This window comes from Niallia sp. HCP3S3_B10, from assembly GCF_052064465.1.
Classification (GTDB): domain Bacteria; phylum Bacillota; class Bacilli; order Bacillales; family Cytobacillaceae; genus Niallia; species Niallia hominis.
Genome location: NZ_JBQHVO010000037.1, coordinates 1 through 52,384, shown reverse-complemented (window position 1 = coordinate 52,384; position 52,384 = coordinate 1). Strand labels below are relative to the sequence as shown.

The following is a 52,384-nucleotide window of genomic DNA, read 5'->3' as shown; positions in this document are numbered from 1 at the left end:
CTTACTAAATTCGACATTTTGGGGAGGTACTCCTTTTTTTGTGTCTCTGAGACCTTGAGGCTCTAAGCGTTAAATTTATGAAATTGATTCATTTATATAAACTTATTTTAATTCGTTTTTGTTTCATCAATGTGTTTTAAACGAAAGAAAGCAGCAACAGCAGCGATTAAAGTAATCGCGCAAAGCAAATAAAATTGAAAGTGCTCCATATGCTTCATTAAAATCGCCATAATAGGTGGTCCAGCTGCCACTCCAATAAAGCGCATACTACTATAAATGCTTGTGATGGTTCCTCTTTCTTCCTTTTCAATCCCTTCTGTTATTAAGGCATCAAGAGGGGGTAAGCTTCCTCCAATTCCGATACCTGCAATCGTAAGGAAGATAATAATGAACCACATTTTTTCTGAAAAATTGAGAGCAATTGTTCCAGTAATTATTGCTAGTAAGCCAATAAATGTTATCCAGCGCATTAAATTTTTGTCTTTTTTTATTTTTTTTCCAGTAATGTAGGAAGTAAGGCATAATGCTCCGAGCGGAATGGAGAGATATAGGCCTTTTTTAATATTTTTAATATGATAATGCTTTTCCAATATATCTGATAAATAAAACAGCTCCGCAAATAAAACGAACATAACAATAGCTCCAATAAAGAAAATGGCGTACAGCCATTTTTTGTCTTGGTGCAATATTTCTTTCGTATGTTGAATAAATTCTTTGAACGGTAAAGGCTTTTCTTTACTTTTTGGTGATTTAACAAAGATCATTATTAAAACGATGGAAATGAAACAAAAGACAGGAATAGACATAAAAGGGATATACCATATAAATCCTGCTAAAAATGCTCCTAGGATTGGACTAAGTACTTTTCCAAATGTATTGGCTGTTTCAATAATCCCTAATGTACTACTCACCTCTTCTTCGTTTTTAAATAAATCGCCTACTAATGGTAATACAATTGGGAATGCTCCAGCTGCACCAACACCCTGAAGTGCTCTTCCGAGAAGAATGACCCAATAGCTATTATCCATTAACCATGCAGCAATTCCTGAAATGACCCCACCAATACCAGCGATAATTAAACTTGGAATAATCACCCGTTTTCGACCGATGTGATCCGATAAATAGCCTGCTACGGGTATCAATATTATCGCTAAAATAGAATATACAGTAATAATCATACTTACTTTAAAAGAGGATATATTCAGCTTTTGTTCAATTGATGGCAATACTGGAATCAGCATGCTATTTCCAAGGGTCATTACTAACGGGATGGAAGAAAGTGAGAATATCGACATTTTAGAAACCTTTACATTTTGTTTCTTAGCTGTCTTGTGCATTTTATTTGTAAGGTTACCTATTCTTTTTTCATCATTTACATGATCCATTTTCATTCTCCCTGCTTTCAAATAGTTAACTATAGTTAATATGTACAGGCGCGATAAAAATTAACGCGATTTTCTCCATCCAAAAAATGGTTATTTCACTTTTGCCAACTCCTTTCTTCTTTTCTTTAACTAATATGATATGATGAAATAAAAATGATGGTGGTGTGTAAAAGTGGGGGAAGTTATTGCTTTAAGCATTGGTAAAGAAAAAGCATTTACATGGAAAGATAAAATGGTTCATTCGGCAATTGGAAAAGAGAAAGTGGAAGAAGTGTTATTAACAGTTGATGGCTTTGTTGGCGATGGTGTTGCGAATAAGGCTTTTCATGGTGGGAAAGAAAGAGCGGTATGCTATTATCCTTTTGAACATTATAAAAAGTGGGAAGAGGAATTTAAAATAAAGCTTAATCCACCTGCTTTTGGAGAAAATATTTGTGGAACAGAATTTACGGAACATAATACATATATTGGCGATATCTTTTCTTTAGGGAAAGCGATTGTACAAGTAACCCAAGGAAGGGTTCCTTGTTCTACTATTTCAAAATATAATGAAGTGGACACATTTTTAAGCAGAATAGTGGAAACTTGTTATACGGGCTATTTTCTAAAAGTTATCGAAGAAGGAATGGTAAATGCGAATTCAAGCTTTCAATTAATAGAACGTCCCCAAGATAAAGTGTCCGTTTGGGATGCAACGAAAGTGATGCTTCTAGATCGTAAAAATAAAGATGCGATGTTAACGATATTACAAATCGAACAATTAGCAGAGGATTGGAAAAACCGCTATAAAAAAGCGCTTGAAAAAATCAATTAAAATTTTTAGTGGAAAATAGTTGACTTTTATTATATAGTTCCATATCATATAAGTAACATATCGAACGGCAATGAAGAAGAGTAGTACCTTTATTGAAAACCTCAGAGAGCTGGTGGTTGGTGCAAACCAGTGTGGACGATAAAGAGAATGGACTTCTGAGCTTCTAAACCGAACCAATTTTTTGTAGTAGGCTTTAGCGAACGTCTCATCGTTACAAGAGACAGAAATTTAGTTGTATTTCGACGGATTTCTTAAAGTGAGCTTAAATTATTAAGCTAATGAAGGTGGCACCACGGGTCTCTCGTCCTTTTTATAGGAGAGAGGCCCTTTTTGTTTTATAAAAAAATAACTAATACTGCAAAAGCAATGAAGAAGAGTAGTAAGTATAAACACGATGTTAAAGAGAGTCGGTGGCTGGTGTGAACCGATACATTCCTTATACTGAATGGACTTCTGAGTGTGAATCTGAAAATATAGTAGGGTTCAACGGTATCCTCCGTTATCGGGATAGAGTATAAATTGTACTCGAAAAGTGAGAGTGAATAATCACTCTAACCTGAGGTGGTACCGCGGTTAATTAATCGTCCTCTATCTGCAAAAGAATCATGCAGATAGGGGACTTTTTTTGTTGGCTAATATTCAATGTTTTAATAAAAAGCGTCAAACAAGGAGGATTTAATGATGAAAACCAATATTTTATTAATAGATGAAATTCAAGGAGATACATTAACGCCTATAGGGATTTATCAAAGACTATCTGGAAAAAAGAAATTCCTGCTCGAAAGCTCTCTAAAACATGAAGATTCAGGACGATATTCCATCATAGGATGTAATCCAACATTTGAGCTTATTGGAAGTGGTTTTGAAACAATGATTCTTGATGGAGATAAACGAGAAATAAGAAAAGAAAGGGCACTTGATTTGGTAAAAGAATTCTTGCCAGAAAATCAAGCAGAACTTCCTCATTTCTTGCCAGTAAATGCAGGAGCATTCGGTTATGTAGGCTATGACAATATAAGGCAATATGAATATATCGGTCCAGACGCTAAGGATGAAATAGGAATACCAGATGTGCATCTTATGTTTTTTGAAGATTTAGTAATTTTTGACCATTTAGAACAAAAAGTTTATTTGGTTGCAAGTCCATTAAAGGAAACGACAACAGAACAAGAGCTAAGATTTCGACTGCAGATTAGAAAGCTAGAGGTCACTGCTCCTTATAAAGAGGACTTACCGGAAGTGAAACTAACTCCATTTCAGGCAAGCATTTCGAAAGAGCAATTTATCGAGAAGGTTAACAAAGCAAAGGATTATATTTTGGAAGGGGATATCTTCCAAGTAGTTCCATCCCAAAGGATGACTGCTGAAATAGAGGGATCTGCTTTTTCTTATTATCGAAAACTTCGCATTAAAAATCAGTCACCATATATGTATTTTTTCGATTTTGAGGAGTATGCAGTGCTTGGAAGTTCACCCGAAAGCTTAATTAAAGCAGTTAACGGAAAAGTAATAACAAATCCAATTGCTGGAACGAGGCCAAGAGGGGCGACGTTGGAGGAAGATATAAAGCTAGAGCAAGAGCTGTTGGTAGATGAAAAGGAACTAGCAGAGCATAAAATGCTAGTTGATTTAGCAAGAAACGATGTTGGAAAAGTTAGTGGTTTTGGTAGTATCTCTGTTGATAAGTATATCAAAGTAGAAAAGTATAAGCATGTTATGCATCTTGTTTCAGAGGTAAGCGGAGAATTAAAGAAAGATTTCAAATGTGTAGATGCACTTGTTTCTTGTTTACCTGCCGGGACAGTATCAGGAGCTCCTAAAATACGTGCTATGCAGATTATCAATGAATTAGAAGGAACAAAAAGAGGAGTCTATTCAGGGGCTGTTGGCTATTTTTCGAAAAATGGAAACATGGACTTTGCCCTAGCAATTCGCACAATGGTTATTAAAGACAAAAAGGCATACATTCAGGCTGGTGCAGGGATCGTGCATGATTCTGTTCCAGTAAAGGAATATGAGGAAACGATTCATAAACTAAAATTATTCTTGGAGGAACAGCATGATTTTATTAATCGATAATTATGACTCTTTTACGTATAACTTATTTCAGTATTTAGGAGAATTAGGGGAAGAGATTACGGTTGTTCGAAATGATGAAATTTCGATTGAGGCAATTCGTCGCTTAAATCCAGAACGGATTGTTCTTTCACCTGGACCAGGTAGACCTGAAAATGCAGGCATTTTAATTGAGCTTATTCAAACTCTTTATCAGGAGTTTCCGATTCTTGGCATTTGTCTTGGACATCAGGCAATTGGATATGCATTTGGATCAGAAGTAGTAAAAGCCTCTAATGTAATGCACGGGAAAACATCGAAATTAAAGGTAACAAATAACTCCGTTTTTCGAAATATAGAAGACCCGGAAGTGATGCGATACCACTCTCTTGTTATTAAGAAGGATACATTAAATGAGGAATTCGAAGTCTTGGCTAACTCAACAGACGACAACGAGATTATGGCGATAAAGCATAAGAAGTATCCGTTATATGGCTATCAGTTTCATCCAGAGTCAATAGGGACTGACTGCGGAAAACAGTTGTTGAAAAATTTTATCATGGAAACTGGAAAGGAAGTTCAAAGATGAAAGAATACGTAGAAAAATTAATGGCGAATCAATCATTAACGGAAGCTGAAATGGAAAATGCGGCAAGCCTCCTTTTTTCAGATGAAATAACAGATACAGAGATTGCGGCTTTTATTACAAGCTTAAAAATGAAGGGAGAAACAGTAGAGGAAATAGTCGGTATCGTAAATGCTGTACGAAAACAGACTCTCCCTTTTTCCGAAACAATAATGGGCTGTATTGATAACTGCGGTACTGGTGGAGACAGATCTCAAAGCTTTAATATAAGCAGCACTTCAGCATTTGTTTTAGCAGGAGCAGGAATACCTGTAGCTAAGCATGGAAATCGCAGTATTTCTAGTAAAACAGGAAGTGCAGATGTCCTAGAAGAACTAGGAATAAAACTAAATGTCACTCCAGAACAAAATATTCGTCAATTAGAAGAAGTAGGAATTACATTTCTATTTGCTCAGCATGTTCAACCGAAAATGGGCAGAATTATGAAGGTTCGAAGAGAATTAAAGCTTCCAACGATTTTTAATTTAATTGGACCATTAACAAACCCAATATCCCTTGAAACGCAAGTATTAGGAATATATAGAAGTGATTTACTTGTAACTTTTGCTGAAAGTTTAAAAAAATTAGGCAGAAAGCGAGCTGTTGTTTTAAATGGTGCAGGCGGAATGGATGAAGCCTCTTTACAAGGTGAAAATCAACTGGTGATTTTGCAAAATGGAAAAATAGAGGAAACGATCCTTAATCCAGAAGATGTAAACCTCCCTTATTATACAAATGGAAAAATACGTGGAGGAGACGCAAAGGAAAATGCCACAATATTATGGAATGTCTTAAAGGGGAAAAAGGGTGCTTATCGTGATACGGTACTTTTAAATGCAGGCATCGGTATTTATACGGCAGGAAGAGCTGACAGTATTATCGAAGGAGTAAATGCAGCGAAGGAAAGTATTGATTCAGGAGCAGCACTTCATAAATTAAATCAATTAGTGGAGACAAGCAAAGAATTCGAAGGGGCAGGGATATAAAGTGGAAACCATCTTGGATAAAATTATTGCAAAAAAAAGCGAAACGATTGAAGAATTATATAAAAGAAAAGAAGAGTTGAAGACAGTCGTTCAAAGCAAGGAAAGAAGATCGTTATTAAATAAAATAATGCAGGCAGAAGCATTATCCGTAATTGCTGAGTTTAAGCGGGCTTCTCCATCAAAGGGAGATATCAATGTGGAGAAGGATCCAAAGGAACAAGCTAAAATGTATGAATTATATGGTGCAGATGCTATCTCTGTGTTAACAGATGCCCCCTTTTTTAAAGGATCATACGAGGATTTGGCAAAAGTGAGAGAAGCGGTTAATTTGCCCATTCTATGCAAGGATTTTATTGTTGATAAGATTCAAATCGATTTCGCTAAAGCATATGGTGCAGACCTCATATTACTAATAGCAGCTGCATTAGAGGACGAAAAGCTACATGAATTATATACGTATGCAACGAAATTAGGGCTGGAAGTATTGCTTGAAGTTCATAATGAAGAAGAATTGGAAAGAGCCTTAAAAACAGATGCTCCGTTAATTGGTGTGAATAACAGAGACTTAAAAACATTTGAAGTATCACTGGAAACAACCGAAAAATTAGCTGGGAAAATTAAGAATAGTGGCAGATACATGGTTAGCGAAAGTGGTATAGCCACATTTGATGATATTTTAAAGGTTACATCTAGTGGAGCGAATGCTGTTTTAGTTGGGGAGACCTTTATGAAAGCAACAGACCTTGAAAGCAAAATCAAAGAAATGAAAGTATCTTTGGGGGCTTGAGATAAAGTGAAAGTAAAAATTTGTGGCATTACAACAAAAGATGCAGCAGCATGTGCCGTTCAATATGGAGCGGATGCATTAGGCTTTGTATTTGCGAATAGTAAACGGAAAATAAATCCAGAAAAGGCGAAAGAAATTATTGATACTCTCTCTAATGATTTAATGAAGGTGGGCGTATTTGTCAATGAGACTAAAGATAATATAGAGAAAATTGTGAAATTATCAGGTATTAATACAATTCAGCTTCATGGAGATGAAACGCCAGAATTTGCTTCAAGCTTTTCTTTGCCAATAATTAAGGCATTTAGTATATCATCCAAAGAAGATCTTCAACAAGTAACTGCTTTTCCATGTGAATATGCCCTACTAGATAGCCCGAGAGGAAAGTATCATGGAGGAAATGGAATAGCATTTGACTGGAGCATAATTAAAAATTATGACTTCGGCCAAAAGAAAATTATCCTTGCTGGCGGATTAAATATATCAAACTTAGCTGAAGCCATTCAAATAACCAATCCTTTTATGGTGGATGTTAGCAGTGGAGTGGAAACGGATGGAAAGAAAGATTTAGTGAAAATCAAAAATTTTTTACAAATTGGAAAAACAGTTCATATTTAAGAAAAGAGGGAGCTATCATGCCAGAAACATATGCGTTTCCAGATAAAAGAGGACATTTCGGGTTGTATGGAGGTAGATACGTACCAGAGACATTGATGCAGGCAGTAACAGAACTTGAAACAGAATATAAGAAAGCACAGCAGGATCCAGCTTTTCATAAGGAATTAAATAATTTGCTTAAGGATTATGTCGGAAGAGAAACACCCCTTTATTTTGCAGAAAATCTAACAAAATACGCTGGTGGCGCAAAAATTTATTTAAAGAGAGAAGATTTGAATCATACAGGAGCTCATAAAATTAATAACTCCTTAGGCCAAGCATTACTGGCAAAAAGAATGGGCAAAAAGAAAGTTGTAGCGGAAACAGGAGCTGGACAGCATGGTGTTGCCACAGCAACAGCCTGTGCGCTATTAAACTTAGAATGTACGATTTTTATGGGGGAAGAGGATATTAGAAGGCAAAAGCTGAATGTATTCCGAATGGAATTACTAGGAGCAAAAGTAGTTGGCGTTACTTCTGGAAGTGCCACACTTAAGGATGCTTGTAATGAAGCCTTACGCTATTGGGTAACAAATGTTGTTGATACTCACTATATTTTAGGGTCTGTAATGGGACCACATCCATTTCCAATGATGGTCCGTGATTTTCAAAGTGTCATTGGTAAAGAAGCAAAAAAACAATACGTTGAAAAAGTCGGAAATCTTCCAGAAGCGATTGTTGCCTGTATTGGTGGCGGCAGTAATGCAATGGGTATTTTTTATCCGTTTATCGAGGATGAAAGTGTTGCTTTATATGGAGTAGAGGCTTCGGGGCATGGTCTTGATACGGAAAAGCATGCTGCTTCCTTATCAAAAGGGAAACCAGGTGTATTACATGGCTCTTATATGTATTTGCTACAAAATGATGATGGGCAAATTCAAGAAGCACATTCAATTTCTGCAGGCTTAGATTATCCAGGTATTGGTCCTGAGCATAGCTATCTTCATGATATTGGACGTGCAACCTATGAATCAATCACCGATGATGAAGCTTTTGAAGCACTGCAGCTTCTTTGTAAAGTGGAAGGGATTATTCCTGCATTAGAGAGTGCTCATGCAATTAGCTATGCAGTAAAACTTGCTGCTAAGATGGATAAGGAAAAAGGGATTATTGTTTGCTTGTCTGGTAGAGGAGATAAGGATGTAAATACAGTGATGGAAAGAATGGGGGAATAAAAATGAAGACAATTCGAGAAGTCTTTCATGAGGTGCTTGAAAAAGGAGATAAAGCGTTTGTTCCATATATAATGGCTGGAGACGGTGGTCTTGAAACGTTGAAGGATAAAGTGCTCTTTCTTGAAGAAGCAGGAGCAACTGCCATTGAATTAGGCATTCCTTTCTCTGACCCTGTAGCAGATGGACCGATTATTCAATCCGCAGGCATCCGTTCCCTTCAAGCAGGAACAACACTTAAAGGTGTATTTGAATCGATTCAATCTTTTAGAGAGTTAACTACTATTCCACTTGTGATGATGACCTATTTAAATCCTATATTAGCATACGGAGTAGAGGTATTTTTCCAAGACTGTGAAAAAGCATCAATAAATGGACTGATTGTCCCTGATTTACCGGTAGAAGAAGAAGTAATCATAGAAAAATTAGCTGCAAAGCATCATGTTGAAATAATCCGATTAGTGACATTAACAAGTCCGTTAGAACGAATTGAAAACATTGCTAAAAAAGGAAATGGCTTCTTATATGCCGTAACGGTAAACGGTATAACGGGATCGAGAACTAGCTTCCAAGAACATTTAGGTACACATTTACTAAAGGTTAAGGAAGTAAGTCCCATCCCAGTCCTAGCAGGATTCGGCATTTCTTCTCCAGAGCATGTTACCAGTATGACAGAATATTGTGATGGTGTAATCGTTGGAAGTAGAATCGTGGAACTTTTTTCAGAGAACAAGTTAGAGGAAATAAAGGAACTGATTGCTGCAAGTAAAAAAGGAAACACATTATCTGCTATTTAAAAGGTGGAATCCTCTCTTCTTCATTCTGGTTCAGAATAAGGAGGGAGGATTTTTGCCTAATCTGTTTGATAAGTAGTGAAATGATATCGAGAGATAGAAGGGAAGAAATTCATCCGTAAAAGGGCTGTTCGAAAAGTTCAGCCCTTTTAAAAGATTATTCACCATATGAAAGATTTTGATATAGCTTAATTTCCTTCGTTAGCTCCGTGATAAGAGGGGAAACAGCATGCTGTTTAAAGGAAAATTCAGGAACGATAAAAGAAAAGTATCTGATGATTGGGACATTTTTAATACGTAATATACTAAGGGTATCCATAAACATTTCTTTCTGGACTGCATATTTAGAAACAATCGATATCCCTAAATCAGCTTCCACAGACTCTTTAATAATTTGTGTGCTTCCAAATGAGCGAACACTCGGTGGATCAAAGTTTTGGTTTTGAAAAAACTGATTTACTACTTCTCTTGTTCCTGAACCTTCTTCTCTAAGTATCCAAGTCTCATCATACAAATATTTTAATTCTATGGATGAAAGACTGGCAAAACGATGATTTTTACTAACAATAATGACAAGTTCATCTTCTTTAAATGGTGTTATGCTTAAATGTGGATGATGTTTCAAATGACTATCAATGATTCCTAGATCAATTTCTCCATGTAGCAATTGATCGATAATGCGATTCGAGTTTCTTATACTTATCATAGGATTATCATGTTTCTTGTCTTTTTTTATATAGTCTGCAATTACTTTCGGAAGTAAATATTCTCCGAATGTGAAGCTAGAGCCAATGGATAGTGGACGGCTTTTCGTTTCAGAGAGGTGACCAATCAAATTATTCACTTCTTTGTACTCAGATAAAATTTTCTTTGCATGAAAATAAAATAATTCGCCTGCTTTTGTTAGTCTTACATATTTATTCGTTCGGTCTAAAAAGGTAACATTATACTTTTTTTCAAGTGCTTTAATGGAAAGCGTTACTGCAGATTGAGTAATATGTAAGCTTTCTGCTGCCCTAGTAAAATTTAGTTTTTCAGCAACTGTCACAAAGGTCAATAAATGATAATCCAAAAAAACACACTCCTTTAATAAACGATAGAATGGATGTTAAGACATATTTGTCGCAGTTTATATACCAAAATAGGCTAAAGGAAATTCATATAAGTAATAGAAAATTATCTCTTTCTATTATTATACTAAAAAGGAGTGTGGATAAAAATAGAAGTTGATAGAATAATGCAAAAATAATGAATATTTACTAAATAACTTTTTATCCATTTTATTGAATAATTAAACAATCAGACCATACTCCTATTTTGTAAGGTATTTCGCTTGATTTATGTCGAATATATAAACTGAAACTTCCATTCGTAAGTTATGTTTTCACTGATGATAGTAGAAGCAGTCGGAGCTATACGGACAGTTGAACTTTTACCAACTATCTTCAAAATCGCATAAAGCTTGCAGGCAGATTTTTACTGTCCGTTAAGAAGTGGACAAATATTTATCTTGTGGAAATTGCAAATAACTACTATAATCAATAATGATTCTCAATATAGGTGAATGTAAAAAAGAAGAAAAGAATTGTTCGATGCAGACAGAAACTACGTAAATGGTATGATAGTATATCGTTTATGTAGTAACTGGAACGAATGATAAAAGAGGATAACAAATTAGAAAGGTTAGGTGTGAAGGAGATAAATTATGATTAAACGTTTTTTTTCATATTATAAACCACATAAAAAATTATTTACGCTCGACTTCTCAAGTGCAATCGTTGTTGCACTATTAGAGCTTGCTTTTCCACTTGCGGTTTCTTGGTATATTGATGATTTGCTTCCAGAAGGAAATTGGGGCACGATTTTATCCGTAGGTGTGGGATTACTGCTATTATATGTAACAAGTACCTTTCTTCAATACATAGTCAATTATTGGGGCCATAAACTTGGGATAAATATTGAAACAGATATGCGAGGCCAATTATTTACCCATGTGCAAAGACAATCATTTTCTTTTTTTGATAATACAAAAACTGGCCATATCATGAGTCGTATTACCAATGATTTATTTGATATAGGAGAACTTGCCCATCATGGACCTGAGGATTTATTTATTGCTTTTATGACATTTGTTGGTGCATTTTGGATTATGCTTACAATTAATATAAAACTAGCATTAATTGTTATCTTTATCGTTCCAATTCTAGTTTGGCTCATTACATACTGTAACAAAAGCATGAATAAGGCATGGGGCCATATGTATGGGGATATTGCAGATGTAAATGCTAGAGTGGAAGATAGTGTCTCTGGTGTACGTGTAGTTCAATCTTTTACAAATGAAGACTATGAAATTTCTAGATTTACAGTAAATAATAGAAGATTCCGTAAGGCAAAAATAGGTGCATATAAAGTAATGTCGCTTACGTCTTCTTCTGTATATATGTTAATGAGATTCTTTACTTTAGTAGTTTTAGTCTTTGGTGCTTGGCTAACCTTTCATGATCAAATGAAAATCGGGGAACTAGTATCTTTCATTTTGTTTGTAAATATATTGCAAAAACCAATTGATAAAATTAGTGCCATATTAGAACTATATCCAAAGGGAATGGCTGGATTTAAGCGTTTCTTAGAATTGCTAGATTCAGAACCAAAGATTTTAGATAAGAAAGATGCAATAGAAGTAAATGGATTAAAGGGAGATATTACACTACAGGATGTAACGTTTAGTTATGACAGTAATCCTGTTTTGAAAAATATTAATTTGTCCATAACTGCTGGTGAAACGATTGCTTTTGTCGGACCTTCTGGTGCCGGTAAAACGACGATTTGTTCGTTAATTCCTCGTTTTTATGATGTGAATAGTGGGAGTATCAAGATTGACGGAATGGATATTCGTGATATGACGATGAAATCATTAAGATCGCAAATTGGAATTGTACAGCAGGATGTATTTTTATTTACAGGTACGTTAAAAGAAAATATTGCTTACGGTAATTTAAATGCGTCAGATGAAGAAATTCATGAAGCAGTTAGAAGAGCACATCTCGAAGATTTAGTGCTTAAATTGCCAGATGGTTATGAAACGCAGATTGGTGAAAGAGGATTGAAGCTGTCAGGTGGACAGAAGCAAAGAATCGCTATTGCTCGGATGTTCCTAAAAAACCCGCCCATTCTCATATTAGATGAAGCGACTTCTGCACTTGATACAGAAACGGAATTAATTATCCAAAATTCATTAAATGAGCTAGCTCAAAACCGTACAACACTAGTGATTGCACATCGCCTTGCGACCATTCGCAACGCTGATCGCATTGTTGTAGTTACAGAAAATGGGATAGAAGAAGAAGGAAAGCATGATGAATTATTAGCACAGAACGGGATTTTCGCTAACCTTCATCGTGTACAATATCAGCGTTAAGTTTAAGGTCTGTACTTATAATAGTACAGACCTTATTGGGTTCCTTTTATCCTTGATCACGGATTGTTATTATTTTTTACTCGACAACATAAAGAAAACTCAATTTACAAAAACACTAGGATAAATATTCAATATGCGATATATTGGATATAAGTTATTGGGTTATTCGATTAAAGAGAGGGGTAAATTATTGAGACCGATTATTTTAGGGATATTTGCAGCGCTATTTTTTGCGTTTACATTTGTGTTGAATCAGTCGATGGAAATAGGTGGAGGAAGCTGGTTATGGAGTGCCTCTTTACGTTATTTTTTTATGTTGCCACTCTTAATTTTAATTGTGGTGTGTAGAAATAACTTAATGGTTGTATGGCAAGAGTTAAAAGAAAATCCTGCTTCTTGGTTAATATGGAGTACTGTTGGTTTTGGTTTCTTTTACGCTGGGATTTGTTTTGCGGGTGCATATGGACCAGGTTGGCTTGTGGCGGGTACTTGGCAGCTTACAATCATTTCTGGCATATTTCTCACACCTTTATTTTATGAAAATAAGATTGGAAGAGATGGAAATCTTCAATCAGTTCGAAAAAAAATACCGTTAAAAAGTTTAACTTTTTCCATTTTAATCGTTGTTGGAGTCATCATTATGCAATTAGAATTTGCTGTATCTATTTCTCTAAAGGATGCTTTATTTTGTCTTATTCCTATACTTATTGCATCATTTGCGTATCCGTTAGGGAATCGAAAGATGATGGAGCTTTGTAATGATAGATTAGATGTTTTTCAACGTGTATTAGGAATGACAATTGCAAGTCTTCCATTTTGGATTCTATTATCTATTATTGGTGTATTAACAGTCGGGCTTCCTGGAAAGCAGCAGGTAGGTCAATCAGCAATCGTGGCAGTATTTTCTGGTATTATTGCGACGGTATTATTTTTTGCAGCAACAGACTTAGTTAAAGACAATATGGTTAAATTAGGGGCTGTAGAAGCAACACAATCATTGGAAGTTTTATTTGCTTTGTTTGGTGAAATAATCTTTTTATCTTCTCCTTTACCAACCTCTATTAGTCTTCTCGGTATTTGTTTTGTAATGCTTGGGATGATTTTGCATAGTGTATATTCGAGTAAGAAAATACACATAAATAGTAGCATTGAAGCATAATCATGGTTTTTGTGACTGAATATTTATTTAAATCATGAAAGATATGTTAAGAATGTAATAACTATATGAAGTTTATTTGGAGTTATCGGAATTTTTTACTTTTTCAAAAGAAATCGTTATACTATGTTAATATGTAGGAATTAATGCTTGTAGATAAAGTGTTGATAAAAATGAATGGCATGTAAGATGAAATTTATTTGTCCAAACAGTAAACAAGATTAAATAGTAATCATCTTACATAGTAAAAAAAGATGCTTTGGCTAAGCAAGATATGAAGCTAGGGCCTTAAGAAAGTGGTATTCTGTCAGTCGTATTTTTTGGCTATCACTTCTAAATATAAAAATTAGGAGGAAAAGCAAAGTGACGAAAAAGTTGGAAGATAAGGACATTAAGCTGATTGCTCTTGACATGGATGGGACATTATTGAATGAAAAAGGGGAAATACCAGAGGAAAACCGAAAAGCAATTAAAGAAGCCCACGATAATGGATTACATGTTGTGTTAAGTACAGGTCGCTCTCTTGCTACTTGTAAGGATCACGCAAAAAGTCTTTTATTAAAATCATATTTAGTTACAGTAAACGGTAGTGAAATTTGGGATACAAAGGGAAATTTAATTGAAAGAAATCTTGTGGATGCCAATCATATCCAATGGATGTGGGGCCTAGCACAGCAACACAAAGCAAAAATGTGGGCAACTAGCTGTGATAAATTATGGTTTGATGAGATGCCGGAAAATGTAAGAGAATTAGAGTGGCTAAAGTTTGGTTTTCATATTGAAGATAATCAAATTAGAGAAAAGGTTTTGAACAGTTTACAAGAGAAGAAATGTTTTGAAATCAGTAATTCATCCCCTGTAAATATTGAGGTAAATGCATTAGGAATTAATAAAGCAAGAGGCCTCAAAAAAGTATGTGAGCTATTACATATCTCAATGGATCAGGTATTGGCAGCTGGAGACAGCCTGAACGATATTAGCATGATTAAAGAAGCTGGCATAGGAGTGGCAATGGGAAATGCTCAGGACTTTGTAAAGGAGACAGCAGATGTTGTAACCTTAACAAATAATGAAAATGGAGTAGCCTATGCAATAAGAAAATGGGCTCTAAATAGAGAAGATGCAGAAATAAAAAACTAGTTTTTCTGTTCTTCACACTAAAAAATATTTTTTCTGGTCGATAAATAAAAAAAACAATTGAAACCACAGAAAAAACTGCTTATAATTAGTAAAAAGAAAAATGAACGAAGCGAAAGGACTAGTATGTGAGACGCTTTTATAAAAGAGAGTGAAGTTTATAAGCTGAAAGACTTCATTATAAAAGTTCACAGAACCTACCTTTCAAGTCCTATTACAATAGGCGCATTTCTTGCGTTATCAGACAGAGTGGAATCAATTGTTTGAATTGATTCAATAAAGGTGGTACCACGGAAAGCCCTTTTTCGTCCTTTTATAAGGAAATGAAAAGGGCTTTTTTCTATTTCTTTGTAAAAATAGGCGCAGGTTTACTAAAGTTCGGAGGAAATAACATGGAGAAAAAAAGGATTGTCGTAAAAATCGGAAGCAGCTCTCTCACAGATTCAAAGGGTGCAATCGACCAATCAAAATTAGGGGACCATATTGCAAGCATTGCCAATTTAAAAAATAATGGCCATGAAGTATTATTAGTTTCTTCTGGTGCTGTCGCGGCTGGTTTTGCAAAATTAGGCTATCCGACAAGACCAGTCACACTCAAAGGAAAGCAGGCTGCAGCTGCTGTAGGTCAAAGCTTATTAATTCAAAGCTATAATGAACAATTAAGTAAGTATGGCATAGTGCCAGCACAAATTTTAATAACGCGCAACGATTTTTCCAAGCGAGATCGATACCGAAATGCCTATTCCACGCTTACAGAATTATTAGAAAGAAATATTTTGCCTATTATTAATGAGAACGACACTGTATCTGTAGAAGAATTAACATTTGGAGACAATGATATGTTATCCGCTCTCGTTAGTGGTCTTATACATGCAGATCAATTGATTATTCTTACAGATATTAATGGTTTGTATAACAAGAATCCGAAAGAAGACCAATCGGCAAAACGAATTGATTATTTGCCGGAAATTACAGAAGTATGGAAAAACGCAGCAAAAGGTAGTGGATCAAAGGTTGGAACAGGAGGTATGAAATCAAAACTCATTGCAGCAGAAACAGCATTGTCATTAGGTGTAAAGGTATTCATTGGAAAAGGATCGGGTGAAAATAAGTTAATTGATATTATGGATGGTAATGGGGATGGAACTTATATTGGTTCCGATGCGTTAACATTGATTAATAGTAATCGTCAATGGATTTCACTGCATTCCACCGTACAAGGAAGCTTGTATGTCGATGAAGGGGCAGAAATTGCTTTGGTTCATAATGGGAGTAGTTTATTACCAGCAGGGATTTATAAAGTAGAAGGTATTTTTGAAAAAGGGAATGTAGTAGAGGTATTTGGTATAAATGGCATTATTGGAAAAGGTGAAGTGCTTTACTCTTCTGAAGAATTAAAAAAAATCATCACACAAAGAACGGCAGAAAAAAGACTGGATAAAAATCCGAAATTGGAAGTAATTCACCGTGATAAATGGGTGAAAATTTGACAAGGGAGAGATGAAAATGGGAGAGGTTTATCAAAAAGGTGAATTAGCAAAGAAAGCAAGCTATCAATTATTAAATAAATCAACAGATGAAAAGAATGATGCATTATTATTAATTAGTAATCAATTATTAGAAGATAAAGACTTGATTATGGCAGCGAATAAGGTCGATCTTGAAAAGGGAAAAGAAAACGGTCTTACTTCTTCTATATTAGATCGAATTATGCTGGATGAAAAAAGAATGAAGGATATGGCTTCCGCTTTAAAGGAGCTAGTGAAGCTGAAGGATCCAGTGGGTGTAGTAGTGGAAGAAATAGAAAAAGATAATGGTCTAAAAATACTGAAGAAAACAGTTCCAATTGGAGTAATGGGCATGATTTATGAAGCAAGGCCAAATGTTACCATAGATGCGGCAAGCCTTGCCTTGAAAACAGGAAACAGTATTGTCTTAAGAGGGAGTTCTTCAGCGAAGGAATCAAATATAGCACTTGTTCATTCCATTCATAAGGCACTTGAAAAATCAGCTTTGCCTAAAGAAGCTGTTCAATTAATCGAGGATACGAGCAGGGAAACGGCAAAAGAGCTATTCCATTTAAAAGAATTCTTAGATGTTTTAATACCTCGTGGTGGAAAAGGGTTAATTGAAACAGTAGTAAGAGAAGCAACTGTTCCTGTTATTGAAACTGGGGCTGGAAATTGTCATTTATATATCGATGAAACAGCTAATATCGACATGGCAAAAAAAATCAGCTTAAACGGAAAAACTCAGCGCCCATCTGTTTGTAATGCTCTAGAAACTATTTTAATAGAAGAAAAATGGTTTAAGCAAAATGGATTATCGCTATTACAAGCATTAGACAATAGAGGAGTCGAAATTTACGGTGATCAAACAGTTTGTGCTGCATATGAAACAGCAATAGAAGCGACAGAAGATGATTGGTATACAGAATATTCTGCTTTAAAGATTAGTATAAAGGTTGTAAAAGGAGTTATGGATGCAATCAATCATATTAATAAATATGGAACAAAACACTCAGAAGCAATCATTACCGAGAATAAAGAAAATGCAACTACTTTTTTAGCAGGAGTGGATGCAGCAGCAGTCTACCATAATGCTAGTACTAGATTTACAGATGGATTTGAATTCGGCTATGGAGCGGAGATTGGCATAAGTACACAAAAACTTCATGCAAGGGGACCAATGGGACTAAATGCATTAACATCTGTTAAATACTTCATTTATGGAGATGGGCAAGTCAGAAACTAACAGCAGGGTGGAAAAATTCTAGAAAGTGTAGACTCTACTTTTAGATGAAGCCATACATTAGGTAGATTGGATGATGATATTGGAGTATTTAAGTATTTTATTACCGATTTTCTTTATTTTCGCTGTTGGATTTATTGGGCAAAAGAAGCTTCATATTGACATTAAATCTGTATCAGCTGTATCTGTTTATTTAATGACACCATTATTGTCATTTAGTGTATTTTATGAAACAACTTTTACAATGGACTATTTGTATATGACGCTTTATGCATTAACTTTAGTGTTAGGTATTGTTGCTATTGTTTATGTTATTGGCTATTTTAGAGGGTATTCGGTTAGGAAGACATGTGGGATGATTTTATCTTCCGCATTTATGAACAACGGCAATTATGGCACACCACTTGTTTTATTCGTGTTCGGTGAGCCTGGCTTACATTATGCAGTTATTTTAATGGTTATTCAACAATTAATCATGGTGACGATAGGTGTCTACTATGCAGCGAAAGGTTCTGTTGACGACGGGAACGGAACAGATACCTTAAAGAAAGTGCTAAAGGTACCTGTTATGTATGGGGCGATATTAGGTACTATTTTTCATTCCTTGCAAATACCGATTGGAGAAACAATGCTAGAAGCTATTAAACTAGTTGGAAATGCAGCTATACCAACTGTGATGCTTGTATTGGGCATCCAGCTCGCTAATGTAAGTGTCAGAAAAATTGCCTATCGACCTTTATCCATCTCTTTGTTTTTAAAGCTAATTGTCTCGCCAGTTATTGCCTGGCTTCTGACATTCATTTTGCCAGTAGATGAGCTATTAAAGCAAATCATGATCCTACTTGCTGGAATGCCAGCTGCAGCAAACACGACACTTTACGCTGTTCAATATGGAACAGAACCAGATTTTGTTTCTAGTGCGACTTTATTTAGTACATTAGCTAGTTTAATAACGCTGCCTGTTATTTTATCTCTCATATAACTACACATCTATAAAATATCTTTTCGATATTTTATAGATGTGCTAATAAAACTCATTGAAGTTGAACAAGAATGATAAATCCTTAAACTTTAATCGAATGTAAAAATCTAATCAAGAGGGGGTTAATATGAAATCGACTAATGATAAAAAAAGAGAAATACAAGCTAAATATAGAAAACTAATTAATAAAGATAATAAAGAGGATAATAATGATAAGGTTACTGAAATTATAGCTGCGATTTTTGGGGTACTTTTTTTAATAATCTTGTTTTTAAATGTATTTATAAAATCCTTTTAATAACATGGTATTTTCGTTAGATAACTTGCAATGATTCCATGGTAAGATGAAGAAGAACGTTAAAGGGGAGAAAGTTATTGAATAGATTACTAGCTGTATTACTATTTGGCATATTATGTGCTTTAATTTTTATTGGTATAGAAATACATTTGCAAACTAATGATTTAAAAGCTTATTTAGATGGAATTGATCGTAGTATAAGAAGATTGCCGGAAAATTTTTAAAATTAAGGTAATAATATTTATTTAGAGATATTTTAACATTCCTATTTTCGTTAAGTTTACATATTCCTTGCTATAGCACACCAATAAGAAAAAAAGTGGAATTCGTTTCTTATTTGGGCAGTTTTGTGGAGGGAGTAAAAAAGGCTGGGACATTCGTATCCTATTTTAAGGATAAACATAAATAAGTATACAAATAAAATGTGGGATTGTTCTTTTTTATCCTTAATAAGAAAATTACCATTCAGTCTGCTGTATTACCAGCAGACTGAATACACGTTGCTTTCCATTGTAAAGCGCCAAGCCTCCTCCCCGGCGCATAGAGTGCTCGTTTTTAAAGATTATCTATTTAGTTTGTTCCCAGCTTTAATAAAGATTATCATATAGCTAATCAGAAAAAAATCAATGAATCGCAGACTTAGAAAATTTCCCGCCATGAGCCTCCTGTGTATCCATAATCGTAATAAAAGCATTTGGGTCGATTTCTTGGACGATACTTCGGAATTTAGCTACTTCTAATCGTGTAAATACTACATACAATACTTCCTTCTCTTGATCCAAATAGCCGCCTTTTCCTTTAAGTTTTGTTACTCCTCTGCCCAAACGATCAGAAAGGGCTTGTGCAATTTCTTCATATTCATCAGAGATAACCATTGCAGCTTTTGTATCATCAAAGCCTTGGATAACAGAGTCAATCGCTTTACTCGCAATATAATAGGTAAGGATGGAGAACATCGCTTGTTCCCAGCCTAATACGAACCCTGCCCAGGAGAAAATAAAGACATTGATAAACATCACAAATTCTCCGACGGAAAACGGGATTCTTTTAGTGAGGAGGATTCCAAGTATTTCTGTGCCATCTAAGGCACCAGAATTTCTAATGACAATCCCTACACCAGCCCCAAGCAATAATCCGCCAAAAACTGTTGCAAGTAGTGGCTGTGTAGTTATTGGCTCAAAATGTTCGAGCAAAAATTCAATAATAGCGAGCATTATAATCGAATAAAGGGAAGAAATACAAAAGTTTTTCCCAATGTATTTATAGCCCGCATATAAAAAAGGGAGATTGAGAATGAACACTAGGACTCCAAAGCTTAGACCATAACTATATTTAAGAATTAAGGAAATCCCGATGACACCGCCATCAATAATCGTATTTGGAGCTAAGAATAAATCAATAGCGATTGCTGCAAAAGCAGCCCCAATTGTGAGCATGAAGTATCGCATTATTAAATGTGAAGTAGTTTCTTTTTTATGCGTTTTTACCATGAAATAAAACACCTTTCACCTTATGTATAGTAAAGAACTTGTGGATTATATAGTACCACAAGAAGGTTGCAGGAAAAAATTAGTGGAAGGAATTGTAGCAAAATATTGCATTATATAGGTTTGGACGCTAAAATACTACCTATAGTACATTTTAATTCTAGGTAGGTGAAACAATGTTTAACAGAGAATTGGTAAAAGGGAGTACCTCCTTAATCCTGCTCCAGCTTTTAGCAGAAAAAGAAATGTATGGATATGAACTTGTTAAAGAGATGGAGAGGAGAAGCGACTACTCTTTACAGGTAAAAGAAGGGACCTTATATCCTGCCCTACATAAATTGGAGAAACAAGAATATGTAGAATCATTTTGGAAAGAATCAGAAAAAGGGCCAGCGAGAAAATATTATCGAATAACAGAGACAGGTCTTCAAATCTTGGAGCAAAAGACCACTGAATGGAAAAATTTTGTGCAAACCATAGATAAAGTGATCGGGAGAAAAGGGCTATGATTTATTCAAAAGATTCCTTTATGAAACAACTTCGAGAGTTATTAAAGAACCATAATCAATCAGAGGAGATATGCATGGAATATGAGCATCATCTCACTGATTTGCTAGAAGATATTCTATTAAGCGAGCAGTGCACGGTAAAAGAAGCAATCCTTATCGCGGTAGAAAAGTTAGGCACACCTCAAGAAATTGCTGCATTATATCAAGAAGAACTAACCATGACAGCAAAGAATACGCAATGGAATTTCTTTTTGGCAAATTTAATATTCTTTACAGGTGGGATTGGTTTAACGATTATTTACCATCACATTTCGAATCCAATCATTAGTAGATTATGGTTATTTCTTACTAGTATTCCATTCTTTCTTATTGTGCTCTATTTATTTTTTTGGCTCTTACTAGGGTATGAAGTCGGGAAGGAATTTGGACTTGGTGGTAAAAAATTATTAATGAAAACGTTTTGTATCTCGTTAATTCCGAATATTGCGCTAATGTGCTCAGTTGTTTTCAACATTATTCCCATAACCTTTTTTGATCCATTACTTACACCTGAATTTATCTTGATTTGTATCGCATTTACGATTATTTTGTACCCAATATGTTTTCTCGCATTTCGCTTTGGAACAACGAAGTCTATTTAAGTTGTTCTTCTTTAGTCTACCTAGAATTACTTTGTATAATGATGCTATTTTTTAAAATAACTATATAGAATTTCTATGTAAAGGAGAAGATAGAAATGAATAAGAAAAATAGTTTTTATTTTATCGGATGTTTATTGCTTGCCATTTTTGCAGAAGTGACATTATTTACAGAGAAAATTGGTATTTCTCTTAGCTTTTTTGTTGTCGCTTATTATGTTTTTTATTTTTACATGACGAAAAAGGAGACTCATACACATCGAATCGTTGGAATTTATATTTTTATATGTATTTGGACTTTAACTTTGTCTTTCGTTTTCGTTGCAAATCCACCTTTTTATGCTGTTAATCTGTTGGTCATCTTTCTGTTAATAGGTGTACATACAATTCTAATCACAAGTCCATCTTTTCTTAGTTGGAGCAATGTTGAATTCCTTTGGTACATGCAAAAGAAATTTTCCTCCTTATTTAAATTTAGTAGGTATCTATCAATACTTGTGCGAAAAAGGATAAAGGAATATGAGAATGAAAGGAATTATGCTATAGCAAAAAGAATATTATTAGGAATTGTTATCGTATTACCAATATTATTTGTCTTAATTTTTCTCTTAAGTTCATCAGACCAGTATTTTAGCATTTTGATTGAAAAAATGATTACACATCTTGTATCGTTTAATATAGATAAAATAAGTATTTTCCTCCGTATCCTCTTAGTATTTGTTTTTTTAGTACTATGGATAAAAACAATTAGCAAGAAGTCAGTTATAATTTTGAAAGATAAAAAGGAAATAAATAGGAGTTGGGAACAAGCGACCTTATTAACAATTTTAATTTCTATAAATGGATTGTATTTGTTTTATACAATATTTGAGTTTCAATATTTTTTTAATGATGTATTAATGAATGGTTTTACCTATGCAACTTATGCAAAAAGAGGATTTTTTGAGTTGATTATTGTAACGATTATTAATATCTCAATCACCTTATTAGTCAATAGATTTAGTAAAAGTAGAACCATCTTAATAAAAACTAGTTTATCCTTACTAATTATTTTCAGTTTTATAATTCTTTTATCTGCACATTTGCGATTAAGCTTATATGAACAGGCTTACGGCTACACATATTTACGATTGTTTTCCCATTCCTTTATTTTCCTATTAGCAGTGTTATTTGCTTTTACGATGATTAAGATTTGGATAGAAAAAATTCAGCTTATGCGCATTTTTTTGCTGCTTGCATTGTTATATTACTGTGGGCTTAATGTAATTGATGTGGATCGATTTATCGTTAGTAAAAATTTAGAGCGATTTGAAGAGACAAATTTAATCGATTTACAATATATTGAATCACTATCCCTTTCTACAGTACCTGTTCTAATGAATTATTACGAAAGAAATCGAGAAATGAATAGCATAAAACATGTATTACTCGCAAAAAAAGAACTTCTTGAAAAAAGAGATGTAAAGTGGCAAAGCTATAACATGATGGAAGACCGAGCAAGAAAGTTGCTTGCATCAATGAACCTAGATGATGAAACGGCAGAAAATGAGAATGGAAAAAAGTATCGATTAGAAGAAAGCAAAAATGAAAAGAAATAAATGTATTATCCCCGTATCTTTTTTGCTTTTTCAAACGTTTAATATATAAACAGCCAAAGGAGGGATGAAAGGATGAGAGGGGAACTACCAGATATAAACGAACTGTATCGAAAACTCGACCTTTATTGTCAATATCTTTCGATGGACAAATGGGAACGGGAAGATTTAATCCAAGATTCTCTTTTAAAAGCGATAGAAAATTATAAAGAGCAAGATATTACACCGGCATTACTAAAAAAAATAGCCAGAAATAAGCGAATCGATAAGCAAAGAAAAAAGAAAGACCTAATTGGCATCCAAGCAAAAGAAATAGGAATAGAAAAAAATAGTTTAACTTCCATGATACTTGCTGAATATCTTGCTGAAAAGCTGACATTAAAACAAGGTATCGTATATATGCTTGTGGAAGGATTTCAATTTCGTTTGAAAGAGGTTGGCGAGCAACTAAATATGAGTGAGACTGCAGCTAAATCAGTTTTATTTCGGGCAAGAACTCAATTAAAAAAAGATGGCTCTTCTGGAAAACTTCATCTAGAAGAAAATAGAGATGCACTTAGTTACCTCTATTATGAAGTTTTAAAAAAGGAAGATCCAGCTATATTGTTTAACTTCATCTATAAGGAAAGCGTATTAGCGAAACAAGTGAAAAAATATCCGTCACATCATTCCATGCTTATGGCAGCTTAAACACTTTATTAAAATGGGAGCGAAAAAAATGAGCACGATTCCATATGTAATTGAACAATCATCAGGTGGAGAAAGATCCTATGACATCTATTCAAGATTATTGAAGGACAGAATTATCATGCTAGGCGATGAAATCAATGATGCTGTCGCCAATAATATTGTCGCACAATTGTTATTTCTCGCGGCCGAGGATCCAGATAAAGATATTTCCTTATATATAAATAGTCCAGGAGGATCAACTTCAGCTGGCTTTGCTATATTTGACACGATGCACTATATCAAACCAGATGTTCGTACGATTTGTACAGGAATGGCAGCCTCCTTTGGTGCGTTATTGCTCCTTGCTGGCGCGAAAGGAAAAAGATATGCCTTGCCGAATAGTGAAATTATGATTCATCAGCCATTAGGTGGTACAAAGGGGCAAGCAACAGAAATAGAAATTTCTGCCAGAAGAATAGTGAAGCTTAAAAGTCATATAAATCAGATTATTGCAGATAAAACAGGTCAGTCTATTGAAAAAATAGCACATGACACAGAAAGAGATTACTTTATGAGTGCAGAAGAAGCAAAAAGTTATGGGATTGTAGATGAAATCATTACCGCAAAATAAAAGAAACAGAGGCATCCTGCTAATTATAGGATGCCTATCTATGTGAATACCCTCTAGCACTAGCGTCTATCATCATTTCATGTATAATAGAAAAAGAAATAAAATATCAGCTCTGAAAGTAAAAGGTGACAAAATGGATATTGTAACAGTACAAATTGAAACTCCGTATGAAAAAAACCTCCTAAATGGTAATCCCTTATTATATAAAGACGCTATTGCATCTACCAACAGTCTAGAAGAAGGGCAAATAATCGATGTCGTAACAAAAAGGAATAAGTTTATTGGCAGAGGATATTATGCCATTCAAAATAAAGGAATCGGCTGGATTTTATCGAGAGAGCAAAACATTCCTATTGATGCTTCATTTTTTAAAAGGAAATTGAAGAAAGCGATTGATAGAAGAGTTTCCTATTTTAAAGATACAAATACAACAGCTTTTCGTATTTTTAATGGAGAAGGGGATGGAATTGGTGGATTCACTGTGGATTCTTATAACAAATATCTTTTAATACAATGGTACAGTATTGGAATTTATAAATACAAAAGCTGGATTGTAGAATCGTTACAACAATTATTAGATGTGGACGGGATATACGAGAAAAAAAGATTTGATCAAAAAGGAACTTATTTAGAAGATGATGATTTTGTGAGCGGCAAAAGAGGGGAGTTTCCCATTACTGTATTAGAGAATGGTGTTAAATATGCGGTAAACTTAAACGAAGGAGCTATGACAGGGATCTTTTTAGACCAACGAGATGTGCGTAGAACCATTCGCGAAAAATATGCGCATGGTAAAAACGTTCTAAATACCTTCTCTTATACTGGTGCATTTTCCGTGGCCGCAGCAGTTGGTGGCAGTAAATCAACAACAAGTGTTGATTTAGCGAATCGCTCCAAACAAAAAACAGCAGATAACTTCTTACTAAATGAAATAGATTTAACGAGTCAAAACATTATAGTAGAAGATGTTTTTCATTATTTTAAGTATGCAGTAAAGAAACAGTTTTCCTTTGACATGGTCATTCTGGATCCACCAAGCTTTGCTCGTTCCAAAAAACATACTTTTCGAGCAGCAAAAGACTATACAAATTTACTTAAGGAAGCAATTGCGATTACTAATAATGATGGAATCATTGTCGCTTCCACTAATTGTGCTACTATTGATATGAAAAAATTCAAAAGCTTTATCGATGCAGCCTTTTCCCATCAAAAAGACAGATATCAAATTTTAGAGCAATTTGGCTTACCAAATGATTTTGCCAATATAAAAGATGTAAAAGAGAGTAATTATTTAAAAGTCGTTTTTATAAAAAAACGCAAATGATATTTTAGAATATTAATGTACTGGATAGGTACTGTTAAAAGGATTTTGCATAAAGATTGCAGAATCCTTTTTATTTAAATATAGGGTTTACGTAATCGTAAAACGTTTGTAATCTATTAAAGAAGGTAACTTTTTCTTTTATTCTATTTGAAAAAGTAATTTTTCAATAAATCATCGCTTACATAAAAAAGGAGAACGTGGAGAATGACAATTAAAGCAATTCTATTTGATTTAGATGACACGTTGTTATGGGATAAAAAAAGTGTGCAAGACGCTTTTTTAAAGACATGCAAGCTTGCAGAAGAAAAATTTAATATTTCTGCCGAACATTTAGAAGAAGCGGTTCGCAAAGAGGCAAGAGCTCTATATGAAGGATATGATACCTATGCTTTTACGAAAATGATTGGCATTAATCCATTCGAAGGACTGTGGGGAGAATTTCTTGAAGAGCATGCTTCATTTCCAAAAATGAGAGAGATTATTCCGATTTATCGAAAAGAGGCATGGACAAAAGGTTTGCTAGCATTAGGAATTGATGATCCGAAATTTGGAGAGAAATTAGCAGAAGCTTTTCCAGAATACAGAAAGCAATCGCCACATGTTTATGAGGAAACCTTTTCTATTTTAGATCAATTAAAAGGAAATTACTCCTTATTATTATTGACAAATGGTTCCCCTCATTTGCAAAATACAAAGCTATCCATTACGCCTGAAATTTCTCCTTATTTTGATCATATTGTCATTTCTGGGGATTTTGGAAAAGGAAAGCCTGACCCGTCCATCTTTGAACATGCTGTTTCACTACTTGGTGTAGATAAGTCGGAATGTTTAATGGTGGGAGATAATTTGATGACAGATATTAAAGGTGCGAATAAAACGGGAATTAAATCAGTCTGGATAAATCGGGAGAATGTAGAAAAAAAGGAAATTCAGCCTACTTATGAGATACATGATCTTCATGATTTATTGCCCATTTTGAATAAGAAAGATTAAAAGTCTGGTAATCATAAGCGATTAAATATGCTTATGATTACCAGACTTTTCACCTTAATCTTCTGGTTGGTCATTTGGCAATATATGTCTGTAAGGAACTGGGGATGCTAAAATGACTGATGTATTTATCGCTCCATACGGGATAAGTCGATCAACTAAGTTTCTCATCCCATCTATTCCTGAAACAGCTGCTTTTATAGTATAGCTTACAGGTCCAGTCACCCGATGACATTCAATAATATCTGTTTCTGATTTGATGAATTCCTCAAACACATGTGGTTCTTCTTTAAGCTCGCTAATTTGAATGAATAAGAGGGTTTCTCTGCCTAGTTTTGCAGGCGATATTCTCGCACTGAACTCTAAAATAATTCCTTTTTCTTGCAGTCGCAACAGCCTTTCAGACACACTTGGACGGCTTAATGCTAATTTTTTGGATAAATCACTAACCGTAATTCTGGCATCTTCCTGTAAAATTTTAAGTAATTGTATGTCAACTTTATCCATTTCAATAAATGCTCCTTTTTGCAAATTGAATGTATTAGTATAATTATTTATGCGAATTTGAGGGTGTACAGGGTAAATACATTCAGATTGGTATGTAAAATTGCTTCGATATATTCTATCATTATATATGTAAGAATTCCACAAAAAAACCACATATTTTTATAGGATTTCACCCATGAATCCTCAAATTACTATTCCACTTACTTTACGTTACTTTAGGAGTGTTATATTTGAAAAAAATGATAGTTATGATGTTCGGATGTTTTCTTACGTCATTTGGTTTGTATTTATTAAAAGGCTCGTCCATCGTTACAGGAGGAACAGCAGGTCTGGCATTAAGTGTATCTTATTTGCTACCTATTTCTTTTTCCATTTTATTCACCTTAATAAACATCCCGTTTTATATACTGGCTTATTTTAAAATGGGAAAGAAGTTCACATTTTCAACAATTTTAGCCGTATCCTTAGTTACTTTATTTTCTTCTTTACTCCCAATTATTCTTCCATCCATAGCTTTTTATCCTTTATTAGGTTCGATTATGGGCGGATTCATTATTGGGATAGGAACCATCATTTTATTTATGAATGGCTCTTCATTAGGAGGAGCACAGATTTTGTCTATTACTCTTCAAAAGCAATTTAATTGGAATATGGGGAAGACAAATTTTATTTTTGATACAATTGTTATTTTGATTGGTCTATATAGTGTAGGTATAGTTAGAGGCTTATATAGTATAGTGTCTGTGTTTATTATTTCCTTTATGATGAGTACTTTTAAGGAAAAAATAGCGCACCGAAATACAGTCAAAGGTAGTGTAGAAACTAGTACGGTTGTAGAAACACATTCTGTTTAAGAATCAGAAATCAGAAAACCTTTCATAAATTTCCTGCGATTAGAAAATTAAAGGAGATATGAAAGGTTTTTTATTTAGGCTGTCTCCTTCCTGGAATGGCGAGTAAGGCTTGTCGGTTGCCCCATGGAAATCAAAGTGTAGTCATGCTGCTGGTCTAGGCAAATATATTTGTATTTTCAGTATAATTATAGGAAAAATAATTGACAGTGATAATCATTTTCATTTAAAATAAAGACAAATAATAAAAGAAAAGATTAGGAAGGTGTAAGATATAATGAAAAATGATTTCATTGTTTTAACTCCATTTCAATATATGATCGAATGTACCTGTCCTAGACCTGAACATACATTCAGACTTGATTTACATAAAGGGGATATTATTACAGTTACAGAAGAAAAAAAGTATGTAGATTCCCTTGGTTGGCTTCTACTCGTTATGATAAATGATTTTAGTTTCTTTATGTTTGTTGATGAAATAGAAGAATTTATCGCAAATAAAAAGATTACCTCATTACTAGATATGGAATTGAGAATGAATTATTTAGACTATAAAGTCAATGAGTCTTTAGATGTTTTAAATAAAGAGAAATTTGAAGTATTTGCAAGAGAATTAAATGATTTAAAGGCCATTCAAAAAGACCTTGCAATGATTTAATTAGTATCATTTTATTTGCGATCCAGGTTTGTTAATGGGTTGCTTTTTTATTTGCTTGTTTTAAGTGCACCTAAGACATTCTAACGATTCCTATGCAAATAAGAACCATTTAGGAAAATTGCTGAAAAAGGCTTGAATATTTGCAAACATCTCTTTGGGAGATTACAATGGAATAGTATTTAGAAGAAGGCAAGGTTTTGCTTTAGGAGGAATATTTAGATGAAAGTCAAAATAAACAGACACGCAGTAAAAGTACTCAATCAAATGCTAGAAAAGGCGGAAGAAGGCGAAATGATTCGTGTATACATAACAGAGAATCATGGAAATCATGCACATTATGATTTGAAATTGGACCAAAAGACCGAGCATGATGAAGTTGTTCAGTCTGATAAAGACATTCCGATCTTATTAGATACAAGAGATGCTGATTTCTTGGATGGCGTATGGATTCAATATTTTCATGTTCCGCAACCAGGTTTTACAATTTATAACCCAGCGAAAGAACATCATCATCATTAAAAAAAGAGGAAGTGGAAACACTTCCTCTTTTTATATAATAAAACACATAACGCTAGTGCTTGTTTTCATCCTGTTATAAATGTGATATAATTTGCTTCTAAATGGAACATGTACCAAAAAAAATCCGTCAATTTTCAGTTATTTTTTGAAAATGGGTTTACACATTTAATTATTTAGGTTATATAAATTATGTAATATAGATTTGGAGCCCAAAATTAAATTTTACCAATTTTTTCTTATTACACGCGCCAGCGATTGGAATATAAATCCATTTTAAGTGTATTTCCGAATGAATAATATAATTATTAGATGGATTATCTGTAATCTATCTTTTCTATCTATTAATAATTGATTTTAGTTAATGAATTTTTAAAAGAATAGTGATACGATTAATGATAATAGAGTAGTTAATTAAAAATTTAGATTAAGGGATGGTAATCTAATGACAACAAAGATAAAAGGAAATGAGAGTAGTTTACCTTTGCGAAAAGATGTAAAACACCTCGGAAATATTCTTGGTGAAGTACTTATCCACCATGGAGGTCAAGAATTATTAGAGAAGGTTGAGATCATACGTAAGTTAGCAAAGGAACTGCGCGAGACAAACAATGAACATACATATAATCAATTAAAGCTTGAAATGGAGCAATTAGAAAAGCCTGTACGTCGACAAGTTATTCGAGCATTTTCCAAATATTTTCATTTGGTGAATGTAGCTGAATTAAACCACCGTATTCGTCGCAAAAGAGAATATCAATTAAGTCAGGAAAAAGGCGTCCAGCCATATTCCATTGAGCGTGCAATTATGGCATTTAAACAAAAGAATTTATCGGAAGAAACGATTCAAGAGGTGCTAAATACCCTTTCATTAGAATTGATTATTACTGCACATCCGACTGAATCAACAAAACGTACGATTCTAGAAAGCCAAAAAAGAATTGCAACTATCTTAAAACAACTTGATAATCCGATGCTGACAAAGAAAGAACGACAACATTTCAATGATGATTTATTTGAGGAAATTACCATCATGTGGCAAACGGATGAGCTTCGTCAAGAACGTCCTACTGTAATGGATGAAGTAAGAAATGGGCTGTATTATTTTGAACAAACTTTGTTTGATGTTCTTCCGGAAATCCATCAAGAAGTTCAAGATGCACTTCAAGAAAACTATCCTAACTTTGAATGGAAAGTACCTAATTTTCTATGGTTCGGTTCTTGGATCGGTGGAGACAGAGATGGTAATCCGAATGTAACTCCAGATGTTACATGGCAAACACTTCATAAGCAAAATGAATTAGTAATTCAAAAATACATCGGTGCAGTCGATGAATTAATGAAGAAATTTAGTCATTCCACTAATCGAGTGAAAGTTAGTTCGAAGCTAATTCAAACGATTATGGAAGAAGAACAGCTATATTTGACTCCTGAAAAGAAATGGCCAGTAGAAAAAGAAGTATACCGCAGAAAGTTTTCAATTATTTTAGAAAGATTAAAAGAATATGGGAAATCTGAAAAAGGCTATGTTAAAGCAGAAGAATTGTTAGAAGATTTATACATAATTCAAGAAAGCTTTGCACTACATCAGCCGAAAGCTCATCAGCAAAAGGATTTGCAAAAATTAATTCGTCAAGTGCAATTATTTGGCTTTCATTTAGCAACATTGGATATTCGAAACCATAGTGGAGAACATGAATCTGCAATCGATGAGATTTTGCGCAAAGTTGGCATAACAGATGATTATAAAAATCTACCTGAAAATGAAAAATTAGGTATATTGGAGTCTGTTTTAAAAGATCCTCGTCCGATTCTTTTGCTAAACGAAGACTACTCAAAAGAAACACAGGAAATGATTAGTACTTTTACGATGATTAGGGAAGCTCATAAAAAATTTGGTGAGCGTGCAATTAATGTTTATTTAATAAGTATGACACGATCACCAAGTGATATTCTTGAGGTGCTTGTATTGGCAAAAGAAGCGGGAATTTATCGCTTACATGCTGATGGAACAGTTGAAAGTCATTTAAATGTTGCACCATTATTAGAAACAATCGAGGATTTAATTGCAGGTCCAGAAATTGTGGAAACTTTATTTCGTATGCCAGTATATAGAGAGCATTTAAGACGGCATAATGACCAACAGGAAATTATGTTAGGATATTCTGACGGAAGTAAGGATGGCGGTACATTAACGGCGAACTGGAAGCTATTTAAGGCACAACGAGAGATTCACCAAATGGCAAGCAATTATCAAATCGGCTTGAAGTTTTTCCATGGCCGCGGTGGTTCCCTTGGTCGTGGCGGCGGTCCTTTAAATAAAAGCATTCTATCTCAACCAGCTGAAACATTAGGGGATGGAGTAAAGATTACAGAACAAGGGGAAGTATTATCTTCTCGTTATTTGTTGGAAGATATTGCTTATCGAAGCTTGGAACAAGCAACGTCGACATTGTTAATGGCAATTGCTCATATCTCGAAGGATATTAGTGAACATAAAGAGGAAAGAAGCCTTTGGGAAAGTTCCATGGAAGAAATATCTGCTATTTCTTTGGCAAAATATCAATCACTAGTATTTAATGATCCTGATTTTATGACCTATTTTAAAGAAGCGACACCTTTAAACGAAATAGGAAACTTAAAAATTGGTTCTCGACCAATGAGTAGAAAAAATAAAACTACATTTGAAAATTTACGTGCCATTCCATGGGTATTTGCATGGACTCAAAGTAGGCAATTGCTACCTGCATGGTATGCTTCTGGTACTGGTCTTTCTGAATTTGCAAATCAAAAGCAAGGCAATATTGAAATTTTAAAGCAAATGTATGCTAAGTGGCCATTCTTCCGATCCACGATTGATAATTTACAAATGGCTCTAATGAAAGCAGACTTAACAACTGCTAGAGAATATTCTTCCCTTGTTGAAAATGAAGCTATTGGTAATCGCATTTATCAAAATATTAAAGAAGAATATGATAAGACAAAGGCAATATTACTCGAAATTACGGGAATTGAAGAATTACTTGATCATACGCCGACAATTCAAGAATCTGTTTATAGAAGAAACCCATATGTCGACCCATTGAATTTCTTCCAAGTAGAGTTAATTAAACAGCTTCGTGAACAAGAAATACCGGATAAGGAATTAATGAATCAAGTGCTTCTAACGATTAATGGTATTGCTGCAGGTTTACGCAACACTGGTTGATTATAGAGTAGAAAAGGCAATAGAAAAGACGAGAAGGGAATTCTTCTCGTCTTTTCTATCAAAAAATTTACTTTTGTGCTGTCAAAAATTCTTCTACTTGTTCTGGTGTTTTTGCATTGGCACTATGTAGGTGACCTGTTTTTTTGCCATCTTTAAAAATTAACAGACTTGGAATTCCCATTACGTCATACTTTTCAGCTATTTCTGGTAATTCATCCTTATTAAGGCTATACCAGGTTTTATCGTTATTAGCTTCCATAATTTCCCCTATGAACATATCCATTCTTGTGCAATCTGGACACCAAGTGGTAAAAAACTTTACGATATTTGTTTCGCCATTGTTAATGATTTCTTCAAATGTTTCTACTGTTTTAATTTCCTTCATATTCAAAACTCCTCAACCTAAATTTCCCTTTTAACTATTAATAAGGTAATATCCTTTATTATACACTTTAGATTTATTTTTTTCCTTTTAAAAGCATTAACTTTCGATTTGAAAAACTTATAAGCATTTTATTTGCAATATAACTTAAGAAAGACAAGAATATACAAGGTAGGAGAAAAAGGTAGTACTGTTATAACAGAAAAAATATATTGAAATAATATTATTGATTTATCCTGTTATCTTATTGGTACACTTTTTTCGTTATAATAAAGGGTATGTTGTCATATGATAAAAAGGGTCAATTTTGCGGTTTCAAGTAAGAGGAGGTTACAAATGAGTACAACAAAAATAAACATTTCACCAGTAGAAGGTACGTACATACGATTAATTTTAGCAATAGAAAATATGGATAAAGAGAAATTAGTAGATCTAGGCGATTCCTATTTACTGAAACTGAATAAGAAGAATAAAAGTGGCAATGAGCTATATTTTTCTATGCTTTTTAATAAGAAGCTAATAAATAAAGTTGGAAGAAGCACAAATCCAACTGTAACAATTACCAAAAACAAAAATCTTATTTCACTTGAGATTACAATCATGCTTGATTTAACAGAGCCAATAAAAGAAGAAAATTATTATTTTATAAAAAGAGAGTTTGCAACAACGCCTGCATTTGAAATTTCTTACAAAATGAATGAAGAATATTACGATAAGAAAATTTTGCAGCATCTAAATGGCGAAAATGTAGGCGAGAATAGTTCGGAAGTGTAATAAAAGGGTCAGTCTCCAGTGGATAAGGAGTCTGACCCTTTAAAATTTTGAAAAAGTCTTTAGACAGCAGTATTATGTAAAATTTTATTCTTTAATCAATCCTAGCCATTTTAACCCATTATAAATTCCGGAATCTGTTACAGAAGTTGTTTTATGTTTTGCATAAGAAAATAACATTTCATGAGCATTTCCCATTGCAAAGCCTTCCCCTACTACTTGCAACATTTCTTTATCGTTAAGACCATCTCCAAAGGCGATGGAGAATTCCTTCTCAATCCCTAATCTTTTTAGAATCAGTGACACGGCAAATCCTTTATTGACTTTATCACTTATTACATCATAGGAATGTCTAAATCCATCGATATTTACTTGGGATAAATGAATATCAGGAAATTCTTCGTATAAGGCAATATCCTTTTCTTTTAAGTTCACAACTGTAATTCCAAGGATATTTTCTTTCTCATCAAGTGTAAATGTTCTATTTTGCTTAAGATGGAACTTCTTGCTAAATTGCTTCGTCATCTCCCCGTCAGGATGAGAAAGAAGGTTATGTGTATTTGTATATAAAATTAGTTCATTTCCTTTATCATTTGCAATTTCTAAGTATTTAGTTACTAAGTCAGGACTCATTGGTTGTCTAAATACGTCTTTACCATTATGTATAGCGTAAGCGCCATTGTAGCCAATGAATGATTTTATCGCAAGTGTTTCCCCTATATGAGATATTTCGTGTAATGGTCTTCCAGTAGCTAAGAAGACTTCTAATCCTTGTTCCTTCATTAACTGAACTGCTTTTTTGGTTGAGTCTTGAATCGTATCATCCGGTGTGAGGATCGTCCCATCAATATCAAGGAATAAAATTTTATAATTTGTAGACATCTTGACCTCCAATTAATACATACTAATACATTTCTTCACTACCATACTATCATATAAAATGACCAAAAGAAAAAGAGTAAGCAAATTTGAAAAAAGTTTGCTTACTCTTTAAAGAAATTTTACGTAGCTTTAATGATTTTGCATAAATAGTCTAATAAAATAAGATTACCAAATTTTCCACCACTGTCTCTTTTTTTCATGAGAGGCAGCTGTATGACGGAAGGTTTGCACTAATTCTTGAAAGTTTCTTTCTCTTTGTTTAATTTCTTTATCTATTTGTTCTCTTTCTAAACGAAGTGTTTCCATTAAATATTGATCATTTTCGTTTAGTTGTTCAACTGTTTTATTTAATTCTTCATTAGATTTTGAAAGGTTTTCAATCATTGATTTCATTTCTTTGGTAGAAGACACATTTGATGTCCATTGTTTAGAATATGTTTTTCTTTCTGCTTTTGATATTTGTGAAAGTTTTTTTATTTTAGAGCGAATTTCTTCATATTCTATCGCTGTTTTTTCTGTATTTGTATGTAATAGTTCTGAAAACTCCTCTAAATGTTCAGTCGTTGTTTCCTGTGTTTTGTTCACAGTATCTGTAATGTGATGAATGGCTTCTTCATTGCCTGCTTTTATTTCCTTTGTAATTGTTTCTAAAACTTCTTTTTTAATACCATTTCTGATTTCCCCTTTGACCTCTTCTAGAAAATCTTGTTTATAATTTTCCAAGGAGGATAGCAGCAATCGGAAGTTTTGTTCCGCTGTGTACGGATAATTCGATTCTAGTGTGTCGTTAGTATTTTTTTTAAGTACTTCAATCGAAGTATTTTCGTTTTGCTCTGCTTTATCTTCTTCTTTACTTTCTTCTTTTTTAGGTCGATTAATTAGCATCGTTAATGATTCCTTCACTTCTTTTGTTTTCCTTTTTTCTTTATATAAATTTTTGACTTCATGAAGTAAAGTAATTTCTTTTTCTGTATAAATACGTGCACCTGTTTTTGTTCTTGGTATCATGATTATTCCTTGTAAGTCCTTTTCCCATTGTTTTAACATTGTTGGGGTTGTCGTAAGTTTTTTTGATGCTTCCCTTATCGTATATGCCTTCATTTCTCTCTCTCCTTTGTAATTATCACCGTAATAGAACATCTCTACCGTAATATTTATAGAACTGTTAAGAAATTTCCTGCAACAAGACAAAAGCTATCAAAACTTCTAATTTGTTGACAATTTTCCCGATTTTTCTAATACAGGGAATCATTTTGTAGAATCCGATTGTGATTACTGTGTAGTTCTAACCTCATCTGTATAAACTAAAAGAATCGAAGGAAAGCTGGGAAAAAGGGGAGATAGCCAAATGAAAAAGAAATTATTATTTATTCTTTCCATCACACTTATCCTTTTTATGCAACTAAATGTTATCCAAATAGAAGCAATTAGTGAAACATTGAAGGAACCTACCGTTAAACTTCGTATATTAGAAACGACGGATATTCATTCTTATTTACTGGATTATAATTATGAGAAAAAAAAGAAAACGATTGAATATGGATATAATCGAGTGGCAAGTTTGATAACGCAAGCAAAAAAAGAACAAAGAAATACATTATTATTTGACGTAGGAGATGTTATAAAGGGAAGTCCATTGGCGGAGTTTGTTGCAAGTTCTCCGATGTTTTATTCGAACGACATTCATCCTGCATATAAAAGTATGAATTTATTGGGATATGATGCAGCAACAGTTGGAAATCATGAGTTTAATTATGGTCTTGATTTTCTTTTAAATACATTAAGGGGGGCAGATTTCCCATATACAAATGCGAATATATATGTAGATGATCGCAATGAGTATGAACAAGACGACATCCATTTTTTTCAACCATATTTACTACTGGATAAAGATGTAGTAAATGAAAATGGAGAAATGGAAAAGTTAAAGGTGGGAGTAATTGGACTTATTACGCCAATAACACAAGTTTGGGATAAGGAACATTTTGAAAATAGATTAATTATAAAGAATATGCGAAAAACAGCAGAAGAAATTGTACCTCAAATGAAAAAAAAAGGTGCTGATATAATAATCGCGTTAGTACATGCGGGGTTGTATTCTGATCAGAATTATAGACCGAAATCAGGAAATAATGTTCGAGATATTAGTAAGGTGGAAGGAATTGATGTCATTCTTTATGGCCATACCCACGGCATCTTTCCGGTAAAGGGGGCAAAGGGGCCGAAAGGTGTGAATCATGATAAGGGATTAATCAATGGAAAACCAACTGTACAAGCAGGAAATTGGGGAAATCATTTAGGTATTATCGATTTAACACTTCAGAAGAAAAAAGATAAATGGATGATAAAGGAGTCCAAATCAACAGCAAAGCCGATTATCCGGATTATTAAAAAGAAAAAAATACCGATTGTGTCTCCGATGCCACAAATAGAATATATTCTGTCAAATTATCAGAAAGAAACATTGGAATATATGAATAGCAAGCAATTATTGAATCATTTAGAGTGAGAGGCTAAACATCCTTATACAAGCAATAAACTTGAAGACTAAAAAAGTCAGTTATAGTATGGAAGGAGATAAAGGAAGGGATGAGGGATTATGGGAAAAACTCTGAAAGATATAAAGTTCTCTGTACTTGATTTAGCACCAATAAAAGAAGGCAGTAATGCTACAGAAAGCTTTAAAAATAGTTTAGAGCTTGCTCGCCATGTTGAAAAATGGGGCTATAACCGTTATTGGGTTGCAGAACATCATAGCATGCCTGGAATAGCTAGCAGTGCAACATCAGTTTTGATTGGCTATATAGCTGGAGGAACAAGTAAAATAAGAGTTGGTTCTGGTGGTATCATGCTTCCGAATCATTCACCATTAGTTATTGCCGAACAATTTGGAACGTTAGAATCCATGTATCCTAATCGAATTGATTTAGGTTTAGGTAGGGCACCTGGAAGTGATCAGTTGACTGCAAAGGCTTTACGTCGTTATCCAAGTGATGGAAATGACTTTCCTGAATTAGTGGAGGAATTAAGTACGTACTTAAAATCACATGAGGAAACTAGATTGCCTGTAAGAGCAATTCCTGGAGAAGGATTGGCAATACCGATTTGGTTATTAGGATCCAGTGATTTTAGTGCGAGATTAGCAGGAAGTCTTGGTCTTCCATTTGCTTTTGCAAGCCATTTTTCACCAGATTATACAGTGCCTGCTCTCCATACCTATTATAATTCGTTTACACCGTCGGATAAATTGAAGCAACCTTATGCAATGGTGGGGGTAAATATTATTGCGGCAGACACAGATGAAAGGGCAGAATTTCTTGCAACTTCTTCACAACAGCAATTTTTAAGTCTAATTCGAAACAATCCGACCCAACTAAAGCCGCCGGTTCCAAATATGGAAGCACTGTGGACTACTTATGAAAAATCGATTGTACAGAAGCAACTTAAAGCTTCTATTATTGGTTCGGAGGAAACGGTCGCAAGAAAATTACAAGCGTTCTTAGATGAAACGCAAGCAGATGAAATGATAATAAATACCCAAGTCTATTCCCAAACAGATCGATTACGTTCCTATGAGATAGTAAAAAAAATAGTGATGTAATCATTGCAAATACAAAAGGATATCATTTCATTTTGTACTTATTTTTGTGTATGATAAAGCTATAGGTTAATTGTATAGCTTTTGTAAAAAGTTGGAGGGAATTGCAGTGAAAACAACCATGAATTTGGTTAATAAAGATAAAATACAACAGATTTTAAAAGAAATGGTCGATTATGCATATGAAAATATAAAAGGAGAAGAGGTCTTGCTCTGCATGGAATGCTGTGATGTAGATTTATATGTTGCTGCAGACTCTTATGAACCTTTCATAGAAGCGCTAAAAGAGAATTTTGAATTGGATGATTTAGGTGAAATTATCGATAGGGAAGCTTATCATCTATTAATGAGGGAACTGGATGAATATTACGTCGATTTACACGTGAAATCTGGCTATTATGATTACTTCCCAGCAGGGGTTTATGAAGTTAACGGAAGAGAAGAGGAATCAGAAACAAATATCCTTGCCCCTAAAGGCGTTTTTTTTGCACCTTTTGAAGATGCGGTAAATGAATAGCATATTTTTCGGTCAGGGTTCTAATGAAAGAGGATAATCCTGACCTTTTCACATATATATTATTTCACAACGATGGAAGGATGTTTACGTCAATTGAATTAATCAACATTTTTCCAAGAGGAATGTTTTTCTAGCATTTTCTTTCTTTTTTCATTTTTATGAATGGAATTTGGCCAATTTAAAATTCCATCATCCTTATCAAATTCAATGATGATATCAGAAACTCCTTTTTCTGTTAGTATTTGTTTCTCAATTCGCTGTCTTATTTTATCTACTTGTTCTACCGTTAATTTGCTATCAATTTCAATGCTTAGCTCTACATGAAAATCTTCCCCCTCTTTAAATACAGCAAGCCCTTGAATATCTCTTACATCTGGATCTTTCATAGCGATGTTACCAATTACCCCCTGCATTTCTAAATCAGCTTCACCAATCGCACCTGCTGCATTATCTAAGAACACTCTTCCAACTACAATAAACATAAGTAATCCAATAACAATAGATACGATCCCTTCTGCTTGTTTAAAATTTGTATATTCCGTTACAACAACTGCGAGGATTGCTAATATTCCTCCGGCAGTTGCAACAGAATCTTCTAAAAAAACCAATTTTGTTGCCGGTTTTGCCGATTTTAAATAGGTAAAACTAGATGAATAAAGTTTCAAACCTCTTGTTTTTACCCCAGCATTTGTGACAATTTCTTTCATAGCCTTTGTTAACACAATAAACTCAAGAGATACAGATAGAGAAAGAACGCTGATAATAAGCAAAAAGGCGGTTGATTCCTGGGGGTTAATGACATGGTCGATGCCTTCTCTGACTGTTTCATATGCCATTATTCCGACGATAAGGACGGCAAATAATAAAACAATATTTACAAGTCTGCCAAATCCCCCAGGAAACCGCTTGGTAGGGTCTTTTTTGCTTAATGCCGATCCAATAAATACAAAAAATTGATTGGCTGCATCGCCAAGGGAATGCATGGTTTCTGCAAATATAGCGACATTGCCAGATAAGAAAAATGCGACTCCTTTTAAGAGGGAAATAATCGTATTTACGAGTGCAGCAAGGAGAGCAGATCGATTCCCATTCTTAAGTAAAATTATCAATTCCTTCATCGTAATATAGTACCCTTCTTCCTTACTATTAGTGCTATGGAATGGAAATAAAAAGAGAGCTTTCCAATAAATGGCCATCTTGCCTGTTAAAGATGGTTTTCATGTTTATGGAAAGCCTCGATGAGCTTCTGTATTCTTCTTTTTAGATATCTTTTATTCTGTATGTAAAAATGGGTAACAGAAGTCCCTTTTCGTAAGTCTATGGTGTTATTTACACGATCTTGAATATGTAGGTCTAAGAAGCAATCGTTCGGTTAAACTATTAAGCTAATTCACTTTTTTCAACCGCACTGTTCCAATCAGGGAAATAATGTAGCGCATGGCGCATTAATTCTGGATGGCTTTGCTTTACCTTCTTTTTATTCATATTCATGCCATTTGAACGTAATTGTTGAATAGCCAACATTACTTCATCAGCAGTCATGCTAATATCCATTGACTTACCTCCTTTTTATTTTGTTCTTATTCTTTACCGCCATGAAGGAAAATATACGATATTTATATAAAAAAATTAATATATATTTCTCGGGAAAGCGCAAAATACGCTATTGTTTAGACAAATAACGACTGTATTCTAGCTATTAGGTGAGAGGTTTTTTTCTTAAGAGAATGAGAGTAGGTGGAGATCGATTAACCGTATAGTACAAATGGTTCAACTAATCATCAATGAGGATGATTACTATCCACTAATGGAAGTTTCATATATCAGAATAAACGGAATTATTGCCTAGTCGATCTCTTCCTTGTACGAATTGTGGTTCATTCGCTATAATTGAGTGGTGCAGATGAACATAGAGGGACGTGATGAAAAAAGTGAAATGGAAAAAGCTACTAATGTTACAATTAGCTGCACTTATATTTTATTTTATCGGAGTTAATACAGTATCTGCCCATGCATATATTACTAATTCCACTCCTAATGAAAATGAAATATTAGAAACAGCACCGAAAAATGTTTACATAGAATTTAATGAAAAAATCCAAACTGGTTTTACGATATTAAATGTTTTAAACTCATCTGGAGAGAGAGTAGATCAGAAAAATGTTAAGATAGACCCCAAAACAGAGAAATCAATGACAGTAGATTTACAGCCAGATTTACCAAACGATATTTATACAGTTGAGTGGAGAGTAGTATCAGCAGATGGACATTCTGTTTCAGGAATGATTCCTTTTAGTATTGGAGAATTACCTGAGGGAACGGCTTTCCCAACACAACAAGAAAATGGAAATATGTTTACATTTATAAGTACAATGATAAATAAAGGCTTCCTTTATATCGGGTTTTCTTTATATATGGGGATTTTATTGTTCTATTTGATATGGTATAAGGGCAAGAAATTATCCAATAGCTTAAAAAAAAGGACCAAAACTGTCTCGATTACAGCAATAGCATTACTAGCAATCAGTATTATCAGCTCCATTTTCATACAGACACAAAGCTATGCTGGTGGAGGTTTACTAGCATCCTTAAGCATCAGTAATTTGTTGGAAACCCTGAAAAGTACGAAAGAAGGGACCATCTGGATTCTGCAAACAATCTTGTTGGTTATCCTCTATTTGAGCCATCTTTACATTTGGAAAATATACACAGACAGAAAGCGCCTGACTATCCCTGGATTAGCGTTTTTAGGCATAATGCTCTCAAAAGCATTTCTTGGTCATCCGTCTAGTTCTCCATATGAAACGGTGGCGATTTTGTTTGATTTTACTCATTTGGTCGCAGCTTCCATTTGGCTTGGTGGGATGCTTGTCATCCTTTTATTTTTAAGGGAAGGGATTTTTGCGAGTGAAGGAGAAGGACATGATTTATATTGGTCTAGTATGGAAAGATATTCGCTATGGGCCCTTTTCTCCGTTGCTGCACTCTGTATTTCTGGAGCAATAAACGCTTCTTTATTAATACCAGATTTTCATTCATTAGTTAGCACGACATACGGGAAAGTTTTGCTTATTAAGGTGGCTTTACTAGTGTTTATGCTAATTTTCGGAGCCTATCATTTAGTTAGCAGGCTTCTTTTAAAAAAGAAAGAGTTCTATAAAGTATCGATTAAAATAGAGATTACGCTTGGAATTTTGGTATTACTGGTAACAAGCGTTTTTACACAAATCCAAACACCAACCTTGCCAATTGATTTGCCATTTTATGAGGAAGCAGAACTAGGGTATAATGAGAATATTAGCTTATCTATTACCCCTAAAAAAACAGGTGTTCAAAATCAATATGAAGTGTTTGTATTTGATAATAGTCGAAACCCGATTGATCCAATCGAACAAATTACGATAGGCTTAATCAATGGGGAAAATGAAACATCCTTTCCTTTAACAAAAGAGAAAGAGGGGCATTACTTTGCAGAAAATCTTCTATTGAATCAGCCAGGAAATTGGGAAGTAGAAATACATGTTTTAACAGATGAATTAGAATCGCTTGATTATTCCTTTAAAATGCAAGTTAGATAATGTTTGATGGTAGGAAAAATAGGGAATGGAATAATGGAATATTTCTCGGGAAACCGCAGAAATAGACAGGATTCTTGAGTATATGGTCGTAAAATGGCGAAACGGATAGGAAATTATCGGTTTTGGTAAAATGAGTGTCAGTTATATGTATTCCAGGCATAGACGAAGCCAAACAATTACACGATAAAATCGTAATTGTTTGGCTTTTTAATTGATTTTCATATTCGGCTTTTCAGTTTATCTATTTAGTTTTCTTTTGTCAAATTTTTGATGTGTAGAATCTGAATGAAAATGTACTTGCAGTGAGCTTTTCTTTATTACTGAATTATATAAGCGGTAACCGACTACTCCTGCGATAAAGGTAAGAATAACATCTTTTATAAGAGGGAAAGCCATCCAGGACCAAAGCAGTTGATAAGTAAACCCAGAAGGTGCCAAATACCATAATTTATATGCCATATACATCCAGCTTGTACCGATTATGTAATTGATTAATAAGCCAATAAATGCACTAAAAATAAAGTTTGGAATCGATTGTTTTTTCTCGGCAACTAAGCCAACAATAAAGGCAGTAAGAATAAAAGCTAAAATAAATCCAAAGGATGGTTTGGTTAAAATAATGAGTCCTCCAGATACTTCTGCAAATACAGGAATCCCGATAAGTCCAACGAGCATATAAACTACCATTGCAAAACTTCCTAGTCTTTTGCCTAGAAGTAGACCTGCAAGGATTGCAAAAAAGGTTTGAAGTGTAACAGGAACTCCTCCAATAACAAGAAAACTGGTTACATTTGCACCAACTGCCATAAAAGCAACAAATAATGCAATCATTGTAATATCTAAAGCTTTCCACGGTTTCAAAGTCGTCACTCCTTTTAATAATTTCCTAAAATAACTATACTTCTCTACTTTTTATATGTCAACTAATTCTTTAAAAAAGTTAACATATAAAAATACATAATTTTTTATAGAAAGTTCATACTAAATGTAGAATGAAAGGAGATGCATACATGAAAATAATAAAGTTTCCATTCATAAATATTTTATTAGTTGGTTTATTCCTTATGCAGATAAACATTCCAATCCATGCAGAAGCAGAAGGGCTACCTTCCTATGTTAAATGGGGAAGAATCGCCATGACAAAAGCACAAGAAAAATATCCTAATAGTGAAGTAACTGATTATCTGCATGTAGGCAAGGAAGATAAAAAGGGAACTTCTGTTGAAAAGTTTAAGCTTATTGTAAAAAATGATCAAAAAGAAATTGGTGTGTTTGTAAACTTAACCTTTGATACAAGAACCGAACGTTTGTTATCTGTCGACATGGAAGAAACCAAACCATAATTTTAAAAAAAACTCTCTAAAGTAATTGGTTTTAGAGAGTTTTTTTGTTTTAATGGAATAAGGAGAAAGGGAGGGGAAGATATGATCTTTGGAACTATCCAAAAAATTATGCGGTATCCGGTAAAATCCTTTACAGGGGAATATCTTTCAAAGGCAAAAATTATGTCATACGGAATTTATGGGGATAGAAGTCATGCATTTATTGATAAAACAAATAAGAACAAGCATTTAACCATTACGCAATTTCCTAAAATGGTTACATACAAAGCACAATTTTTAGGAGAAGAGTCGATAGAAGTTTTTCCTAAGCTAAAAGTGATAGCAAGTGATGGAGCAGAGTTTGATTGGAATGAAAAAGCATTAGTAGAAAGAATGGAAAAAGAAACAAATCGAACATTAGAGTCCATTACATATTCCCCAACCAATGTTCCAATCCCAGCGATTGAAGTAGACAATATTCTTCTTATCTCAACAGAAGCTCTTGCAGAATTATCTTCCTCATACGGTGAACCAATTGATGAGAGACGATTTAGGGGAAATATTATTTATGATCGAAAAGAGATGGGCATAAAAGAACAGGATATAATGGGGAAGCAAATTAAAATTGGTTCAGAAGTAATTCTCGAAATTAATCAATTCTGTGAAAGATGTATGATCATAACGGTTGATCCTATAACAGGAACAAGGCAGCCTCAGCTATTAAAGCAGATAGTGAAAGAAAGAAATAATCATTTCGGCATTTATGCTCGTGTTATTCAGACGGGAACCATCTATACTGGTGATCAAATGACCATTTTATAAAACAAAATGCATTTCAAAACAAACTGTCCTAACATGTGAATGGCTCCTAATTAGTTAGCTCAACTACTTAGGAGTTTTTTTGATGTAATAATATGGATAGAAAGCACCTTTTTTTGAAAGCGATATCTCTGTTAATCAAACGTTTGATTAAGACCAATGTTTAAAAATAGTATTGCCTACAACCAATATACTATGATATAGTTACCTAGGTAATTAATTTTAGATCGGAGAAAGATATGAACAAGACTCATGACTTATTCCATTCTATCCAACAGCTTGCTCGACAATTTACGAAGGAATTAAATATAGCGTTAGAGCCATTTGATATATATAGTTCAGAATGGGCAATTTTATATGTATTAAAAGAGAACGGTCCACTTGCCCAAAAAGAAATTGCTGAATATTTATCGATTGAAGCTCCACCTGTTACTCGTACAGTTAAAAAGCTCGTGGAAAAAAATTATGTTCTCCAAGTAAAAGGAGAAGACAGACGCACAAATAAAGTGTTTCTAACCGATATAGCAATACAAGAATACGCAAAATGGGAAGAGGCTGTTTTACAAGCAAACAAGGGCTTACTTGCACAATTACCAGCTGAATCATGGGAATATTTACATCAAATTATATTAGGCTGGTCCCATTCATTAGCAATCAAGGAGGAAAATAAGTGAAAAAAGAAGCATTATGGACAAGGGGATTTATCCAAATATGGGTAAGTAACTTTTTTTTATTTATGACATTTTATTTTTTATTAGTTTCATTACCAATTTATGCAATTCGCGAATTAAATCAAAAACAGTCTTCAGCTGGCCTAATTGTTACGGTTTTCATTATTACAGCTATTCTCATCCGGCCAATAGCTGGTAATTTAATGCAAAAGATTGGGAAAAAGGCCATTTTCCTAACATCTTTACTTATCTTCTTAAGTGCCTCCGTTTTTTATTTATTTACTGACTCTCTAAGCGGTTTACTATTTGTTCGTGCCTTACATGGTATTGGATTTGGGATGGCAACAACTGCAACAGGAACAATTGTTGCGGACATTCTGCCAAGCTCCAGAAGAGGAGAAGGCATGGGGTATTATTCCATGAGCATGAATTTAGCAATGGTTATCGGTCCATTTATTGGTCTTCAGGCAATTAATTCTTGGGGAACTTCCACTCTATTTATTCTAGCAATTATTTTTGCATTCTTTGCCATTTTAACAGGCGGATTTATGAAAATTGAACATGCGCCAGAAATGGAAATGTCAGAAATAGAGCATACAGAGAAGAAAGGCATTCGATTCAATCAAATTATTGAAAATACTGCAGTGAAAATTAGTATCGTAGCGGCAATATTCGGAATTGTATATTCGTCGATACTCTCCTTTGTATCTGTTTATGCAGAGGATAAAGGCTTTATTAGTGTTTCAGGTTATTTCTTTGTTGTATATGCAATCTTTATGCTAATGGCAAGACCTTTTGCTGGAAAATGGTTTGATCGCTATGGTGCAAATAAGATTGTATATCCTTGTATTGTTTTATTCTCCGCTGGAATGATTTTGCTTGGCATGGCTGAATCTGAATGGATGTTTTTACTTTCAGCAGCATTAATTGGGTTAGGATACGGATCTATGTTTCCTTGTCTTCAAACCATTGCCATTCAAAAAGCAGCACCACATAGAAGAGGACTTGCAACGGCAACGTTCTTATCTATTTTTGATATAGGGATTGGCTTCGGTTCTTATTTAGTTGGGATTATTGGGGATGCAATTGGCTTAAATGCATTTTATTCTTTTAGTAGTATCTATATTTTAATTGGTATTGCAGTTTATTACTATTTGCATGGGAAAACGATTAGAAAAGAAACGATTATTCCGAAAAAAGAGCAATTCAATACAGGTGCATAACAAAATAAGACTCTCCTAAAGAAATGGTAAAGTTTCTATAAGGAGAGTCTTATTTTTTGTATTAGTACAAATAATGTATGCTTTAATTTAGATAGCTAGAGGCATTTACTAATGTTCTTTCATTTTCTATTTTTGAAAATAAAATCCGTTTTAATGGAGAATATGGTAGAATAGTCTAGTAAATATTGTAAAGAAGGAGTTCCGTAATCGAATGAGCGAGCCATTATTTTTTAATCCGGTTTTTAAAGATAGAATTTGGGGCGGTACAGCATTGCGTAGCTTTGGCTATGAAATACCGAGTGAATCAACAGGGGAATGCTGGGCATTTTCCGCACACCCTCATGGACAAAGTGTTGTCAAGAATGGACCATTAGCAGGGAAAAATTTAGAACAATTATGGGAAAATCATCGTGCGCTTTTTGGAAATATGGAAGGCGATCGTTTTCCTTTATTAACAAAAATATTAGATGCAAATCAAGACTTATCTGTACAGGTTCATCCAAATGATGACTATGCAAAGGTTCATGAAAATGGAGAACTTGGCAAAACAGAGTGCTGGTACATTATTGACTGTCAGGATGGGGCAGAAATTATTTTTGGCCATCATGCTAGAACAAAAGATGAATTAGCAGCAATGATTGCTGAAAATAGATGGGATGAGTTATTAAATAAAGTTCCTGTTAAAAAAGGTGATTTCTTCTTTGTGCCAAGCGGAACAATTCATGCTATTGGGGAAGGGATTATCATTCTTGAAACCCAACAAAATTCGGATACAACATATCGTGTTTATGACTATGATCGCCGTGATGCAGAAGGAAATACTCGGGAATTACATATTGAGCAATCGATCAATGTTACGACCGTTCCACATCAATTAGCAGCAACTTCTCCATCTGTTGAACAACAAGGGGATATAGAGATTACAAGCTTTGTTGAATGTGACTATTTTACAGTTGAAAAATGGTCACTCGATGGAAAGGCAACTAAAGAGCAAAATCAAGCTTTCCTTTTATGCAGCGTAATAGAGGGAGATGGTTCTCTAACGAAGAGTGGAGAAGAATACGCATTCCAAAAAGGGGATCATTTCTTGCTTCCCAATAAATTTGGTGCATTTGAATTAAAGGGGAAAGCAGAGCTTATTGTTTCCTTTATTTAAACCGAAAGAGTGTCTCATTGGACACTCTTCTTTTCTATTAATTGTTAAATTTGCGCACACGATAAAAATTTTCCCATTAAATACTATCGGTAATCGATAGACTGACACATCCCTATGGTGTGAAGGAAAACTCTCATTAATGGTTAGGTCATTTAATGTAAATAATCCCTCTGCACTTATTTACATATCAATTCGAACAGGGTTTCTTTTTTCAAATAGATAATAAGCACTAAACCCTGCATTTTTTGCTAGATTAAGCGCTTGGATGAATCCTTCACCCACATCTTCTTTTCTATGGGAATCAGATCCAATCGTTAAAATTTCTCCACCTAGTTCTCGATAAAGCTTTAATATTTCGATAAATGGCAAAGATTCATTTAAACTTGTTCTCCAGCCTGAAGTATTAATTTCTAACCCAATGCCTCTTTTAATAGCTGTTTTTAAAACGGAAGCAATGATATCTTCATAGTCTGAAAAGGCATAAAGTCCTCTAGTCGTATGTGCATAGCGCTTCATTAAATCAAAATGTGCAAGGACATCGATATCCGCATAGGTAACTAATTCTAGCATTTCTTTAAAATATGCTAGATAAATATCCTCTTCAGGATGTGCATTCATATATTTTCGAAGGGTTAGTCCATCAAGATTGTGAACAGAACCGAGAATATAATCAAACGGAATACTGGATAATGCGTCTTTATATTGCTCTCGCATTAAATGAGGTTCGCATAATTCAATCCCTAGCTTTATTGTAAGTTGATCTTTATAAGCAGCCTGGCATTTTTTTATATCAGCTAGATAGTTTGTCCAATTCATATGCCCAAAGGTTGGAGCATTTGGATTAACTGAAAAATGTTCTGTAAAACAAATTTCATTTATTCCTTTGCTTATTGCATTTTCGCAAATTTCCATCATTATTGCTTTTGAATCAAATGAATGATTGGAATGATGATGATAATCAATATAATACATAGAAATCTCCTTTTATGATGACCGTCTATTTTGGTCAGTAGATATTTTTTTCACTAAAGCTATTTTATCATAATTATATTTTGATAAAATAAATGGTGAAAAAAGGCGAATATTTGGGATGATGAAAAAAGAATTCAGAAAATTTTTGTTTTAAACTTACTAAACAGGTAGGAATAATATATAATAAGTAATTATAAATAGTAATTAGGAGGAACTAGAAATGACTGAGGTGAAGACGATCAAATGGAAGGATGACAATATCGTACTTTCTATCGATTATCCTAAAGAAAAATATAATGACTATAAAACGGTGATTATTTGTCATGGATTAATTGGCAGTAGAATAGGTGTAGATCGGCTATTTGTAAAGACTAGTAATTTGCTTACTGAAAAAGGGTATTTAGTGATTCGGTTTGATTATAAAGGTTGTGGTGAATCGAGTGGTGAATATGGTCGTAATCGATTATCCGATTTAATAGAGCAAACAGAAGCGATTATTCAATTTGCATATGCAGAGCTTTCGATAAAGGAACTTATTTTGCTTGGTCATAGTCTCGGTGGAGCTGTTGCCTTATTTACTGCTATTAATGATTCACGAGTTAGCCGTTTAATTCAGTGGGCAGCTGTCGGAAAACCAGACTTTGATATAAGAAGAATATTTGGTACGGAAAGGTTGAGCGAATTAGCAGAAAAAGAAGTGGTTGATTTTAATGGTTATTCCTTTTATCAAACCTATTTTGAATCATTAGCAGATTTTCGTCCGTTAGAAGTCGCCGATATTTTTTCTGGTGATGTCCTATTAGCGCATGGTTCAGCAGATCAGGATATCCCCTGTTATTATATGGATGAGTATAAAAATAAGTATTTAAAGCGAGAAAAAGGAACGGTTGAAACATTACTTATTGAAAATGGAAAACATACATTTTCATCAACTAGTCAGTTTCATCCATTAATAAATGGAACAATTCATTGGTTAGAAAGTAAATAAGCAAAATACGTAAATGGTAATACATGTATCATCCATTTGCGTTGTTTGATTTTCCTTTTGAGTGACTTCCTTTAAATGGGATATATAAAATTCTATTTATGATTATTACTATATAGATAGTGCCTATTTGTAGTACTTAGACACTATTTTTTTTAGCAATAATGAGATATAATAAGTTGGTAGTGAATAAATATAGTAGCTACTACTAATAGTAGATGTTGAAAAGATTGAATTTATCAGTGGCTGTTTTTTGAGGAATGAGTATTATCTCTTTTTAAAATACTTTCATATAGGGAAACTTTACATAAAGTGCAACTTCTAGCAATGAGGGGCCTTCATACCCGCTGTTAGTTAGTAGAACCGATGGGATAATTAAGTTATTTTGCACAAAAAGGAGAAAGAAAAAATGTATGCATTTACGAGTCGATTTGCTAATGTAGTGTTAAAAATCTTTGGAAGAACAAAGGTTATTAATAAGGATAAATTACCGAAGGACACCGGTTATGTCGTTTCCTGTTCTCATACTGGATGGATAGACGTTGTTGCTCTTGGCACTTCTTTACTGCCGAATGAGATTCATTTTATGGCGAAGAAAGAGCTATTTGCTAAACCGCAAGCAGCTAAATTCCTCCATAGCATTAATGCTTTTCCAGTCGATAGAGAAAATCCTGGTCCAAGTAGTATTAAAACACCAGTTAAACTATTAAAGGAAAAGAAGATAGTCGGAATCTTTCCAAGCGGCACAAGATCGTCAGAGGATGTGCCTTTGAAAAAAGGCGCTGCTACTATTGCTAATTTGGCAAGAGTTCCACTAGTACCAGCTGCATATAGTGGCCCAACGGATTTAAAAGGACTGTTAAGCGGTAAAAAAATTCATGTCATATTTGGCGATCCTATTTCGTTAAAAAATGAGGACGGAACGAAGAAAGATCCAGCAGACATAACAACGGAATTAAGTAATGTTATGGCTGAGCTACAAAATGAATTAAATAATCTAGGTGGTAAGAAATGATGAATCTACAGAAAGTGAAGGATATATTAAATCGGTATCCTCTGCCTCTAGTGGATGAAATATTAGAATTGAAAGAAGGGGAATTGGCTGTAGGTGTAAAGCAAATTAATAAGGAAGATACATTTGCGAATGGACAAAACCCCAATAATCCTATCATGCCAGGAGTCCTAATTATTGAAGCTATTGCTCAAGTTTCAGCAGTAGCCATTCATAGTGAAGAAAAGCATAGTAATAAATTTGCCTTGTTAGCAGGCATTAATCATTCAAGAATTCGAAAGCCTGTTTTTCCTGGTGATGAGCTTTGTATGGAAGTCATCGTGGAAAAGGTGAAAAATAGCTTTGCGAAAGCAAAGGGCAAAGCTACGGTAGCAGGAGAATTAATCTGCGAAGCGGAGTTTCTTTTTTCATTTCAATAAAATAGAAAAATAAAGTCACTGTCCTAGAGCATATGTATTTGGGCAGTGACTTTATTTATTGTATAAAATAATTTTACGCATCCAACTTATTTATAAAAATTCCAATCCTTCCTTAAAATAATGACAATTCCCTATCAAATATTTCATAGATTACAAGACTATTTTCTAGTAAGAAGGCATATATCTGTATGAGAAAGGGGATGTACCTATTATGCAAACCTCCAAAACGCGTACATTAATCCAGTATTTGAATACAACAATATTAGGAATCATCCTAATGTTTATCCTTATTGCTGGAATTACAACTTCTATTTTTTCCTTCAAATTGACTTCAGATAATGTTGCCAGTATTTTAAAGTCTGTCAATACTACGGAAATTTACACAGAAATATTTCATAGTGAAAATCATCTTTTTCCAAAATCAGATGGAAAGGGACTTTCATTAGGCAATATTCTGTTCCAAATTGCCACTAATATTCGTTTAGACGACACACGAACGCTTTTAGGAAGAGAACTACCTGCCTTAACTTTTTTTCATACCGAAATTGTTGTTGCAGAGGAAGGGACAAGCCTTGCCAATCTACCATTTGAGTCTACTCCTTCTGAAGAGCTTATGAAAAACCCTAAAGAAGTAGATGAGGAAAAAGTGGAGAAGGAAGAAAAGCCTTCAGAGAATAAAGCACCAGTAACAGAGCCTAAAAATAAAACTGTTTTAGTTTATAATACGCATAATCTAGAAGCATATTTGCCACTTTTGAAGAATGCAAATGAAAATGAAGCTGTAAGCTCCGATGAACGAGCAAATGTTGTTGGATTAAGTAATAAACTAAGTAATCTATTACAAGATGAGGGAATTGGAGTTCAACTAGATAAAACGAATATTAACCAAAAACTTCTTGATAGAGGATGGAACTATTTTTCATCTTATACCGTTTCAAAGGAAGTGGTTGAGACAGCAGTTAGCGAAAATAAACATTTAAACTATTTAATTGATATACATCGAGATTCAGCTAGGAAAAAAACGACAACAGCAACAATTGAAGGAAAAAGCTATGCAAAACTACTATTCATTATTGGTGATGCAAATAAAGGATATGAAAAAAACCAGGAATTTGCGAAAAAGCTTCATGCTGAATTGGATAAAAAATATCCTGGTATTTCAAGAGGTGTATTCTTAAAAGGAAAAGAAGAAGGAAATGGGGTATATAACCAAAACTTCTCTGATCGTGCTATTCTTTTAGAAGTAGGCGGGGTAGACAATACACAAGTAGAATTGAATCGAAGTATGGAAGCATTTGCTGATATTTTCAGCAAAGTATACTGGGAAGAAAATGACGCAACACAGCAGTAATAATAAAAAAGATGGATCTTCACTTAAATTTGAGGTGGACTAACCTAAAATAGTGAGACAATATAAAACACCTCCAAAATGGCAATACTTGAGATAAGTATTGTGACATTATTCGGAGGTGTTTTT

52 protein-coding genes and 3 other annotated features are annotated in these 52,384 nt (G+C 34.0%); of the genes, 41 read left to right on the top strand and 11 right to left on the bottom strand.

The genetic code is table 11. From position 1 onward, the window contains the following. Nucleotides 1-107 precede the first annotated feature (107 nt). On the bottom strand, nt 108-1,385 hold the full coding sequence (locus ACTNDN_RS15830; protein WP_441131457.1) for an MFS transporter: 1,278 nt from the start codon (nt 1,383-1,385) through the stop codon (nt 108-110). Nucleotides 1,386-1,557: 172 nt separating this feature from the next. Here ACTNDN_RS15830 and ACTNDN_RS15825 point away from each other — a divergent pair, with 172 nt between their 5' ends. From ACTNDN_RS15825 to trpA, 8 genes are all read left to right on the top strand, one after another. After that, nucleotides 1,558-2,199: an MOSC domain-containing protein gene (locus ACTNDN_RS15825; RefSeq protein WP_031536759.1), complete on the top strand. Its 642-nt coding sequence runs from the start codon at nt 1,558-1,560 to the stop codon at nt 2,197-2,199. 61 nt (nt 2,200-2,260) lie between these two features. Further along, nucleotides 2,261-2,511 (top strand) — a binding site (T-box leader). 45 nt (nt 2,512-2,556) lie between these two features. Then, nucleotides 2,557-2,791: a binding site (T-box leader), on the top strand. Between the two features lie 89 nt (nt 2,792-2,880). Beyond that, complete coding sequence (gene trpE / locus ACTNDN_RS15820; RefSeq protein WP_031536760.1) at nt 2,881-4,278, top strand: anthranilate synthase component I; 1,398 nt, start codon at nt 2,881-2,883, stop codon at nt 4,276-4,278. Beyond that, nucleotides 4,259-4,843, top strand: coding sequence for an anthranilate synthase component II (locus tag ACTNDN_RS15815; protein WP_031536761.1), 585 nt, complete (start codon nt 4,259-4,261; stop codon nt 4,841-4,843). The genes trpE and ACTNDN_RS15815 overlap by 20 nt, the downstream gene beginning before the upstream one ends. Next, complete coding sequence (trpD, locus tag ACTNDN_RS15810; RefSeq protein WP_441131456.1) at nt 4,840-5,865, top strand: anthranilate phosphoribosyltransferase; 1,026 nt, start codon at nt 4,840-4,842, stop codon at nt 5,863-5,865. The genes ACTNDN_RS15815 and trpD overlap by 4 nt, the downstream gene beginning before the upstream one ends. A gap of 1 nt (nt 5,866) precedes the next feature. Then, the gene (gene trpC, locus ACTNDN_RS15805) at nt 5,867-6,652 is read left to right on the top strand and encodes an indole-3-glycerol phosphate synthase TrpC (RefSeq protein WP_031536763.1); all 786 of its coding nucleotides are present in this window, start codon (nt 5,867-5,869) and stop codon (nt 6,650-6,652) included. A 6-nt stretch (nt 6,653-6,658) separates the two neighbouring features. Then, nucleotides 6,659-7,270: a phosphoribosylanthranilate isomerase gene (locus ACTNDN_RS15800; RefSeq protein ID WP_441131454.1), complete on the top strand. Its 612-nt coding sequence runs from the start codon at nt 6,659-6,661 to the stop codon at nt 7,268-7,270. Between the two features lie 17 nt (nt 7,271-7,287). Then, complete coding sequence (gene trpB, locus ACTNDN_RS15795) at nt 7,288-8,484, top strand: tryptophan synthase subunit beta (RefSeq protein ID WP_441131453.1); 1,197 nt, start codon at nt 7,288-7,290, stop codon at nt 8,482-8,484. A gap of 2 nt (nt 8,485-8,486) precedes the next feature. After that, entirely contained in the window at nt 8,487-9,278 is a 792-nt protein-coding gene (trpA, locus tag ACTNDN_RS15790) for a tryptophan synthase subunit alpha (protein ID WP_251628748.1), read from the top strand. Nucleotides 9,279-9,432: 154 nt separating this feature from the next. On the opposite strand, the gene ACTNDN_RS15785 is transcribed toward trpA, so the two are convergent. Then, entirely contained in the window at nt 9,433-10,347 is a 915-nt protein-coding gene (locus tag ACTNDN_RS15785; RefSeq protein WP_441131452.1) for a LysR family transcriptional regulator, read from the bottom strand. A 633-nt stretch (nt 10,348-10,980) separates the two neighbouring features. On the opposite strand from ACTNDN_RS15785, the gene ACTNDN_RS15780 reads away from it, so the two are divergent. The 8 genes from ACTNDN_RS15780 to ACTNDN_RS15745 all read left to right on the top strand — a co-directional run bounded on the left by ACTNDN_RS15780 (nt 10,981) and on the right by ACTNDN_RS15745 (nt 19,241). Next, nucleotides 10,981-12,693 (top strand): ABC transporter ATP-binding protein, encoded by a 1,713-nt coding sequence (locus ACTNDN_RS15780; protein WP_031536768.1) that lies wholly within the window; start codon nt 10,981-10,983, stop codon nt 12,691-12,693. A gap of 190 nt (nt 12,694-12,883) precedes the next feature. Continuing rightward, nucleotides 12,884-13,852, top strand: coding sequence for a DMT family transporter (locus tag ACTNDN_RS15775; RefSeq protein ID WP_031536769.1), 969 nt, complete (start codon nt 12,884-12,886; stop codon nt 13,850-13,852). 360 nt (nt 13,853-14,212) lie between these two features. Further along, nucleotides 14,213-14,989, top strand: a complete 777-nt coding sequence (locus ACTNDN_RS15770; protein ID WP_441131450.1) for a Cof-type HAD-IIB family hydrolase — start codon at nt 14,213-14,215, stop codon at nt 14,987-14,989. A 98-nt stretch (nt 14,990-15,087) separates the two neighbouring features. Beyond that, nucleotides 15,088-15,302 (top strand) — a binding site (T-box leader). A gap of 76 nt (nt 15,303-15,378) precedes the next feature. Further along, on the top strand, nt 15,379-16,476 hold the full coding sequence (gene proB / locus ACTNDN_RS15765; RefSeq protein WP_251628759.1) for a glutamate 5-kinase: 1,098 nt from the start codon (nt 15,379-15,381) through the stop codon (nt 16,474-16,476). 16 nt (nt 16,477-16,492) lie between these two features. Further along, a complete protein-coding gene (locus ACTNDN_RS15760) occupies nt 16,493-17,740 on the top strand; it encodes a glutamate-5-semialdehyde dehydrogenase (protein ID WP_031536772.1) in 1,248 nt (415 codons plus the stop codon). A 79-nt stretch (nt 17,741-17,819) separates the two neighbouring features. Further along, on the top strand, nt 17,820-18,719 hold the full coding sequence (locus ACTNDN_RS15755; RefSeq protein ID WP_441131460.1) for an AEC family transporter: 900 nt from the start codon (nt 17,820-17,822) through the stop codon (nt 18,717-18,719). Between the two features lie 127 nt (nt 18,720-18,846). Next, nucleotides 18,847-19,017, top strand: a complete 171-nt coding sequence (locus ACTNDN_RS15750) for a hypothetical protein (RefSeq protein ID WP_441131448.1) — start codon at nt 18,847-18,849, stop codon at nt 19,015-19,017. Between the two features lie 77 nt (nt 19,018-19,094). Continuing rightward, the gene (locus tag ACTNDN_RS15745; protein WP_441131446.1) at nt 19,095-19,241 is read left to right on the top strand and encodes a hypothetical protein; all 147 of its coding nucleotides are present in this window, start codon (nt 19,095-19,097) and stop codon (nt 19,239-19,241) included. 399 nt (nt 19,242-19,640) lie between these two features. On the opposite strand, the gene ACTNDN_RS15740 is transcribed toward ACTNDN_RS15745, so the two are convergent. Further along, on the bottom strand, nt 19,641-20,507 hold the full coding sequence (locus ACTNDN_RS15740) for a YitT family protein (RefSeq protein WP_441131445.1): 867 nt from the start codon (nt 20,505-20,507) through the stop codon (nt 19,641-19,643). A gap of 173 nt (nt 20,508-20,680) precedes the next feature. On the opposite strand from ACTNDN_RS15740, the gene ACTNDN_RS15735 reads away from it, so the two are divergent. The 7 genes from ACTNDN_RS15735 (at nt 20,681) to ACTNDN_RS15705 (ending at nt 26,863) form a co-directional block, all read left to right on the top strand. Further along, nucleotides 20,681-21,013 (top strand): PadR family transcriptional regulator, encoded by a 333-nt coding sequence (locus tag ACTNDN_RS15735; RefSeq protein ID WP_235252140.1) that lies wholly within the window; start codon nt 20,681-20,683, stop codon nt 21,011-21,013. Then, nucleotides 21,010-21,654 carry a hypothetical protein gene (locus ACTNDN_RS15730; protein WP_441131443.1) on the top strand — a complete coding sequence of 215 codons (645 nt, stop codon included), beginning with the start codon at nt 21,010-21,012 and terminating at the stop codon, nt 21,652-21,654. The genes ACTNDN_RS15735 and ACTNDN_RS15730 overlap by 4 nt, the downstream gene beginning before the upstream one ends. A gap of 95 nt (nt 21,655-21,749) precedes the next feature. Next, nucleotides 21,750-23,249 carry a DUF4153 domain-containing protein gene (locus ACTNDN_RS15725; RefSeq protein ID WP_031536778.1) on the top strand — a complete coding sequence of 500 codons (1,500 nt, stop codon included), beginning with the start codon at nt 21,750-21,752 and terminating at the stop codon, nt 23,247-23,249. A 72-nt stretch (nt 23,250-23,321) separates the two neighbouring features. After that, nucleotides 23,322-23,936, top strand: a complete 615-nt coding sequence (locus ACTNDN_RS15720) for a sigma factor-like helix-turn-helix DNA-binding protein (RefSeq protein ID WP_031536779.1) — start codon at nt 23,322-23,324, stop codon at nt 23,934-23,936. Nucleotides 23,937-23,964: 28 nt separating this feature from the next. Next, complete coding sequence (clpP, locus tag ACTNDN_RS15715; RefSeq protein ID WP_031536780.1) at nt 23,965-24,546, top strand: ATP-dependent Clp endopeptidase proteolytic subunit ClpP; 582 nt, start codon at nt 23,965-23,967, stop codon at nt 24,544-24,546. Nucleotides 24,547-24,679: 133 nt separating this feature from the next. Next, nucleotides 24,680-25,870, top strand: a complete 1,191-nt coding sequence (locus ACTNDN_RS15710; protein WP_235252139.1) for a class I SAM-dependent rRNA methyltransferase — start codon at nt 24,680-24,682, stop codon at nt 25,868-25,870. 204 nt (nt 25,871-26,074) lie between these two features. Next, a complete protein-coding gene (locus ACTNDN_RS15705; RefSeq protein ID WP_441131441.1) occupies nt 26,075-26,863 on the top strand; it encodes an HAD family hydrolase in 789 nt (262 codons plus the stop codon). Between the two features lie 54 nt (nt 26,864-26,917). Here ACTNDN_RS15705 and ACTNDN_RS15700 read toward each other — a convergent pair whose 3' ends face one another. Then, nucleotides 26,918-27,367 (bottom strand): Lrp/AsnC family transcriptional regulator, encoded by a 450-nt coding sequence (locus tag ACTNDN_RS15700; RefSeq protein ID WP_031536783.1) that lies wholly within the window; start codon nt 27,365-27,367, stop codon nt 26,918-26,920. Between the two features lie 239 nt (nt 27,368-27,606). Between ACTNDN_RS15700 and ACTNDN_RS15695 the strand changes: the two genes are divergently transcribed. From ACTNDN_RS15695 to ppc, 4 genes are all read left to right on the top strand, one after another. Next, nucleotides 27,607-28,221 (top strand): YitT family protein, encoded by a 615-nt coding sequence (locus tag ACTNDN_RS15695; protein WP_441131459.1) that lies wholly within the window; start codon nt 27,607-27,609, stop codon nt 28,219-28,221. A gap of 274 nt (nt 28,222-28,495) precedes the next feature. Continuing rightward, nucleotides 28,496-28,876, top strand: coding sequence for a hypothetical protein (locus tag ACTNDN_RS15690; RefSeq protein WP_441131439.1), 381 nt, complete (start codon nt 28,496-28,498; stop codon nt 28,874-28,876). Between the two features lie 219 nt (nt 28,877-29,095). Continuing rightward, entirely contained in the window at nt 29,096-29,395 is a 300-nt protein-coding gene (locus ACTNDN_RS15685) for a heme biosynthesis protein HemY (RefSeq protein ID WP_031536786.1), read from the top strand. Between the two features lie 442 nt (nt 29,396-29,837). Beyond that, the gene (gene ppc, locus ACTNDN_RS15680; protein ID WP_031536787.1) at nt 29,838-32,600 is read left to right on the top strand and encodes a phosphoenolpyruvate carboxylase; all 2,763 of its coding nucleotides are present in this window, start codon (nt 29,838-29,840) and stop codon (nt 32,598-32,600) included. Nucleotides 32,601-32,667: 67 nt separating this feature from the next. Here the strand turns inward: ppc and ACTNDN_RS15675 are convergent, their stop codons facing one another. Continuing rightward, a complete protein-coding gene (locus tag ACTNDN_RS15675) occupies nt 32,668-32,985 on the bottom strand; it encodes a thioredoxin family protein (protein ID WP_031536788.1) in 318 nt (105 codons plus the stop codon). Between the two features lie 333 nt (nt 32,986-33,318). Here ACTNDN_RS15675 and ACTNDN_RS15670 point away from each other — a divergent pair, with 333 nt between their 5' ends. Next, complete coding sequence (locus tag ACTNDN_RS15670) at nt 33,319-33,756, top strand: hypothetical protein (protein ID WP_031538686.1); 438 nt, start codon at nt 33,319-33,321, stop codon at nt 33,754-33,756. A gap of 84 nt (nt 33,757-33,840) precedes the next feature. Here ACTNDN_RS15670 and ACTNDN_RS15665 read toward each other — a convergent pair whose 3' ends face one another. Together ACTNDN_RS15665 and ACTNDN_RS15660 are read right to left on the bottom strand one after the other, a co-directional pair. Beyond that, entirely contained in the window at nt 33,841-34,635 is a 795-nt protein-coding gene (locus ACTNDN_RS15665; RefSeq protein WP_235252136.1) for an HAD family hydrolase, read from the bottom strand. A 165-nt stretch (nt 34,636-34,800) separates the two neighbouring features. Next, a complete protein-coding gene (locus ACTNDN_RS15660) occupies nt 34,801-35,736 on the bottom strand; it encodes a MerR family transcriptional regulator (RefSeq protein WP_031538683.1) in 936 nt (311 codons plus the stop codon). 247 nt (nt 35,737-35,983) lie between these two features. Here ACTNDN_RS15660 and ACTNDN_RS15655 point away from each other — a divergent pair, with 247 nt between their 5' ends. The 3 genes from ACTNDN_RS15655 (at nt 35,984) to ACTNDN_RS15645 (ending at nt 38,750) form a co-directional block, all read left to right on the top strand. Further along, a complete protein-coding gene (locus tag ACTNDN_RS15655; RefSeq protein WP_035416573.1) occupies nt 35,984-37,144 on the top strand; it encodes a metallophosphoesterase in 1,161 nt (386 codons plus the stop codon). Nucleotides 37,145-37,234: 90 nt separating this feature from the next. Then, complete coding sequence (locus ACTNDN_RS15650) at nt 37,235-38,236, top strand: LLM class flavin-dependent oxidoreductase (protein ID WP_441131434.1); 1,002 nt, start codon at nt 37,235-37,237, stop codon at nt 38,234-38,236. A 106-nt stretch (nt 38,237-38,342) separates the two neighbouring features. Next, on the top strand, nt 38,343-38,750 hold the full coding sequence (locus tag ACTNDN_RS15645) for a hypothetical protein (RefSeq protein ID WP_031538679.1): 408 nt from the start codon (nt 38,343-38,345) through the stop codon (nt 38,748-38,750). A gap of 98 nt (nt 38,751-38,848) precedes the next feature. On the opposite strand, the gene ACTNDN_RS15640 is transcribed toward ACTNDN_RS15645, so the two are convergent. Next, nucleotides 38,849-39,868, bottom strand: coding sequence for a cation diffusion facilitator family transporter (locus ACTNDN_RS15640; protein ID WP_251628228.1), 1,020 nt, complete (start codon nt 39,866-39,868; stop codon nt 38,849-38,851). 262 nt (nt 39,869-40,130) lie between these two features. Continuing rightward, nucleotides 40,131-40,304, bottom strand: a complete 174-nt coding sequence (locus ACTNDN_RS15635) for a hypothetical protein (RefSeq protein WP_349205252.1) — start codon at nt 40,302-40,304, stop codon at nt 40,131-40,133. A 368-nt stretch (nt 40,305-40,672) separates the two neighbouring features. On the opposite strand from ACTNDN_RS15635, the gene ACTNDN_RS15630 reads away from it, so the two are divergent. Beyond that, nucleotides 40,673-42,328 carry a copper resistance CopC/CopD family protein gene (locus ACTNDN_RS15630; RefSeq protein WP_441131431.1) on the top strand — a complete coding sequence of 552 codons (1,656 nt, stop codon included), beginning with the start codon at nt 40,673-40,675 and terminating at the stop codon, nt 42,326-42,328. Nucleotides 42,329-42,565: 237 nt separating this feature from the next. Here the strand turns inward: ACTNDN_RS15630 and ACTNDN_RS15625 are convergent, their stop codons facing one another. Next, nucleotides 42,566-43,189 (bottom strand): biotin transporter BioY, encoded by a 624-nt coding sequence (locus ACTNDN_RS15625; protein WP_441131429.1) that lies wholly within the window; start codon nt 43,187-43,189, stop codon nt 42,566-42,568. A 149-nt stretch (nt 43,190-43,338) separates the two neighbouring features. Here ACTNDN_RS15625 and ACTNDN_RS15620 point away from each other — a divergent pair, with 149 nt between their 5' ends. From ACTNDN_RS15620 to manA, 5 genes are all read left to right on the top strand, one after another. Further along, nucleotides 43,339-43,671, top strand: coding sequence for a DUF3889 domain-containing protein (locus tag ACTNDN_RS15620; protein ID WP_441131427.1), 333 nt, complete (start codon nt 43,339-43,341; stop codon nt 43,669-43,671). A gap of 81 nt (nt 43,672-43,752) precedes the next feature. Next, nucleotides 43,753-44,472 (top strand): MOSC domain-containing protein, encoded by a 720-nt coding sequence (locus ACTNDN_RS15615; protein WP_031538668.1) that lies wholly within the window; start codon nt 43,753-43,755, stop codon nt 44,470-44,472. Between the two features lie 236 nt (nt 44,473-44,708). Next, the gene (locus ACTNDN_RS15610; protein ID WP_031538666.1) at nt 44,709-45,143 is read left to right on the top strand and encodes a MarR family winged helix-turn-helix transcriptional regulator; all 435 of its coding nucleotides are present in this window, start codon (nt 44,709-44,711) and stop codon (nt 45,141-45,143) included. Then, nucleotides 45,140-46,363 carry an MFS transporter gene (locus ACTNDN_RS15605; protein WP_031538665.1) on the top strand — a complete coding sequence of 408 codons (1,224 nt, stop codon included), beginning with the start codon at nt 45,140-45,142 and terminating at the stop codon, nt 46,361-46,363. Before ACTNDN_RS15610 ends, ACTNDN_RS15605 begins: the two co-directional genes overlap by 4 nt. A 211-nt stretch (nt 46,364-46,574) precedes the next feature. Further along, nucleotides 46,575-47,519, top strand: coding sequence for a mannose-6-phosphate isomerase, class I (gene manA, locus ACTNDN_RS15600; protein WP_441131424.1), 945 nt, complete (start codon nt 46,575-46,577; stop codon nt 47,517-47,519). A gap of 180 nt (nt 47,520-47,699) precedes the next feature. Here manA and ACTNDN_RS15595 read toward each other — a convergent pair whose 3' ends face one another. Continuing rightward, nucleotides 47,700-48,491: a histidinol-phosphatase HisJ family protein gene (locus tag ACTNDN_RS15595; protein ID WP_031538661.1), complete on the bottom strand. Its 792-nt coding sequence runs from the start codon at nt 48,489-48,491 to the stop codon at nt 47,700-47,702. Nucleotides 48,492-48,711: 220 nt separating this feature from the next. On the opposite strand from ACTNDN_RS15595, the gene ACTNDN_RS15590 reads away from it, so the two are divergent. The 4 genes from ACTNDN_RS15590 to spoIIP all read left to right on the top strand — a co-directional run bounded on the left by ACTNDN_RS15590 (nt 48,712) and on the right by spoIIP (nt 52,258). Next, entirely contained in the window at nt 48,712-49,479 is a 768-nt protein-coding gene (locus ACTNDN_RS15590) for an alpha/beta hydrolase family protein (RefSeq protein ID WP_349205255.1), read from the top strand. 406 nt (nt 49,480-49,885) lie between these two features. Continuing rightward, a complete protein-coding gene (locus tag ACTNDN_RS15585; protein WP_235251540.1) occupies nt 49,886-50,491 on the top strand; it encodes a lysophospholipid acyltransferase family protein in 606 nt (201 codons plus the stop codon). After that, on the top strand, nt 50,488-50,907 hold the full coding sequence (gene fabZ / locus ACTNDN_RS15580; RefSeq protein ID WP_235251539.1) for a 3-hydroxyacyl-ACP dehydratase FabZ: 420 nt from the start codon (nt 50,488-50,490) through the stop codon (nt 50,905-50,907). Before ACTNDN_RS15585 ends, fabZ begins: the two co-directional genes overlap by 4 nt. Before the next feature lie 211 nt (nt 50,908-51,118). After that, on the top strand, nt 51,119-52,258 hold the full coding sequence (gene spoIIP / locus ACTNDN_RS15575; RefSeq protein WP_441131420.1) for a stage II sporulation protein P: 1,140 nt from the start codon (nt 51,119-51,121) through the stop codon (nt 52,256-52,258). Nucleotides 52,259-52,384: the final 126 nt, after the last annotated feature.

Excerpts from the sequence above, each read along its gene's own strand:
- ACTNDN_RS15830 (WP_441131457.1), bottom strand. The coding sequence starts at position 1,385 with ATGGATCATGTAAATGATGAAAAAAGAATAGGTAACCTTACAAATAAA.
- trpE (WP_031536760.1), top strand. The coding sequence starts at position 2,881 with ATGAAAACCAATATTTTATTAATAGATGAAATTCAAGGAGATACATTA.
- ACTNDN_RS15815 (WP_031536761.1), top strand. The coding sequence starts at position 4,259 with ATGATTTTATTAATCGATAATTATGACTCTTTTACGTATAACTTATTT.
- trpD (WP_441131456.1), top strand. The coding sequence starts at position 4,840 with ATGAAAGAATACGTAGAAAAATTAATGGCGAATCAATCATTAACGGAA.
- trpB (WP_441131453.1), top strand. The coding sequence starts at position 7,288 with ATGCCAGAAACATATGCGTTTCCAGATAAAAGAGGACATTTCGGGTTG.
- trpA (WP_251628748.1), top strand. The coding sequence starts at position 8,487 with ATGAAGACAATTCGAGAAGTCTTTCATGAGGTGCTTGAAAAAGGAGAT.
- ACTNDN_RS15780 (WP_031536768.1), top strand. The coding sequence starts at position 10,981 with ATGATTAAACGTTTTTTTTCATATTATAAACCACATAAAAAATTATTT.
- proB (WP_251628759.1), top strand. The coding sequence starts at position 15,379 with ATGGAGAAAAAAAGGATTGTCGTAAAAATCGGAAGCAGCTCTCTCACA.
- ACTNDN_RS15760 (WP_031536772.1), top strand. The coding sequence starts at position 16,493 with ATGGGAGAGGTTTATCAAAAAGGTGAATTAGCAAAGAAAGCAAGCTAT.
- ACTNDN_RS15750 (WP_441131448.1), top strand. The coding sequence starts at position 18,847 with ATGAAATCGACTAATGATAAAAAAAGAGAAATACAAGCTAAATATAGA.
- ACTNDN_RS15740 (WP_441131445.1), bottom strand. The coding sequence starts at position 20,507 with ATGGTAAAAACGCATAAAAAAGAAACTACTTCACATTTAATAATGCGA.
- ACTNDN_RS15735 (WP_235252140.1), top strand. The coding sequence starts at position 20,681 with ATGTTTAACAGAGAATTGGTAAAAGGGAGTACCTCCTTAATCCTGCTC.
- ACTNDN_RS15730 (WP_441131443.1), top strand. The coding sequence starts at position 21,010 with ATGATTTATTCAAAAGATTCCTTTATGAAACAACTTCGAGAGTTATTA.
- ACTNDN_RS15725 (WP_031536778.1), top strand. The coding sequence starts at position 21,750 with ATGAATAAGAAAAATAGTTTTTATTTTATCGGATGTTTATTGCTTGCC.
- ACTNDN_RS15720 (WP_031536779.1), top strand. The coding sequence starts at position 23,322 with ATGAGAGGGGAACTACCAGATATAAACGAACTGTATCGAAAACTCGAC.
- clpP (WP_031536780.1), top strand. The coding sequence starts at position 23,965 with ATGAGCACGATTCCATATGTAATTGAACAATCATCAGGTGGAGAAAGA.
- ACTNDN_RS15710 (WP_235252139.1), top strand. The coding sequence starts at position 24,680 with ATGGATATTGTAACAGTACAAATTGAAACTCCGTATGAAAAAAACCTC.
- ACTNDN_RS15705 (WP_441131441.1), top strand. The coding sequence starts at position 26,075 with ATGACAATTAAAGCAATTCTATTTGATTTAGATGACACGTTGTTATGG.
- ACTNDN_RS15700 (WP_031536783.1), bottom strand. The coding sequence starts at position 27,367 with ATGGATAAAGTTGACATACAATTACTTAAAATTTTACAGGAAGATGCC.
- ACTNDN_RS15695 (WP_441131459.1), top strand. The coding sequence starts at position 27,607 with ATGATAGTTATGATGTTCGGATGTTTTCTTACGTCATTTGGTTTGTAT.
- ACTNDN_RS15690 (WP_441131439.1), top strand. The coding sequence starts at position 28,496 with ATGAAAAATGATTTCATTGTTTTAACTCCATTTCAATATATGATCGAA.
- ACTNDN_RS15685 (WP_031536786.1), top strand. The coding sequence starts at position 29,096 with ATGAAAGTCAAAATAAACAGACACGCAGTAAAAGTACTCAATCAAATG.
- ppc (WP_031536787.1), top strand. The coding sequence starts at position 29,838 with ATGACAACAAAGATAAAAGGAAATGAGAGTAGTTTACCTTTGCGAAAA.
- ACTNDN_RS15675 (WP_031536788.1), bottom strand. The coding sequence starts at position 32,985 with ATGAAGGAAATTAAAACAGTAGAAACATTTGAAGAAATCATTAACAAT.
- ACTNDN_RS15670 (WP_031538686.1), top strand. The coding sequence starts at position 33,319 with ATGAGTACAACAAAAATAAACATTTCACCAGTAGAAGGTACGTACATA.
- ACTNDN_RS15665 (WP_235252136.1), bottom strand. The coding sequence starts at position 34,635 with ATGTCTACAAATTATAAAATTTTATTCCTTGATATTGATGGGACGATC.
- ACTNDN_RS15660 (WP_031538683.1), bottom strand. The coding sequence starts at position 35,736 with ATGAAGGCATATACGATAAGGGAAGCATCAAAAAAACTTACGACAACC.
- ACTNDN_RS15655 (WP_035416573.1), top strand. The coding sequence starts at position 35,984 with ATGAAAAAGAAATTATTATTTATTCTTTCCATCACACTTATCCTTTTT.
- ACTNDN_RS15650 (WP_441131434.1), top strand. The coding sequence starts at position 37,235 with ATGGGAAAAACTCTGAAAGATATAAAGTTCTCTGTACTTGATTTAGCA.
- ACTNDN_RS15640 (WP_251628228.1), bottom strand. The coding sequence starts at position 39,868 with ATGAAGGAATTGATAATTTTACTTAAGAATGGGAATCGATCTGCTCTC.
- ACTNDN_RS15635 (WP_349205252.1), bottom strand. The coding sequence starts at position 40,304 with ATGGATATTAGCATGACTGCTGATGAAGTAATGTTGGCTATTCAACAA.
- ACTNDN_RS15630 (WP_441131431.1), top strand. The coding sequence starts at position 40,673 with ATGAAAAAAGTGAAATGGAAAAAGCTACTAATGTTACAATTAGCTGCA.
- ACTNDN_RS15620 (WP_441131427.1), top strand. The coding sequence starts at position 43,339 with ATGAAAATAATAAAGTTTCCATTCATAAATATTTTATTAGTTGGTTTA.
- ACTNDN_RS15615 (WP_031538668.1), top strand. The coding sequence starts at position 43,753 with ATGATCTTTGGAACTATCCAAAAAATTATGCGGTATCCGGTAAAATCC.
- ACTNDN_RS15610 (WP_031538666.1), top strand. The coding sequence starts at position 44,709 with ATGAACAAGACTCATGACTTATTCCATTCTATCCAACAGCTTGCTCGA.
- manA (WP_441131424.1), top strand. The coding sequence starts at position 46,575 with ATGAGCGAGCCATTATTTTTTAATCCGGTTTTTAAAGATAGAATTTGG.
- ACTNDN_RS15595 (WP_031538661.1), bottom strand. The coding sequence starts at position 48,491 with ATGTATTATATTGATTATCATCATCATTCCAATCATTCATTTGATTCA.
- ACTNDN_RS15590 (WP_349205255.1), top strand. The coding sequence starts at position 48,712 with ATGACTGAGGTGAAGACGATCAAATGGAAGGATGACAATATCGTACTT.
- ACTNDN_RS15585 (WP_235251540.1), top strand. The coding sequence starts at position 49,886 with ATGTATGCATTTACGAGTCGATTTGCTAATGTAGTGTTAAAAATCTTT.
- fabZ (WP_235251539.1), top strand. The coding sequence starts at position 50,488 with ATGATGAATCTACAGAAAGTGAAGGATATATTAAATCGGTATCCTCTG.
- spoIIP (WP_441131420.1), top strand. The coding sequence starts at position 51,119 with ATGCAAACCTCCAAAACGCGTACATTAATCCAGTATTTGAATACAACA.